Here is a 57,671-nt window from a genome sequence, read left to right on the forward strand (position 1 = left end):
AAATGCATTTAAAACAATATAAGAATGCCTATACATCAACTTCAACTGCCTACATTCAGTTGAAGGAAAACGTGCAATCTATTCCAAATTCAGCCAGAAAACTAAGGATGCAGCAAGCATTAAATCGCGTTATGGAGTTACTTCAGAAAACCAAAAATAACTCCCAGTTGTTGAAATGGCGAACTGAGCAATCCTTTATAGATAGCTTGTAGTAAATTTTCAACACCTTTCTATAAAGTTTTAAGCGTAAACCCTTTATAAAAGCTTGATCTCCGAAAGGCTCAGAAATAATATGATTTTTCAATATTGTTCTTAAAAGCTTTCCAAGACAGGATTTGGGAGCGTCATTAAAATTTATTGAAGGTAAAAAATGTACACTCAGCTCCAACAAATAATTTAAAGAGCCATGTGGGAACAAAAGTGCTGTCAATCAATGATAACAACTTAAAACATCCTCCTCAATATAGGGGGATTGATTGGACCAAAACATATAATTCACCCTCAGAAAATGCTTTGCAAATGCGTGGAGCAAAGGAACTCTGTTTTTCCTATTACTTTTGCCAAAGTCTAAATCTTCCTCGTAATCCAAGTCAGAACCAGTTTTTCCAATATAATTTCCATCCTGAACTGCAATGCCCAATGGCACTGAAAACTGACCTTCGTGCATCAACGCCAAGGCATGGTTCAGCTGTCCTTTTCTATCTGGCATTAAATCCGGAGCACCAAGCCCCACACCTATTTCCTCCCCATATCGATAAATTTCCTTGAGGTAGCCCATATCTTTAAAAGGAAGCCATTCTCCTGGAATAAAATTTGCATAAATTAAGGTAATCGATTCCGGAAAAGCTTTCCTCATTGCTGACATATTCTTCTTTAACCCCTCTACATAAGCCTCTTCCGAGAAACTTTTGTCAGTTTCTTGTTTAACCCCAATAGACGTTTCCTGTAGATTTATTCCTGCTATAATACCATCAAACTCTTTACCAAGAGCTTTCAATAGCAACGCAAACCGATTTTGCACACTTTCGTTCCACCTCCTTGAAACCCAACCTTCTGGTTCATTATTATCATTGTACTGCAATGTAGCCCCCTGATTAAATTCTTCGGTAGTAAGGTAACTTGGGATTGCTTTATATTTTGTGTTAAAAGTGGCATCCTGCAATTGGATGAACAAGCTCTTACCATTTTTTTTCAGATATGCAATATCCTCCTTAATGACTGAAAAATCATAACTATCCCTTGTCGGTTCCAGCTGCCTCCAAGAATACATTATTTGTGCTCCGTCAAACCGCGGGTGAGACAAAAACATATGTTCTTTTATGGATTCCCTGTCCCTGGAAAAATAAACAAAGTGTTTCAAACTATCTTTCGGGATTGGGCAAACAGCTTTTCCATACACTTTATGCACATCCATATATTTTTCGGCTGAATTCGTCTGTTTTTCCTGTGCATTTATTGCACCAAATACCAGCACAAAAAGTAGTCGGCCAAGAATAAATTTTATGTTTAAATTATTATTTGTTCTTTTCATTGTTTTCATAAATAGAAGACTATTTTGATTTCTAATAATCAACTATACTCTTACTCATAGCCTTGAAGGAATCAGGAGGCCTAGCCAAACTGCTATTGCACAAAATAGAATTCCTAAATATAACCAACTGTTCAAATTCCCTTTCGTCAAATAGTTCTTATTAAGGTGTAATAACCATATCATTTTAACAATAAGTACTATTTGACGAATAATCCCTTACATAATTTTCTTTCTTGAACTATTATAAGTTAAACTGTTCAAACTTCAGAGATAAATGAAAAAACTTTTGACGTACTTTTTTGTTATAGCCGTTAGCAACTACATTATTGCACAAGATTATAGAGTTCAAAAACCAGCAAAAAACTTTGAACATCTATGGCGTAAATTTGACAAGAGATATGCCTCTTTTGAGTATAAGAAAGTTGATTGGAAAATGGTTTATGACCAATATAGACCGTTAATAGGTATCAACACCACCAACGACAGTTTGTTCAGCGTGTGTAATGACATGCTCAGCGAATTGAAAGATGGCCATGTCAATCTTATCAATCATAAAAGGGGTAAGGTTATTCGCCAAAGCGACGATGCCGCCCCAAGTGCTTTAACAACAAAGTTTGCAACAACAAGAGAAACACAGCCAAATGTTTACCAACTTTTTGAAACTACAAAAGCCACACTAGTAGAAAACAGTTTCAGGCAATTTAAACTATCTAAAAGCCAACTCATACGATATTCAGTATCCGATGATTACGGGTACTTGCTAATCTCAGCTATGCAAGGTTTTAAGTTTGGCGAATTAGGAAAGTTTTTGGACAAGGCTCTAAAAGAATTTGTCAATAAACAGGGTGTGATTATAGATGTTAGGACCAATGGTGGAGGAATGGATTTGAACTCCCATAAAATCTCTGGAAGATTCGCTGATAAAAAAAGAATTGCATACTATAAGCACCAGCGAAAAAAAGGGAAAAATACCTACCGCAGATTAAAAACGAAGTATTTAAGACCCTCGGGCAAGTTACAATTTACCAAACCCATTATCATCTTAACAAGTGACCACACCGCAAGCGCCGCAGACGTTTTTGCTTTGATGATGAAAGAGCTTCCGTACGTGACTGTCATTGGCGACCGGACTAGTGGGATTTTTTCCGACATGTATGGTTTTAAACTGCCCAATGGCTGGTTTGCAACCTTGTCCCATCAACAATATTTTTCCACTGAAATGAAAAATCTCGAGGGTATTGGTGTACAACCAGATATAAAACTATTAAACGAACCCATGGATATAAAAAACAATGTAGACCCTTTAATATTGAAAGCACTTGATTTATTGAACAAGAAAAATAGGGAAGACTAGGCCGCAACTCAAATCTTATATCTTTTCATAAGAAAAATACCATAAATAAGACAAGGCAACACCAGTATCATTATGAAGACAGCATTGGTTAGCGACATGGCTTCTGTTACTTTCTCATTTATAGGCATACCCATAGCATCAAGTTTGGCCACAAAATCTATAATAGCATGAATAGCGATAATAGGGTACAACCTCTTTGTGACTAAAAGCAGCATTCCGAACATAACACCAATAAAAGTGGCAAACGCCACTTGCGACAATTCACCATAAATTCCCTTGTCAAATTTTACAAGGTGTACCAGCCCAAAAAATAAAGCACTGGCGAATACCGCAAGTCTTGCCTTTTTTGATGTACCTCCAAAATGTTTGATTAAATGCGACTGCAAAAACCCTCTGATGCTAAGTTCTTCAGCGAAACCTATGGAAATGACATAGACAGCGAGCGTGGCGCAATTTATTAGTAAGTTGTCAGTAGGTATGGTATCCATGACCATAATATTAAGCAGTACTAGATAAACCAGGGGGAATATTAAAAGAAACCACTTTTGCGTTCTAGTTCCCTTTAAACCTGCCAGTTTACCAAGCTTGTTGTTCTTTATGAAATACAAAGAAAAAAGAGTTAAAACAATATTTGAAAAAAAACCCAGCATCATATGGGTGCTATAATCCACAGCTCCATTTTTCAATAGCTGCCCTATCATATACTCCCTTAAGAACAATACGGACAATAGCACTGTAATAAACTGTAATAATTGTTTCCAAAATTTTGTTTTTGACATCTTTAGTTTTTTAGTGATAACAGTTTTGAGTAGTCCTTATGGACTGTGGTGGTTTTTTGCACTTATTTTCAGCTTGCGCGACCTTTCTTTGGTATCCAATTTGCTTTTTGTTGAATTGTTTGTGGTGCTATAGTTTCCAATCTTATTTAAGCTGGCGCACTTGTCCATTTAACTCCATAACTTTTTGAATTACATGATTTTCTAAATCCAACTCTTTAAGCAAATCATTGTAAAACTGAACAAATTCCTTGTCGTGGTTTAAATCGTGTTTGTTCAATTTTTGCTCCCTAAAATAAACCTTGCAGGATAACCCGATTCGTGAAAAAATCATTTTTCGATTTTAAAAATCTATGATGTGTTCCAAAATATAACATTGTAAAAAGAAAAACCCCATCTTTAAAAGATGGGATTAATCAACTCAACCTAAAACAAACTACTTCTGATTCCACCAAACCTTATCGGTGACGTAATTCACATCTGGAACATTCTCTGTGTTATTTAATATTGGATTTGTTGGATACGGGAATCTTTCCGGAATTTGATTATTAAACGCTGTTACCGGCAAGGGTACTTCAGGATATCCAGTTCTACGATAATCGTTATAGGGTTCAATCTGTAAAAATCCAGCAATATATTTTTGCTCAATAATCATTTTCTGCCCTGCTTCAAAAGTTGTAGGAAAAATGATGCTGTTAAGATAATCGTCGATATCAGAATCGTCAAATGTCAAAACACCTTGGGAAGCTATCTTTTCAAGGTTTGCCCTTACACCCCGCTTCATAAACAACTCAGCGTTGCCATAATCTCCTTTAAACAAATAACCCTCTGCAGCTATAAACATGAGTTCATCAAAGGAAAACCAATTCACTGAAGAATCATTCTCCACAAAATATGTATTAGCATTCAAAGCTCCAACAGCTGTGCGGATAGAAACCTGCGAGGTTCCATTCAATTGGATCACTGTACCGTTTTCACCACCAACAATGTTACCATCTGTCTGTTGTAAGGCATATGCGCTCAAACGGGGATCCTGATTCGACTCCATCAACTCTACCATAAACTTATTGATAAACACATCAGTCCATTTATCTTCCCATTGAACCCAAGGATTGTTGGCACTCTCTTTATCTTCAAAAACAAAACTGGCATTACCGTCATTTGAAGAGAAAGATTTCTCCACATACCCTATCGCCAAATCCGCTTGCCCCTGCCCTTTGGCATATACCAATCTCATGGCATACCTAGCTCTTAAGGCATAAGCCATTTCTCTCCATTTTAACAGGTCACCTCCATAGAGTATATCTCCTTCTATAGTTTCTGATGACTCCATTGCCCCGACAAGTTCGGTAATACCATCTTCAAGTAATGTATCTATGGCCAAATAGAGATCTTCTTGACTATCAAAGCTTGGCTTTCCAATACTAGGATCAAAAGCTTGGCTCCAAGGTGCAGCATCCCAAAAATCTGCTATAATCGAAAGTGCATAGGCCTGTATTACCTTGGCAAGTCCAGCGTAGCCGATATTTTCATTGATTTCTGCTTTTTGCTCAAGGAGTTTTGCATTCTTTAGCACACTGGTATATAGTGAAAACTCCCATGAGTTGTTCACATCCGTGTCCTGAAGTACTAATGTGGATAACCCTCTGCTCTCTCCTGTAACGGCCACTTGTGCTGTCCACAGGCTTGATGTTCTTGCAAAATATCCCCCAACCAACTCGTAAGAAAACCCAGAAAGTATTCCTGGCAACAACACTTCTTCTGTAACCTGGGAATCAGAAGGAGAATCGGGATTGGTATTAATATCCAAATAATCTGAACATCCCTGTAATAGCAGCGCCAATAGCAGTATAGTGCTTGGTTTTAAATATGTTGAATACAAATTTTTCATGCTTAAAAAGTTAAGTTTAACGTTAATGAATAGCTCTTGTTTGTCGGAATTTGAAAATTGGTCAAGCCCTGTCCATTTCCACTCCCGTATAGACTTAGTTCTGGATCTGCGCCTGTAAATGAGTCGTGCTTTTTAATCCATAGATTTCTTCCTGAAAAACCAAATCGGGCTCCACTAAGTCCAATTCCCAGCTTTTGCAACGATTTTTTAGGCATATTATAGGCTAAGGTGACATTCCGAAGTTTGATGAAATCCGTTTTCTGCACAAACTCTTCCAATTGAGCGTATTGGTTCCAGTATGTGAAATCTTTTTTGATAGCGACCGTGTTGGGTTGACCATCAGATTCCCTTACTCCCTTAATAACCACATCCTTTTCTCGATTAGCTGTTAGGATTGAGGTACCATAGAAAGTGTTGTAGTTCTCATCTAGGTTAAATATTTTACCCCCTACCCTCATATCCATAACCACGGAAAGTGCAAGCCCCTTATATTCAAAACTTGTGGTGGCTCCTCCGGTCCATTTAGGAAGTACACTTCCGGCATTCCCTACATCACCTTGTATAGGAAAACCGTTATCATCCAATAACAAATCCCCACTTTCATTTCGCTTGTAAAGTGTCGTCCAGATAACTCCATAAGGTTCTCCTTTTCTTATAAATATGCCAGGATTCGTAAATCCTGCAAGTCTTACCGATTCTACGCCTTCTGCCAATTCCAATACTTCGCTTTCGTTTTTGGAATAATTGACATTTACATCCCATCTAAAGTCCTTGGTTTGTATTGGGGTAATGTTCAATGTAGCTTCAATACCCTTGTTCTGGATGGACCCAGCGTTTTCAAACTTTGCATTGAACCCAGTCGTGGCATCTTGAGGAACATTAAATATCTGGTCTTCACTACGTCTATCATAGTAACTGACTTCCAAACCTAATCTGTTCTTAAAAAACTGCAGGTCTGCACCTATTTCAAATTCATTGGTAAATTCTGGAGTCAATAAAGGGTTTCCTTCAACAGCGCTTTGCACATAACTCCCAACTCCTCTGAATGGAAAATCTATGTTTCCACGCTGTCCATCACTAGGATTGGCTTTTATAAAATTGGTAGTTGTCGCATAGGCCGGGGCGTCATTTCCTACCCTGGAATACGAACCTCTTAGCATTGCGCGATCCAACCAGTTTCTTAAATCAAAAGCTTTGGCCACATCAAACCCTACGCTGCTTGAGTAATAGAAGAAGGAGTTGTCCTTTTTGGGCAGGGTGGAGGATTTGTCATTTCTTCCCGTAAGGGTCAAGAAAAGAAAATCATTGAATCCAAAGTTGGCCTGTCCAAAGAAAGAAACGATTCTCCTTTCTGTGGTGATTTCGTCCGTGAGCAATGCCGTGGCATTGGAAAGATCATAAAAACTGGGGATGATAAAAGAAGAGCCTTGTGAAAAACTTGTGAAATCCTTAGTGTCAAAAACATTTGCCCCAAGGAGATAATCCGCAGTAAATTTTTCACTGAAGTCTTTATCAAGAGTCACAATAAGCTCTCCGTTAAAGTCACGCGACTTCCTATCGGCAAGTAATAATCTGCCAGTGCTGAACGTACCCAATAGACCTTTATTTTCAAAGACCTTCCCATTGTTTAAACTAAAGTCCAATCCTGCGGTTCCCTTCACGCTAATCCAATCGTTAACATTGTACTCCAAGGACAACGAGGGCAAAAACCTATTTGTAATATACTCCGACCCAGAATTTTCCAAAATATAATAAGGGTTGTTCCTGTTGGTTCTGTAGAGTCTTTGGTTTCCGTCTTCATCCACGGAAGGTCTTAGGTTGTAGGTGATGGGCGCTCCTGCAACGGTCCACATAATAGAACCTTGACCGTTCCCTTCAAAGGGTCTTTCATTAAAACTATTGACATAGTTCAACTTTGCATTCAGCTTAAACTTTTCAGAAATATTGTGCGTAGTGTTGAACAGAAAAGAATACCTATCAAAACTACTTGTTTCCAAAGTCCCATTTTGATTGTATGCAGAAAATGAAGCGAAGTAAGAGGATTTATCTGAACCCCCTCTTACACTAACACTGTTGTCATAGGTAATACCTGTTCTAAAAATCTCAAAACGGTCATAAGTAGGAACATTCAATTCAGAGATTTTTGGCCCCCAATTTAATGAGGTTTGTCTGCCCGGTTCCCCAGAAAAGTATTCTCCATCCCTACCTTGCGCATACTCTGTTTGAAATTCGGGAGCGATAATACTGCTCATTGTGGTAGCCGTGCGCACCGACACTTGGGGTGCCGAATTCTTGATTCCTTTTTTAGTTTGAATTACAATAACACCATTGGCAGCCCTTGACCCATAAATAGCCGAGGCAGCAGCTCCTTTTAGTATGGTAATATCTTTGATTTGCTCTGGAGCGATATCGATAGACCCCCCTGAGGTGCTTCCATAAAACAAAGCTTGGTCCGGATCTGTAGCATCAAAATCATTTTCTGAATTTGAAATAGGTACCCCATCAATTACATACAGTGGTTCGTTACCAAAATTCAATGAAGAGACACCTCTGATCACTATCCGCGCAGAGCTTCCCGCCAAACCAGAGGAATTGTTGATTTGGATACCTGCAGATTTTCCTGCCAAACCATTGATAAGGTCTGCTTCATTGGCCTTCAGCACCTGGTCCGTATCCACTTTTGACACCGAGTAGGCAAGCTTTGAAGGATCCTTCACCTGTCCAAGTCCTACCACTACTACTTCATTCAACGCTTGGGCATCTTCCTCCATTTTCACATTAATCACCAAAGATGGTCCAACGGTAATTTCCTCAGTTCTTTGCCCCAAATAAGTAAAAATCAAGATCTGACCTTTGGCCACATCTATGCTGTAGTTCCCATCAAAATCGGTCTGTGTTCCGTTAGACGTTCCTTTGACAATGACGTTTACACCAGGCAATGGATTGCTGTCTTGATCCACTACCTTCCCGGTATGAACCATGTTTTGTGCGTTCAACATTGTCATTGAAGACAACATCAAAAACACTGAAAAGAAATAATTTTTGATTTTCATAAAAAAACTAGTTAGTAAATTAAAATGAGTCTGTTACTTGAAATTGTAGAGTGGTGATCGTCTTTGATAGCTAATTCAAAAACTTCCTAAAATGAGAACAAAACCGTTAGTTTCATCAATTTATTCCGTATTGACTCCCTACCACCCTACTTCTCAAAATTTTTGACAAAAAAAAGACAAGAAATAGGCCGCTAAGGCTAATTTTATAATATGATACCCATTCACCAATGATTCCTTACTACTTATTTTTATTAAAATGAAGTTTATAAATATTTTAAAATCAGCGCTTTAATTATATTAAGACAATAGAGAGTCAAAATGAGGTATTCAATTTTTCGTCCTTAGGACACGAATGATAGAAAACATCCAGTCATTTTGTAAATCGGTTCTCTACCCATCTTTTTATTTGTTCATAAAGACAAAAAAACACCCGATCAAAAAAAACCGGGTGGGTCACCAACCATAACCAAAAAACCAACGCTTATTTCAAATTTTCCATAACATGCTATGGTTACCGTTTAGGCTTTCGATGAATTCTGAAGGAGTCTTTTTTGTATATTTTTTGAATGCCCTATTGAACGTAGTTTTATTATTGAACCCCACATAAAAGAGCACTTCACTTATACTACCGTACTTCCCCTTTCTAAAAATGGAAATCGCATCCTTTATCCTGTAGTTATTTATATATCTATTAAAGTCTTCGCCAAACTCTTGATTAATCAATTGGGATGTCATATGCGCCGAGATTCCCATTTTGGAAGCTAAATCAATCAGTTTCAACTCAGGGTTTAAATAGGTTTTTTCGTTGTCCATTAAATATTGAAGCTTTGTTTTCAAGTCTTTTGCCAATTCAACACTAAGTCCAGAATTTCTGTACTTCTTTGTTATCTTGTTTTGTTCAATCCTGGTAACTATGCCGGACTTAAGTTCAGCATAGTCACTTTTCACCCAAGGCTTGGTTTTGATCAAAATTAATATAGCGACTATTTGAAGCAGTAAAAACTGTATTATTAATATTAAAAACAAAGCTTCATCATCCACTAATTCTGAGATTATTTTTTGCAGCATGCCTATATTACCTTTTATTGCAGCAATTTTTATTCACTAAGCCTACTCGCAATCAATTCTTTGTTTACTTCCAGGAATCACCCTTCTATAAAATAATGGTCCTGAAAATTTCCCTCCATTATAGGCTTGGCCTACCGTAAACTCTTCAACCAAACATTTACCATTATCATGGGTCGTATACGCATAAAAGCGAATTTCCCTGACCCTAGATAGCTTGTCATAAGACGAGGCATAAAAAGAGTTCCAATCGGTATTGAACTTCACCTTTTTCAATGTTCCATCCCAGCCTTTGTCTTTATAAACCTTGGCCATTACCTTTATCACTTCTTTGGCCAATTGGGGGTCTTTGCGTGCCTCATCTAGGTCAGCATATTTAATGCCTGTAGATACCGTTCCATTTCCGGTTTTTACCAAAGTAAATTCACCAGCGGCCAAGGGTCTGATTACGCTAGCACCTTGGGGAACATATTCTATGCGAACAGTATGCTCGCCTTCGGGCAACTTGTCCAGTTCTTGTAGCCAGTAACGTGATACGGGTTCGTCCTCGGGTTTTGGTGCCAACCAAACCTGCCGTGTGGTATGGTGCAACGATTCTTCGGTAAACTTTACATTTTGTATGGCCCAGCTGGATAGTTCTCCGTTAATGTACAACCTGTATTCGGCAGAGGCATCCCTATGGTCATCATCTCCTCTTGTGACCGCTACTTTCTTTTTTTTGATCAGCTTGTCCAGCCCAGCGCTTCGTTGGTCTTTGTCCGCCCTTTGATCGTTGTACAAAGTGTCATTGGCTATGGAGCATATCAAATACATTCTACCATAAATATGATCGGTAACATTAAGGCGTGTCTTGATCTTTGATGCATCTTCATTTCTGAAAGGAATTTTTTCATTTGAAAAAACAATCTTTCCAATATTATTTCGGTGCATCTCACTTGTAATCTCTTGTTGTGGGAGCGTTTCATGCCAATCGTAAGCAACATAGTTGACCCCGTCCTTTTGGTACTTAAGATCGGGTTTACTGTTGAAATACGATTGTCCATAAAAATTTGTGGCACTAAATACCAGCGCCCCAACGGCTATGGCTAGCTTTACTTTTTGATTTCTCATATTGTTGTTTTTTAATTTTGATTGATTTGAAATCGATACCCTTTTCTGTAAATATTCCCATCATTATCTTCAAGGGTTACTTGGATGATGCTTTCTCTCGTTCTGTCTATTTCGGTCACCAAGAAACTATGGTCGACCTTCACCTGATCAGCCTTTGGGTCACCATAGTTTTGAAGTGTGATATTCAAAGCAGGAATGTCCACAGTTAGGTATTCTGCACCGTCCGAATCCGTCCCTATTACCTCTATCGTAAACTCCCCGCCTAAATTGACGCTTCCATCTTCATTATCGCCAAAGGCCTTTATGGTGATTTCTCCTTTTGAATCAGGTTTGGTATCCAGGTCCACATCTACATCGCAACCTATCAGCCCTACCGCTAATAATGCCCAGCAAAGCTTGAGTTTTCTATTCATCCCAAATTTGTATTTTACAGATTATTATACTTGGCGGTATCATCAATACTGAAATCCGCAAATACCATCATAAAGTCTTTCATGGATAATTACATTGTACGGTATCGTCCCTTTCAAACACTTTTAAATCCAAATCACAGATTGGTCCGAATATAGAGGTCAACTGATTGTTCTGAATGTACAGGAATTCCAATTGCGTAAGACCAGCTATTTGAGAAGGTAAATCGGTAAGCTCGTTTCCATTAAGGTATAAGGTCTTTAACGCTGTAAGGTCACCTATTTCATCAGGAACAAATGGCAATTTATTACCATTTAAACGAAGAACCACTAATTGGGACAATTGTCCCAATTCTTCGGGTATGCTTGTCAGGGCATTTCCACTCAAATCCAAATAATCAAGGTTCGTAAGGCTGAAAAACTCAGGACTAACACTATCTATCTGGTTTCCGTTCAAATATAAACGGGAAAGACCACTGAGTTCATTTATTACCTCAGGGATTTCAGTAAATTGATTATCGCCCAAACCCAACTCTTTAAGACTCGTAAGATTACCAAATTCTTGAGGGAGGTCTTTTAATTCATTATCCCTTAAACCTAAGTCCTTAAGTGCCGTCAGGTTACCAATTTCAGGGGGTAAAACTTTAATCTTATTATCAAACAAATATAAAGTGTCCAACTTTCTTAAATTCCCGATCTCAGTGGGCACAACCTCAATTTCGTTGAAACTGAAATTTAAATGTTGCAGGTTTTCCAGATTACCGATCCAACCGGGAATGACTGTATGTTTACTATCACTAGCTGACAGTTTCTTCAAGTTTACAAGATTTCCCAAGGAAGCGGGTAGTTGGAGCCCTGAATTATATTCAAGGTAAAGCTCTTTTAAATTATTTAACTGTCCTATTTCATCTGGAATCGAGGTGAGGTTATTAAATCCAAAATAAAGGATACGGAGATCCTTCAATTTTCCTATTTCAGGCGGTACAGTGGTTAAGCCAGCAGAATCAATGTATAGGGATCGTAGCTTGGTCAAATCGCCTATAGAAGATGGTAATACTTTTATATTTATTTTAGAGAAGAATAAGGAAAACTTCGTCACCCTTCCATTTTCAACCGTGACCCCTCGCCAGTTGGAAATATCTTCGTCTTCAAGATCCCAGGCCAAACCATTATTGGGGTTGGCGTTGTAAATATCGATAAGCACTTGCCTGTCGCTTTTTAACACCTCTACTTCAACCGTGTATTTTGTTTCAGTGCCGTCCTCGGCAGTGACCGTATAGGTTACGGTCTTGCTAAAATCAACAGCTTCCTTTATTTCTGGGTCAATGCTCGCCCTTGCTGAAATCTCAATAACAGGCTTTAGCGCGGTCACATCCGTACCAAAGGGAACACGGGCCAAAATGGTCTTTTCCGCTTCATCTATCGCTGCCTCAATGTTTTCGGAAAGGCCGTCGTTGTCCTCCTGTAAAAACTGAAATGAAGTAATCGCTTTAGCTTCCGATTCGCCAACGGTAACGGTAACGGTGTACTTTACTTCCGTACCGTCCTCTGCGGTGACCGTATAGGCAACTGCCTCGCTAAAGTCCTTGGCTTCCTTGTCACCTGGGGTTACTTTGGCATCCTCGGATATAGTGATACTCGGTTTTAAGGAAGTAACTGCTGTGCCGGCCGGAAGCTCTGCGGTAACGGTCTTTTTCTCTTCGTCTATGGCTGCTTTCACATCAGCGGAAAGCGCATCATTTTCAGCAGCGGTAAACACAAAGGCGGTAATGGCCTTTGCACTGCTCTTTGCAGTACCGTTGTCATCATCATCTTTGCTGCACGAGGCGAGCACAAATAAGCTTAAAAATAGAATGTTTATCTTTTTCATTGTAGGGATATTTTTTTGGTTTTTTGAATGGGTGCTATTGTTCGCACTCGGCGGTTTCGTCTTTTCTAAAATCCTCTATATTCAGATTGCAGATTTCCTTGGGGATAGTTGTTATTTGGTTAGCTTGAATCCATAAATCTTCCAGATTGGTTAGGTTACCAATGGATGCAGGAATGTTTGTCAATGCATTGGAGTGCAGATGTAGGGTTCTTAGATTTTCCAAGCGGCCAATCCTGTTAGAAATAGATGTTAAGGAAGTAGAGGGCAGATATAGCCTTCTAAGTTTTGTCAAATCCCATAGTTCTTCGGGAAGTGTTGTCAAAGCATTGTTTGCCAAGTTTAGATTTTCCAGATTTTCCAGATTTCCAATCGAGGCCGGAATGGATGTTAAAAAAGTACGGAACAAATCTAAATTTCTAAGTTTTGATAGGTTCCAGATTTCTTCAGGAATTGTCTCCAAAGTGTTATTGCCCAAACTCAGTGACTCAAGATTTGTCAAGCGGCCAATCCAAGTTGGGGTAGCCGTGAGGGAACAAGATTTCAAATTCAATGAGGTAAGGTTCGTCAAATTGCCAAGTTCAGATGGAATTGCACTCAAATTTTGGTTATCTGAAATATCCAACCCTTTAAGATTCTCCAAGTCCCCCATTTCAGCAGGAAGGGCTATGAGCTCGTTATCATAAAAATCCAAAAATTCGAGCTTCTTCAATTTGCCAATCTCCTTAGGTATAAATTGCACAATGCAGCTGCTTAGATACAAACCCTGAAGTTTGGCTAAATCCCCTATGGAAGCTGGAATGGTACTTACTTTACGTTTGAAAGCAACAAATCTTGAACTTAAATCCAATTCAACCACCCTGCCATTCTCCACAAAAACACCTTCCCAGTTGGAGATATCTTCATCTTCAAGGTTCCAGCGCAATTCATTATTGGGATTGGCATTGTACAGCTCAATCAATACCTGTCTTTCATCTTTCAACACCTCTACTTCAACCGTATAGGTCACCTCGGTTTCATCCTCGGCCGTGACCGTATAGGTTACGGCTTCGCTAAAGTCCTTAGCCTCCCTATCGTTCGGGGACACCTTTGCTTTTTCCGAGATGCTTATACTTGGCTTTAGCGCGGTCACATCCGTACCAAAGGGGACACGGGCCAAAACGGTCTTTTCTGCTTCCTCTATTTCTGCCTCAATGTTTTCGGAAAGACCGTCGTTGTCCTCCTGTAAAAACTGAAATGAAGTAATCGCTTTAGCGTCCGATTCGCCAACGGTAACGGTAACGGTGTACTTTACTTCCGTACCGTCCTCTGCGGTGACCGTATAGGCAACTGCCTCGCTAAAGTCCTTGGCTTCCTTGTCACCTGGGGTTACTTTGGCATCCTCGGATATAGTGATACTCGGTTTTAAGGAAGTAACTGCTGTGCCGGCCGGAAGCTCTGCGGTAACGGTCTTTTTCTCTTCGTCTATGGCTGCTTTCACATCAGCGGAAAGCGCATCATTTTCAGCAGCGGTAAACACAAAGGTGGTAATGGCCTTTGCACTGCTCTTTGCAGTACCGTTGTCATCATCATCTTTGCTGCACGCAGCGAGCACAAATAGGCTTAAAAATAGAATTTTTATCTTTTTCATTGTAGGAATATTTTTTTGGTTTTTTGAATGGGTGCTATTGTTCGCACTCGGCGGCAGTGTCTATTCTGAAATTCGGTATGTTCAAATCACAGATCTCCTTGGGTATGAGCGTAAGCTGATTCTCTTGTAGCAATAATGTTCTTAGTTTGGTAAGATTCCCAATAGAAGCAGGGACTGTGGTCAACAGATTTTTATTGGCCAATAAGACCCCAAGATTTATCAGTGCACCTATTTCAGTAGGCAAACTGGTGAATAGGTTGCCTCCCAATCGCAGATCTCCTAGGTTTTGTAAGTTTTCAATCTCAACAGGTAGACTGTTCAACTTGTTGCGTTCAACGAATAGCGTAGTTAGGCTGGTAAGCTTACCTATTTCTGAAGGAATATTGACCAGTTGGTTTCCTGTTAGATAAAGAACTTCTAACTTGTTTAAGTTACCAATGGTACTAGGTACATTCTCTAGTTTACCGTTGAAAATTGACAAGAATTTAAGGTTTAAAAGATTTCCTATCTCATCTGGCAGGTTGGTAAATTGATTGCCTGAAAGCAACAAAGATTTTAAATTTTCTAGCTTTCCAATATCCGCATCAAGTACGGTTAGGAAGTTATCACCCATAGATAGGGATTCAAGCTGTGTCAACTTCCATAGTCCAGTTGGTATGTCCGTGATCAGGTTCTCAGCAAAGGATAGGTCTTTTAGTTTTGATAGCTCACCTATTTCATTTGGCAGCTCGGTTATGTCATTGCCATCTAAATTCAGCTTCAAAAGATTGGAAAGCTTTCCGATTACAGGGTTTAAAGCTGTCAAATTCTTTTCAAAGAAAATCAAGCTATCAACCTCAATATTGTCAGTTGAATAAACACCATCCCAGTTAGACATATTCTCATCGTCAAGATCCCAATCAAGGGTATTATCTGGGTTGACATTGTAGAGTTCAATCAATACTTGTCGGTCTGTTGGCGCTTTTATGACTACGGTAATAGTATATTTTGTAGTACTGGCATCTTCGGCCGTAACGGTATACTCTACCGCCTGGCTAAAGTCTTTTGCCGCATTGTTCTCGGGCGAAACCTTGGCTTTTTCAGAGATTGTAATACTGGGCGTTAAGGCTTTGACATCAGTACCAAAAGGTACTTCGGCAGTTATTCTTTTTTCATCTTCATCTATAGTCGCTTTTACATCAGTAGAAAGCACCTCATTTTCAGCGGCTGTAAAAACAAAGGCGGTAATCAACTTTGCATCGCTTTTTTTGATGTCACTACCAGTATCGTTGTCATCATCCTTGCTGCACGAAGCGAGCACAAAAAGGGTTAAGAATAGAATCCTTATTTTGTTCATTGTAGGGATATTGATTTTGTTTTCAAATGGTATTATTGTTCGCACTCGGCGGTAGCGTCTTTTGAAAAATTCCGTATGAACAAATCGCAGATTTCTTTGGGGATGCTGGTAATCTTATTGCTCTCAATCCATAATAGATTAAGTTTTGTGAGCTTGCCGATATCGGAGGGCAACGATGTCAGGGAATTACTGTTCAAATGCAAATTTTCAAGATTCGCAAGCTTGCCGATATCGGAGGGCAACGATGTTAGGGAATTAAAGTCCAAACGCAATTCTTCAAGATTCGTGAGGTTGCCAATCTCGGGGGGTACTGATGTCAAAGAATTACCCCACAAATGTAAGTCTTCAAGGTTAGTCAGATTGCCGATTTCGGGAGGTACCGATGTCAGCGAATTTTCGGATAAAGTCAACTTTTTAAGGTTTATCAGATTGCCGATTTCTGAAGGAAGCGACGTTAAGGAATTTTGGTCCAAAACCAATTCTTCAAGATTTGTCAGATTGCCGATTTCGGGAGGGAGCGACGTAAGTGAACCGATGACCAAAAACAATTTTCCAAGGTTCGTCAGATTACCGATTTCGGGAGGGAGCGACGCAAGGGAACTAGAAGACAAATCCAATTCTCTAAGATTTTTCAGGTGTCCTATTGCAGTGGGCAAGCTGTCTAATGCCAGATTAAGTTTCATCAGCTTACCGTTATCGTCAAGTGTTACTCCGCTCCATGTAGCGATATCCGTTTCTTCAAGGTCCCAGCCAAATTCATTATCAGGGTTGGCATTGAAAAATTCAATCAAGACTTGTCGGTCTGTGGGCTCAGTCAAAAGGATACTTACAACATACTCAACCTCACTACCATCCTCGGCCATGATCTTGTAAGTTACGGCTTCGCTAAAATCAACAGTCTCCTTTATGCCCGGAGCTGCGCCCGCCTTTTCCGAAATCTCAATAACAGGTTTTAGTGCAGTCACATCTGTACCAAAGGGCATTTCTGCCGTAATGGTTTTGGCCTCTTCATCGATTTCTGCCTTTACGTCTTCTGAAAGGGTTTCGTTATCAGCTGCCGTGAACACAAAGGAGATGATCTCCTTGGCATTGGACTTTCCAATGGTGACGGTCACGGTGTACTTTACTTCCGTACCGTCCTCTGCGGTGACCGTATAGGCAACTGCCTCGCTAAAGTCCTTGGCTTCCTTGTCACCTGGGGTTACTTTGGCATCCTCGGATATAGTGATACTCGGTTTTAAGGAAGTAACTGCTGTGCCGGCCGGAAACTCTGCGGAAATCGTTTTTTTGTCTTCGTCTATGGCTGCTTTCACATCAGCGGAAAGCGCATCATTTTCAGCAGCGGTAAACACAAAGGTGGTAATGGCCTTTGCACTGCTCTTTGCAGTACCGTTGTCATCATCATCTTTGCTGCACGCAGCGAGCACAAATAGGCTTAAAAATAGAATTTTTATCTTTTTCATGGTCAAAATTTTATTGATTTGTTTTTTGATTATTCTTCGCAAGTAGCGGTTTCGTCTTTTCTAAAATCCTCTATCAGATTGCAGATTTCCTTGGGAATAGTTGTTATTTGGTTAGCTTGAATCCATAAATATTCCAGATTGGTTAGATTACCAATGGATGCAGGAATGTTTGTCAATGCATTGTTGTTCAAATGCAAAACATTAAGATTAGCAAGGGTCCCAATTTCATCAGGAATAGAACTAAGGGCATTATTGGACAAAAACAAATCTATCAGTTTTGTAAGGTTACCTATTGAAGGCGGAATAGATGTTATATTGTTCTTATCAAAGTTTAATTCTCTAAGATTAGATAAATAGCCTATGGAAGCGGGCAAACTATCTATTCCAAATGCATCTAAACGTAACTTGACCACTCTACCGTTCTCAACGATAACATTTTCCCAATTGGAGATGTCCTCATCTTCTAGGTCCCAAGAAAGTACATTATCAGGGTTGGCATTGAAAAATTCAATCAAGACTTGTCGGTCTGTGGGCTCAGTCAAAAGGATACTTACAACATACTCAACCTCACTACCATCCTCGGCCATGATCTTGTAAGTTACGGCTTCGCTAAAATCAACAGTCTCCTTTATGCCCGGAGCTGCGCCCGCCTTTTCCGAAATCTCAATAACAGGTTTTAGTGCAGTCACATCTGTACCAAAGGGCATTTCTGCCGTAATGGTTTTGGCCTCTTCATCGATTTCTGCCTTTACGTCTTCTGAAAGGGTTTCGTTGTCCTTTGTCAAAAACTGAAACGAAGTGATGGTTTTGGCATCCGATTTGCCCACGGTAACGGTAACGTCATAAATTCGTTCTGTACCGTCCTGTGCAGTTATCTTATACTCAATTGGTTCACTGAAGTCCTTGGCCACCTTTTGTTTGGGACTTACTTCTGCGTCTTCCGAAAACCCAATGGTGGGCCTCAAGGATGTAATATTCGTACCAGAGGGGACCTCTGCCGTAATGGTCTGCTCCGAGCGGTCTACATCCGCCTTTACGTCTTCAGACAAAGCATCGTTGTCCGTAGCCAAAAAGACAAAAGAAGTAATCACCTTGATATTATCCTCAAATTCATCATCCTTATCTTTTGAACATGAGGCCATTGTAAGACATAAAGCACTTAGAAGCATAAGTAGGGTACTCTTTTTCATATATCAATTTTTATTATTAAATATTGACATCAAAAGTAGAAAGTGGTTGTAACAGACTTTCGTCAAAAAATGAATACTTTTTTGGTGTTTAGTATGGGAATTCCAAAATTAATTAAGTATTAATACGATAATCAGAAGGGGTTTGACCGAACACTTTTTTAAAGACTTTTCCAAATACAGAGGCATCATTATAACCAAAAAGATCGGCTATCTCACTTATTGAAAATTGCCCTTCCCTGACATATCTTTCCGCTTTGGCCATTTTCAAGTTATTAATATATTGATGGGGTGTTTGGCCATATACAATTTTGAAAGAGGAGTAGATATGAAATCTTGAAAGAGCCGAAACACGACTAAGTTCATCCAATGATATGGCATGCTTTAAATTGTCATTTATATAATCATTTGCTATAAGCAATCTCCTTAAGGTTTCTACTTTTGTGGAAGGTTTCTTTGCCTCAATTTGGGTAGCCAACTCGTATCCTTTTCGCTGGTCTTTAAAAATGGCCTGTAATACCTCAATGCAAAGCTCATCTGGACATGTATTGAGGTATTCCGAACTATTGCTAAGTTTGTGGATGTTCTTCAATTGCCTTCCTGACCTATAATTATCAGCCACTAAAGCCTGTTCAATAAAATCCATATTCCCTGTCAGATGGCGGTAAGGATTATCAAGCATATCTTGAGGCGAAGCGCTAGTAAAAAAATCAAACTGCTCTATAAAACTATTCGTGACCACTAGACTTAAGACATCTATACACTCACATTTAGGGTTAACATACTCCCAACTTTGTCCAGGGTTAACGACCATAAACTTATCGGCATCTATTTTTAAACCCTTATTGTCAATCAAAAACTCTCCGCATCCCTCTTTAAAATATACGATAGTAAGATTGCTGTTATCAAAACGATAATTGGTCAGTTGTGTACAAAACCGCATCAAATAACTTCGATCCTTTTCAAAAATTGGTGGTTTTTTACTGCTGTATTTTGAAAAATGGTCGTAATAATTGTCCGTATATCTAGATATCATATCTCGTGTTTATATGAAGCATTTTCATCAAGTCCTTCACCTCCCTCAGTGCCCCGGTATTGACTTGCGACAACCACATAACCCCAGCTAGCTAACTTTCCTAAAAAAAAGTCTATCCCAACTTCATTCCATTTGCTAAAATCACCTATTCCCTCGCTATTGGATATGATACAAGGAAAATCACCCTTTTCACTTGGTTTTACAAAAAACCCTTTAACTTTTAAAGAATCTGATAAATAGGTTATTTCATAGAATTCGACATGATTTATAGCCTTTGCCAATTCAGGATCGGCTTTTTGAAGTATAGAAATAGTCGAATCGCTCAAAAGCATACTTTGCTTTTCCAAAATTTTGCCATTTTGAGCACTTATTAAGGAACTGTATAGATAAAATGAAAGTATAATAGCTTTAAAAAGATAAGACTCCATACCTATATATTTTGAACCATTATCATAATCGTTCTATGGTTAGTAGCTTTTGTTTTAGGGTTCAAAGATGCATTGGTCAAGTCCGTTTAACGTCCCAGTATTGAAAAACTGGGACATCATTTAACAAAAAAATAATACTCCCAAATACATTTTTTGTGTTCCTTGGGCATCTGATTCATAAAGAATTTCAAGGGCCTACAAATTTTCCTATTAGAGAAAGTAAAATTTGAAACGTTAAACCGTTATACTTCTTTCAATTTTATTTTGATAGCTAAAGGTTGTTTATAACTTTGATGGCCTTTTAGGATTCAAAGACCATCTCACTATGGAAGAAAACCAGTTATTGGGACTTATGGTACTAGCACTTTACATGCTTGTTGTTTTTGCTCCTTTTTTGTTTTTGGCCATTCTACTTTTCAAAAAAAACAAAGAATTTCATGATAAAATTCTAGTAGCCTGGTTAGTTGTATCTGTGGCAAACTCATTTATCGAGTTCATAAAAATTACCGAAACTCCAAGTTCAATAGCTTTTTTACTCGATTTAAACAGGACCTTTTTATTATCCAATCTCTTTTTTTTCTATTGGTATTTCAGAAGTTTGATACAAAATGAATTCAAATGGAGCAGCAAGCTAACATGGACGCTTTTGCCTTCATTAGTTTGGGGTTCAGCCTGCATTGCCAACTGGTCATCCCAATGGTTTTTTTTAAAGAATGACTATAGGTATAATTCACTTGTATTGGAACATGAAAAATTTTCCGAATGGTTGGAAGCTCCTGTTGCATTAGGAGCGATTTTTATTAGTTTTTGGAGTTGGTCCAAACTACAAGAAATGGGGAAACTTCCAGATAATAATGTGCTTTTAAAACAAACTGATAATTTAACAAGAGTTTTAGTGATTCTGGCATCAATTTATTTTATTGTAGCCAGCTGGGAATATGGTTTATCCAGAGTATTGGACAACAAAACCCTTCGCTTGATTTGGGTAGCTTTGTTTTTGGTCTTAGTTGTTGGGCTATTGGTGGCCCTGGGTTTCTTTCTGATCAGACAAAAGAGTCTGTTTAAAAAATCGAGGCCGTTCATGCAAACCAACAAGATAATTGATAACGTGTTTCAAAAGGTGGTAGATCTTATGATAGATGACAAGCCTTACTTGAATCCGAATTTGACAATTTCGAAGCTCTCGGTTTTATTGGAAGAAACACCACAGAAAGTTTCTGAAACTATCAAAACAAAAACCAACCAAAGTTTTTATGCTTTTATCAATAAATATAGGGTAGAAGAAGCTAAAAATTTATTGAATGATACCACCTACAATTCTTATTCGATTGTTTCAATTGGTTTAGAGTCGGGGTTTAATTCCAAAGCAACGTTTAATAGAGTATTTAAGAATGAAACGGGCATGACGCCCTCTACCTATGTTGAGTTGGCAAAAAGTTCGGAAGATATGAACTCTTAAGAGAAAGAAATTTATTCTTTAATGTTTTACAATTACATCTAAAGGAAATCTTTAAAACCATCAGACTTCATCCAAAACGGATTTTAAACGCAAATAAAAAACCTCTTCAAACCTCTTGAAGTGTTATATTTTATGGGTAAAAAAAAGCTTCAGGAGTTTAAAACTCTCTGAAGCCTTTTTGTAAGTGCTCCCCCTCTTGGGCTCGAACCAAGGAGGCTATGTGCCTAAACATCAATATTTTGACAGGTTGTCAACTTTTCTGTTAATCGAATTGTATGCCTCTTATGAAAGGTTTTCTAATATTAGTCTTTAATTATTCATCATTTTTTTGATAACTGCTATCTCTTTTTTTATTACTAACATTTGTGGGTCATTACTGCTGAGGTGCTTTTCAAAAATAGAGTACGCCTTTTTATAAAACTTCAAAGACTTCTCATATTTGCGTGTTTCGTGATACAAGTTTCCAAGTATTCCATAATAATAAGCAATATCTGGGTGATTGTCATCTGGATATTTTAATTGAACAATTGCCAACCCATCATATAAGTACTTTTCAGCTGAAACATAGTCCTTTAAATTCAACATGGCTATAGCAATATTTCTCAAAGTATTTGATATCTCATAGTGTTTGTTTCCATAATACAACTTGTCAATTTCAACAGACTTCAAACCAAATTCAATTGCATTTTCATAATTACCATTCTTAAAATGACTATAACCCAATCCTGAATATGACAATGCTAATCTGGAACTTTTTGGTCCCAGTTTCTTTATTATTATTTCATTGGATTTCCTAAAAAAACCTATTGCATCATTATATTGTCCCATTCTATTGTGTGTATTACCCTTACCCAAATATATATCAGCTAATAGCACCTTATTTTCTTCTTCATGAGATGAGATCATGTTCAAAGCTTTATTGAAGTATTCAAGCGCTTTACTATTCTTCCCAAAAACTCTAAATAAAACTCCCATTTCGGTATAGAGCATGCCAAATAAGTCAGGTGAATTCTGATAAAAAGAAGACGTAACATCAAGGCATTTTTGAAAATACATCATTGAGTTTTTAAAATCCTTTTTGTCCCTATATAAAATTGCCAACCCAAGATAAGCTCTTCGAAAACCATGCTTATGAAAATGTATTTCTTTATTTATTGACAAGGCATTCAAATAATAGCCCTTAGATTTCTCAAAATCGCTTTTCGCATGGTAAATATCACCATAGTTCAAATAAATCTCACAAAGCACAGATTTATTGTCAATGTCAGCCATATCATACTTTGCCATTGCCATATTAATCTGATTTAGTGCTTTGTCAATTTTTCCTAAAAAGAACAACAGATTAGAATAGCTAGAATGAATTCTTGGGTCTTCATTTTTTATCGCAGAAGCTAATTCAAAGTTTTCCTCAGCACGAGAATAGTTTGCATTCAAATTATACGAAAAAGCCTTGAGGTGATAAATTTTACTAAGTTCACTTTGATACAGTTTTGGGTTCTCTTCTAAGTATTGATCCAACAAATCAATAATTTCTTGGTATTTTGATTCAAAAAATAATCCGATGATTTTAGCTCTGAGGTTTGGATTGTTAAAAAAGGAAGAATTAACCGTCTTCCTTAAAAATTCATTTTCCGCAATAATTTCCTCTAGGGTTCTGGAATCCAGTTTTTTAATAAGATAATTGAATGTCCTTTTGTTTTGAAGTATTTTAAGATAATCTGACCCCAAAAGGCTTTCCAAAAGGCTTTCGGTTTGTTCCTTTGGGTAGTCAATTTTGTTAGAAATTCTATCCAGTCTCTCTTCTAAGGTATTCTTAAGTATATCAATTTCTTGTCTTGTCTTAGTTCCATCTTCATTGATACTTGTTTTTGAAGCATCACGATTACTCATATGTACGATATATGAACCTATCAAAATAACTATCAGACCAAGTATTAACATTTCTCTCTTAATTTTCATTAAATAAAATTATCAATTAAATTAAAAGATTGTTCTTGATTTAATATTCTTTTACAGCCAACAATATTTCCAAATAAATCCCCCTGCCTGTTTTCGTTCATCTCTGCATACTCTGGATATTGAGGTCTTACTTAATCCTGTAGCCTTTGCCGCATAAGAAACTGAGTCATAAATGGAAATCAAGCCTTTGTTCTTATCATATTGGAAAACTCTCTTATCTCGCTTGTTTTCAACGTTAGGATATTCATTGTGCTTAAAATAACTCCAAAAAAAACTTTTGTAAGTCACCAATTTCCCCAAACATGCGTTCGATATTCGTTTCAATTTTTGATGCCTGGTCAAGATATGACAACAAAGCAATACCTGTTTATCTTAATGAAACTGTAAGAAGACCGATTAATGAACGTACCCTGGAGAACAAAGAAATAGCTATCAGCTACGCCGCTTTTAGAGCAATGAGCGAATACTATTATTCAGATAAAGAGTTGTTCATAAATTTCATGAAGGAACTGGGTTTAGACCCAGAAAATGAATCATTGGATGCAAGTACTCCCGAAGGTATTGGAAATTTAGCGGCAAAAGCGGTAATTGAAGCTCGAAAAGGAGACGGCTCTAACCAATACGGTCAAGAAAGGGGCTCAAACGGTGAACCCTATTTTAATTATGTGGGTTACGAACCTATTAATTCAGTTGATAAGAATGTTGACCCTAATCGTTGGCAACCTAAATATTTTTCAGATGGAAAAGGCGGAAAATTCGCTCCGGGGTGCTTAACTCCATTTTGGGATAAAGTCAAACCAATTGCATTAAAATCAGGTGACCAATTTCGTCCAGGCCCTCCTCCAATGATTGGTTCAGAGCAATTGGAAAAAGAAGTTCGAGAAGTTATTGAAATGCAAGCCAATTTAACAGACTATCAAAAAGCATTGGTGGAGTTTATGCGAGACGGTCCACAATCGGTGCAACAAGCAGGGCATTGGCTAAAATTTGCACAAGACGTTTCCCGAAGAGACAATCACACACTTGACCAAGATGTGAAAATGTACTTCTACAATCAGGTAGTTGCAATGGATGCTTTTATTGCTTCATGGGATTCAAAAATGTATTATGATTATGCCAGGCCGTATGCATTGGTACATCAATATTACGATGAACAAAAAATTAAAGCTTGGGGAGGAGAAGGAAAAGGAGTCATTGAAATAGACGGAAAACAATGGAGACCCTATTCTCCTGAAACTTTTTTATGTCCGCCATTTCCAAGTTATGTTTCAGGACATAGTACCATTAGCGGAGCATGTGGAGAGGCATTAAAAATGTGGACGGAGAGTGACTTATTTGGCTCAGAAGCGGAATTAATTGCAGGTGCAATGACAGAACCTGATAATTTAGGGGAGACCATTACTTTAAGATTTCCGACATTTACAGAAACTGCTGAAATGGCTGGGATTTCGAGGGTTTTAGGAGGTTATCACATTCAAGCGGATAATGTAGCTGGATTGGAGTTAGGAAGGAATGTCGCTAAGGAGATTTGGAAATTTTATAAAAAACATATTGGAGAACAATAACAGCGCATTATGTAGCAAATTGGATAGAGGAAAAACACTTCTTTGAATTAGTGCAAACTCGAAAATCCACAGCTTCTACTTTGCCTTACTTACTATTAAACCAACTGTTAGACTCACAAAACGAAGGTTTTTCAGGAATCAACCTCTCTTCCATAATCTCTCTCATGAATTGGCCATTTTACAGGACTGATTATTATCATAGATATATTTTATCGCGATTGCTACATTACAAAGAGACTGTCGATGCCCTTTACCAAATTACCAAGTACACTGAGCATTGAGCAAAGGATGTTAAGTCGGGATTGTTCTGATATATATGGTCGTTGATCATTTTTTCTATATCGTCGATAATTTATGAGAGAATACATAAAAAATAGTCCAGTTACACTCTTCTTCATTCTGACATTTATAATTTCATGGAGTGGAATTTTGATTGTTGCATACCAAACTGGAATTCCTGCCACAACAAAACAGTTTGATAAATTACTTCCAATTGCAATGATTCCATATTTGCTGGGCCCTAGTATTGCAGGTTTCATTATGATCGGTCTAACTAAAGGCAAAAAGGGATTTAGCGGACTATTTAAAAAGCTTTTAAAGTGGCGCTTAGGAAGCTCAATCTATCTAATAGCTATATTTATCATACCTGTCCTTTCATTTATTTCTCTTTTTATTTTATATCAATTTTCAGAAGTATACATTCCGGACATTGTTACAACAAATGATAAAACAACCTTAATTCTAAGTGGATTGATTTATGGAATAATAGGTGGTGGTCTTTTAGAGGAGTTGGGATGGTCTGGATATGCAACTCCTAAACTAAGGGAAAAATATGGCGTATTAAAGACCGGTTTGATTATTGGCGTATTCTGGGGGGCATGGCATTTCCTTCCTGTTTTTTGGGGATCCGGTGATAGTTCAGGTAACTTGGTCCTACCAAAGTTTTTACCTGGTTTATTTTTTCACTACGCAGGTTTAATACCTGCACGGATACTTATAGTTTGGCTTTATGATAGGTCACTCAGTTTAATTCCACCCATAATTGTGCATGCAACACTCACAGCATTCACATTTTTCATCTTCAATATTTCTCAAGTGGGGGTCTCTCTTTTTATTTATTATGTCCTCCTTGCTATTGGATTTTGGGTATTTGTCGCTCTTGTCAAGAGCAAATCATTATTGAAACCAAGAAAGATTATAAAATGAACATACTTCAAAAAGCAAAATTGTTCCCGTAAAAGGAACGTTTTTTGAGACTTATCCTTTTCCTTAACTCAATTCTATTAACCATCTATCTTTTAGGGCAACCTGCTTTTTTTAAAAAAAAGTGTTAATCAATTAATACCCCAATAGATTAAAAGCTCCCTTAGTTAAATATTGTGCGTCGGAATTAAAGGAATCTTTACTTTGAATAATTGTATAACCTTTTGAAGTTCTCTTTACTATTACTTCTTGCGGGTTGAAATAATATATTCCCCCTATCTTTTTATCCAAAACCAATACATATGGGGTTTCATCTACTACAATTACAGCTTCATCTGGCAATGCTTTCTCGATATCAAAATCTGTGATAATACTTGCCTCTACAAACATTCCCGTCAAAAAATTATTACTTGACTCATCTTCCAAATGTCCGTGTACTTTAATCGTTCTATTAGATTCAATAGAAGTGCCCACAAGATGCACCTCTGCTTTAAAAATTTCTGTGGATACTTCTGGGATTTTAAAATGGATTTTTTGACTTTTTTTAATCTTCATAATGTCCTTCTCAAAAACTGAAAGCTCTAAATGTACATGGTCATTATTAATGATTTCCATAATCGAAGTGGCAGGTGAAACATAAGAGCCTTTTGTTACATTTACTTTTGTAATACTTCCAGAAATAGGTGCGTATATACTCACAACTGAACTAATTTTTCCTGCTTGAACCCTCGAAGGTAAAATTTTGAGCATCCGTAGTTGCTTGTCTAAACCAATATGTCTTGCAACTGCTGTTTTATATTCACTTTCTGCTTTTAAATAACTTTTTTGTGAAGTGATATTTTCGGCTTTCATTGTTAGCTGTCTTTCATATTCAGCCTTTAAATAGGTGAGTTGCCCGTTGACTTCCATATACTGTTGCTGCATGGTCACGAACTCTGGATTTTCAATCGTTACCAGCACTTGACCTTTATGAACCTTATCGCCTATGAGTAATGGTGTGGTTTTGATGTATCCGCCCATTGTAGCATTTACAACAGCCCTGTTTTCTGGCGGGACATCAATCATTCCGTTTACAGAGACAACACTGGGAAATGCCTTTTCTTCAAGATTTCCTAGAGCCATTTTACTTTGTTCAAATTGCGCCTGGGTTACTTGGATGCGGCCATCCATTGCCTTTTTGCTTTCAGTTTCAACCTCTGCTGATCGCCTATTTTTTTCACCACAACTAAATAGGGCAAAAACAAGACATAGCGTTACTGTTTTATATAGGTTACGTTTCATAACGTTGTGTTTATAGGGTTAGGTAATTAATGGCAATAATGGTTTGATTGTACTCATTGAGTTTGTCGAGATAACTCAACTTTATCTCATAAGCGCTTTCTAAACTTTGGATGTATTGATAAAAATCAATCTCTCCATTTCTGAAGCTGCTATTAGCTGTTTTTAAAATTTCTCCGGAAAGTATTTCACCTTCATTTTCATAGTAATCCAATGCTTCTTGAAACTGAGTCAACTCTATCTTCAGCTCATTAAATTTTGCATTTAACAGAATTTCATATTCACTAGATTCAGCTACCGCAATACCTTCTGCAATTCTAGCAGCTTTAATTCGAGACGATTCTCCTCCAAAAAGTAGTGGTATTTTCAAGCCCAATTGATATCCATAAAGACTTTCATTTAATTCTGAATTTGTGCCTTGAAAATAGTTAAGGCTTATATCTGGCAGTAATTTTTGCTTTTCAAAACGATGTTCTGCTTGTAGTAATGAGATACTATTTTGGTAATATGCTATTTCTGCACTTTTATTGATATCTATAGTATTCATTGTTACTTTAAGTGAGGGTTCATTGGCGATAATAATAGCTTCATCTACCTGAATTACCTTTAATAAAACACCGTAAGCAAGTATGACTTCTTTTTGTGCTTGCGTATATTTAAGATTGATTTGTTTTTGCTTGGATGCTGCTGTGATTTTCTCCAGATAATTGGTTTCGCCCAATTCAAAACGTCTTGTCGCTACTTTGGAAAAGTTAGTATACAGACTGTCCAATCTTTTATAAACTTCTTCCTTTTCTCTAGCGATTTGATATTCATAATAAGCCGCTGTCACTTTACGAGCTATTCCTTTTTTCTGAATGTGATATGAACTCGAAGTAACTCCATAACGTGCCTGATTCACTTTCTTTTCAGAGAAATAAACGGTTGGAAACCTGAAGTCTTGCTGAATTCCGAATACCCGTAAAGGTTCATTGTTTAAAGCCAAATTATTCTCATCAAATCCATAATAAAACTGCGTTTTATCAAAACTAAATGCACTATTTATTAAAGCATCAGATTGTTCTACTTGTAATTCACTTGCTTTTAATCCTGCATTATTTTCGATAGCTAGAGAAATTAATTTTTGTAGTGTCTCAGGTTCTTGCTGCGCTTTTGCATTCATGGAAAACAACAATGCAACGACACTCAAACCTGCTATCGTAGCCTTGTTAGAGGTTTTTTTCTTTTTATTAGGTGCATTCAGATACGAATAAAGTACTGGTAACACCACTAATGTTAAAAGTGTAGCAGTAATTAAACCTCCTATAACAACTGTAGCCAACGGTCGTTGCACTTCAGCTCCTGCATTGGTTGAAATTGCCATGGGCAAGAACCCTAATGCTGCTGCAGACGCGGTTAATAATACCGCTCTCAACCTATCTTTTGTTCCTTGTTTTATTAATGCCTCCATACTTTCAAATCCTTCTTTTTGTAATTCTTTAAAGTGCTCGATAAGAACAATACCGTTAAGTACCGCAATACCAAATAGCGCAATGAAACCAACTCCTGCCGATATACTAAATGGTAAATCGCGAATCCATAACAACAAAACACCACCAACTGCTGCGAGAGGAATCGCTGAATAAATCATTAATGCTTCCTTTACAGATTTAAATGCAAAATATAGCAGGACGAATATTAAGATTAGCGCAATGGGTACAGCTACCATCAGACGAGACTTTGCACTTTGTAGATTTTCAAACTGGCCACCATAGGTAATTGTATAGCCCACAGGTAATTCTATGTTGGTATTTATTAAACCTTGTACGTCGTCGACCACGGATTGTAGGTCACGGTTACGTACATTGATGCCCACCACAATCCTCCGCCTGGTATCATCACGGGAAATTTTTGCAGCTCCTTTTTTATAACTGATATCCGCCAATTCACTCAATGGAATCTTTCCACCACTAGGTAAATCGACATACAGATTTTTAAGGTTATCAATGTCCTTACGTTTCTGTTTATCCAATCGGACCACTAAATCAAATCTCTTTTCGCCTTCAAAAACGACACCAGCAGATTTTCCTGCAAATCCCATTAATATCATATCATTCAACTCTTGAATGTTAAGTCCATACCTGGCAATCTTAGCACGATTATATTTTACACTCATTTCAGGCAATCCTGCTATCTTTTCAACGGAAATGTCCGCCGCACCCTCCACGTTTTTAATTAAAGCACTGATCTCACTTCCTTTTTTGGCCAAGACTTCCAAATCATCTCCAAAAATCTTGATAGCGATATCAGCTCGTACTCCAGTAATTAGTTCATTGAATCGCATCTCGATAGGCTGCGTAAATTCTACTTCCATTCCCGGAATAATAGCTAATGCTTCTTTAAACTTATCCGCCAATTCATCTTTAGATGAAGCAGACGTCCATTCACCTTTAGGTTTAAGAATAATGATCACATCACTCTCTTCCATAGACATTGGGTCAGTAGGTACCTCGGCAGCACCAATACGTGTGACCACTTGTTTGACTTCTGGAAACCCTTTTAAAAGTATCTTCTCAATTTCGGTAGTGATTTCTATGGTGTTACTTAAGGATGTTCCTGTTTTTAAAACAGGTTGAATAACAAAATCGCCTTCATCTAAAGTTGGAACAAATTCTGCCCCCATTGTACTATATAAATAGAGAGAACCAACCAAAAGTGCTACTGCAATACCGAATACCAACTTCTTACTTTTAAGTGCCCAATGAATAACAGGTTCATATACTCTATTGAACCATTTCATTAATCGAATTGAGATGTTTTTATCAGTGGCTTTTGATGGTTTTATAAATATTGATGCCACAACTGGGACATACGTAAAACAAAGAAGCATTGCCCCAATAAGCGCAAAACTAAAAGTCAATGCCATAGGCTTGAACATCTTTCCTTCAACACCGCTCAATGATAAAATTGGGATGAAAACGATTAAAATAATGAGCTGTCCAAAAATAGCCGAGTTCATCATTTTTGAAGCTCCGGAAAATGTGATCTTATCTTTTAACTGTTGTCTCTCCTTTTTCGAAACAGCGTTGATCTCATCTTTTTTCTGCGTGATTTGAAAAGCAATGAATTCTACAATGATTACTGCGCCATCAATTATGATTCCAAAATCAATAGCACCTAAACTCATCAAGTTAGCATCCACTCCAAAGATGTACATTAAGGACAATGCAAAAAGCAAGCATAATGGAATAACCGATGCTACTACCAGTCCAGAACGGAAATTACCTAAGAGCAATACCACGACAAAAATAACGATCAAACACCCTAGAATTAGGTTTTCGGTCACTGTAAAGGTTGTTTTGGCAATCAGCTCACTACGGTCAAGAAAAGCATTGATATAAACGCCTTCTGGTAATGATCTTGAGATTTCTTTAACCCGTTCTTTTACAGCTTCAATAACTTTCTTGGAATTTGCATCTTTGAGCATCATTACTTGCCCTAAAACCTTCTCTCCTTCTCCATTACCTGTAATCGCTCCAAAACGAGTGGCACTTCCAAAACCTACTTTTGCAACATCTCTTATGTAAATAGGGATACCATCTTCGTTTTTAACAACGATGTTACTAATGTCGTCCAGGGATGAAACAAGGCCTTCGCCACGAATAAAAAATGCTTGGTTCACCTTTTCAATATAACCACCGCCAGAAACGCTATTGTTCATTTCTAAGGCCGTAAAAACATCGTGCGCTGTGATATTCATCGCATTTAGCTTTTCGGTATTAATAGCGACTTCATATTGTTTTAAGAAACCACCCCAAGTATTTACTTCAACAACTCCAGGAATACCTGAAAGTTGCCGTTTTACAATCCAGTCTTGTATAGTTCTTAAATCTTCCGCATTGTAATGGTCTTTAAACTCTGGTTTTACATCAAGGATATATTGATAGATTTCTCCAAGTCCTGTGGTAATGGGGCCCATTTCTGGTGTACCAAAGCCCTCAGGGATTTTCTCTGACGCAGATTTTATTTTTTCGGCAATAAGCTGCCTTGGCAGAAAGGTTCCCATCTCATCTTCAAAGACAATAGTAACAACTGATATCCCGAATTTAGAAATGGAACGAATCTCCTGTACACCAGGTAAATTGGCCATTTCTAATTCTACGGGATAGGTGATAAACTGCTCCATGTCCTGTGTGGAGAGGTTTCTAGACGTTGTGATAACCTGAACCTGATTGTTGGTTACATCTGGGACGGCACCAATGGGGATCTGAGATAAGGAATATAATCCGAATCCAATAATAAAGGTTGTGAATAAGAGAACAATAAACTTGTTCTTTATACTGAAATTAATAATGTATGATAGCATTTTTTCATAATCTAATCAATGTGAAAAGCGCTAGGTCAATAATTTGACCAGGTGCTAAAATGAATACTTCTGATTACATTATGAAAGTCGCGGCGGCTGAAAGAGGCCTTCGGTGTGAAGAGTGGACGAAAGTATTTGATAATAAAAATTAGCGGTGCTAAATTCTGAAAATTCAGGTGTTTTAAACTCCGTAATATATGCGTTCAAAGTAAAATCCGTGAGGGAGGTGGCATGCGATTGATGTTGAAAAGGGAGCTGTTCATGGTCCTCCTTTTCTTCTTGATGTTCTTCATTATGGTCAGCTTTTAACTCTCCGTAATGCTTGGAAATAAAGATTAAAACATTATCTCCATATTGTTTGTTGTGAAATTGTGCATGTTCTATGAACTCATCAATTTGCACCAAATCATCAAAGTGCAGCCCAAAACTCTGTAACAGGATTATAAAAGATAGCGATATAGAAAATAGTTTGCTCACTATCACAAAGTTAACAAAAAGGTAATAATGATTGGCTTATAAAATCTCGTAAAATGAACGATTTAAAGTACTCTGCCAATTTTCACCATTGGTTCTTTCAAATGGCCCTTTTATGGGATATCAATTTTCTTCTTTTTGCCTCCAATATTCAAATTGTTGATTTAATAAGGTAACTGCTGGATTTCCACCATCTTCAATACCTTGAATGGCAAGTTTTAGAATAGCGCCTTTTTCTGGTTTATAAATTGAAATAAAAGCGGATCTGGCAAACTGAGTGCCACATCTCTTATCCCCACCTACTTCCTCTCCGGCCTTTAAGGCTAACATTAGACGTTCTGCTAACGATTTGTCTCTATTACTATTGAAAGCCTCGTATGCTTTAGCAACTACTTTTTCCCCTACCAGTATATTACCCAATACAGCAAAATCATCTCCGATTTTTTCTCCATTCCAATCGGCGATAATGTTCCCTGAATATACTAAGGGAACTGTATTCTCCTCTAAAACCACCAAACCGTATTGTTGGTTTTCGGGGTCAAACTCATCACTTCTCATTGCGGTAAGGATTTGTTCAGGGGTCATGTTCTTCTCCATTAAACTTACTCCTTTCATTCGAGCAAAGTAACTACTGGCCGCTTGCACAACAATAGCTCCTTTACCTGGCACTATTGATGCAATACCAGAAACATCAAATGTACAAGAGGCGCCAACTATACCTATTTCTCCAGTTTTACGGTCAACGGCTATTATAGACCAAGTCGCATAGGTGTTTAGTGAAAAGAATACAATAAGAAATAATGAACAGAAAATCTTCATCATTCGACTTTCTTGATTAGTGATAATATTTAAAGTTTTCATAGGGCTTCATTTTGACTTTATTAAATTTCCTTTAATAAGGACAAAGAATTTTTAAAATGGTTACACTTTTTATAAAATTTTCAACGTGATCTTGAATTGTTAGTAAATCAATTGAAGTCTACACAGGTCAATTTACCACCAACTTAGGAAGATGATCCATGATTGCTGAGTTCAAATATTAATTTTCGAACAGTCCTATGAAACGTTCGTGGCCGTTGCAGAAGTGGTCTACGTACAAGAGATCGACCCAAGTAGGCTGTTTTTGCGACGGCTTTCCCTTTTCTCTTCTTGACTGTTCATTTTTTTAATCCAACATTTGTTTCAAAAAAACATATTTAAAAGTATTACTATTATATTATAATAGTTTAACTATTAATTATGAATAGTAATAGTATTAAATTGAATTAGATGATATAATTTCGCCATATACAATTTAAACAACATGGTTATGAAAACAATTTGGAGTGCCACAAGTATTTTTTTAGCATTTGCTACATTGGGTTTTGCCCAGGTAAACGATAGTTTCGAAACTTCCAGTGAAACCATAGAAATCGATAGGAGCCGTATTTTAGTGGAAAGTGTATTGAGTAAAGAAGAGCAAGCTGCACTTACACCTCAAGATGTCTACAATAGTTTGGCCGCTGGTAACGAAAGGTTTGTACGGAGCGACCTAACGGCTAGGGACCATTCCATACAGATACGGGAAAGTGCAGCTGCCCAATACCCCAAAGCTATCGTACTTTCATGTGTTGATAGTCGAATCCCGGTAGAGGATGTATTCGATAAAGGAATAGGTGATATTTTCGTAGCACGTGTCGCAGGTAATTTCATCAATGATGATATTCTTGGAAGTATGGAATTTGCCACTAAGGTTGCAGGGGCAAAACTTATTCTGGTTATGGGACATGAAAATTGCGGGGCCATACATGCTGCCATTGATGGCGCTGAACTGGGACATATAACCAAAATGCTCAAAAACATCCAACCGGCAATTTCAATATCTACTAATTCCAAAGGACAAAAATCATCCAAAAATAGATTGTTCGTTCACGAGGTTAGCGAGAACAATGTTCGCCATGCCATAGAAATGATAGTAAAGGAAAGTGATTTGTTAAGGACAATGTTGGAAAACGGTGAGATTGGCATAAAAGGAGCTGTATATGATATGGATACTGGGGTAGTGAATTTTCTGTAACCCCAAAACTATACCAAAAGAAATTTATCAAGGGTTATAAGCTTGTTCAGATACCTATCAACAGTCTTATAGTATTTGCTGGTCCTATATACGGGCGACCTTAATGTTAACTATTTAAATTATAACTTATGACAAAGTATTCAACCCTATTTTTAATGGTTTTCGTTTTTTTCGCTAAAAATGCATTAGCCCAATCAACTTTAGATTCAATTCAATCAAAAAAGGATTATGTTAGTTTGGACGAAGCTCTAAAAAATCCTGAGAATGTCTATAGGATTGACTTGAGCAACCAAAATTTGCAAGTCGCAGACAGTATTTGGTCAAAATTCACGAATCTCCAGTATTTAAGTTTGAAAAACGACCACCTCAAAGAAATACCGGAGGGTATCGGTTATTTACAAAATCTAAAAGTGCTTGATTTGAGTGGAAATGATTTTAAAGTTTTACCCTCAACTTTCAGTAACTTGATCAAGTTACAGGAGTTATTTTTAAATGATGAAAAGTACTTTAAGTTTAAAAAGAACATCCCCGTCCTAAGCACAATGCCAAATTTAAAATCGCTCCATATTGAAAATGATGGCCTAAAATCATTGCCCAAAGACATTTATAGACTTAGCCATTTAGAGTCTTTGTACCTAAATGACAACAAATTCAGAGAAATACCAACAGAATTGAATGGATTGAAAAATTTACAGTTCCTAGATTTGCACGATAATAAATTCACTCTGCCGTCGCAAAATTTTCAAAACCAAAATTTTGGATACAAAATTAGATTATAAATGATATGTTTATAAAGAGGCGCTGCAAGAGACCCACAGAATAGTATATAAATTCCAAGCTCTTGCAGAACTTATCGTTTAAAGTATCTTTTAAAGTATGAAATGGACATTTACTTGTTGTGACCTTTGATCTAGCTAGAGATTTAATTCGTCAAATAATTCCCGTATCGTGAAATTGAAAAGAACTGCCCTGAAGTGCGGCCATAGATGCATCCAACGAAAGAAAACTTTGATATTATATGAAAACCGATAGTTTTGAAACTTTACTTCAACACCTTCGATACTGAATGGAGAATTCTAATTGACGAAACAAGTGCATTTGATCCCCCGTCAATTTAACATGTTAAAAAAATGTAGTTGTATTCTACATAATACTACTGAAAATCAGTTTGAACTTTCAATTAAATTCCGAATTCTTTAAAACCAATTGTATTTAGCACTGTAAAATTACATCCTCTTTTGGGACTCATAATTAGTCCTACAAAACCAAAAATTTTTAAGACTCCATAGATTTTCTAAACCGAATTCATTAAACGGCCGGTTTTGAGACTACTCGCTTATCCTTATATTAAAAAAAAGACGACACTTAACAAGTTACTCAAATGGCCAAATTGATACAGGTTCTAAGTGCGGAACGGCCATGAATATTTACCATAATCGTTGACGCGCGGTAACAATCCGTTGTACAAAAAAGAATAAGTCTTCTAGCGATAGCTGAGGCCCGCTGAAATCGAAAAAGACAGGACAATATTTAGAAGCAATAGAAGCTTTTTATAAAGATTGGACTCCGTTTTGGATTACCATTCGAGACAAGTCTCTCCAAGGGCGGAATGTTCTGTTACTGTTGTTTTTCTGCTAAATACTTTGGAAAATCTGATGTACTTTCACAACTAATCTGCTCCATTATCTGTTGCAACTGTGTTTTAAGAATGGAGATGGTATGGTTGCCACCATTTTTGCCAAGAGCTGCCACGCCATACATAAACGATCGACCCATAAAGGTAAATGCCGCCCCACTGGCCATACATCGTGCGATATCAGGCCCTGAACGGATACCGCTGTCCATCATCACGGTGATTTTATCACCATAATTCTCTGCAATCCTTGTCAAGGGTCGAATGGATGATTCACCTGCATCCAATTGTCGACCCCCATGGTTTGAGACAATAATGCCATCAACCCCCAATTTAATCGCTTTTTCTGCATCACCTTCCGTGGCAACTCCTTTAAGCACCAATTTACCTTTCCAAAGATCTCTGATTGCAGCTATTTTATCAACATCCATACGTTTACTGAAGGTCCGGTCCATAAACTGACCGAGCTGCTTCAGATTGAGGTCTTTGGGCATATAGGGTTTGAGAACTTCAAAGTTAGGCTGACCATAACGCAACGTATTAAAAGCCCATTGTGGTTTCCCCAATATTTGAAGAATATTGGCTACTGACATTTTGGGTGGCATGGAAAGGCCATTTTTAATTTCCTTGGGACGAAACCCAAATGTTGGTGTATCGCATAACAAAACCATAACCGGACAACCTGCAGCCTCCGCCCGTTTGATTAAGTCGTTACGTACCCGTTCTTCGGTTGGGTGGTATAATTGGAACCAAGCGTTACCCTCTGTTACTTCGGAGATTCGTTCAATGCTTGATGTAGTAACCGTACTAAGAATAAAGGGAATATTGTTTTCAAATGCTGCTTTGGCCAATATTTCGGATGAATTGGGCCACATTAGTCCTTGAAGTCCTACAGGAGCAACCCCAAAAGGAGCATTGTAATTCTTTCCAAAGAGTTGAGTGGTTAAACTGGTGCCATTAAATTTTTCTAAATAACGCGGTAGTAATTCAACCTTTCTAATTTCAGTTGTGTTTTTTTTTAAGTTTATCTCTTCATTACATCCACCATCCAAATACTCAAAAGCAAACCTAGGAATTCGTTTTTTAGCCCTATTCCTTAAGTCGTCAATGGTAGGATATTTAGTATTGTATTCCAAATCCTTATTTTTTTGATTCCAATAACTCGATCTATACTTTAAATGCTAAAACCGCAGTTTATAGTCTGAAATTTTTGCTGAATACTCATTTCCATACACACCCTTAGGTAATCCATCATCATAAGGAGATGGTGCAGTCCATTCACTTTTGACACCTTCAATGGCCAATGTTCCCTCAGGTTGCATATCAGCAAAGGCATATAATGGATCTTTGTAAGTGGCCATATTAGGCAGCCATTTGTATTGCTCGTACATCTCTTTGGGATAGCGCTCAGTATTCTTATATTTATCTTCCATCCATTGATATGACATGCTGTTGATTTCAACATAATCAATTCCATTTTGATGATGATGGAAATCTAAGTGATTATGGCCGTTCATACAGCAAATAATCTTTTCTTTATGGACTTCCATTATTTTCTGAAGGGTCAATCGGTTTTTTACACCCCACTGGTAATGCCACAAACTTTGATGCGAAAATACAATGGTCGGTAATTGGGTAGCTTCAAGATCTGCCTTAAACCATTCTATTTGTTCATTGTTAATGTAGGTTCTGTAATCACTGTTTACATAGAAATTCGATTTTTCATAATCAATAAATTTTCCATCTTGATATAAAAAATTCGCATCAAGAACAATGAAGTGGTAATTATTAAAATCAAAAGAGTAATACGTTTTAGGCATGCCCCAGAAATCTAACATTTCCTGCTTGGAATTTCTATCCATATCATGATTGCCTAAAACATGATATTTAGGCCCTTTAAAGGTTTCCCATATTTTTAGAAATTCTTGGTTTCTTGAATCCGCCATACAAAAATCACCCATTTGGATAATAAAATCGACTTGTCTATCAATAGCTTCGGAAATAAATTTCTGCAAGCGTGCATCAGCATCCGGCATCAAATCTTTGTGTACATCGGCCACAATACCAAACCTAAGTGGTTTGTTATTCTCTTTAATTGATGGTTTAAATGATAAAAGCGTCGGCATTAGAAAAGACCCGGCCGATGCTGGACCAATCAAGTTCATAAAATTTCTTCGCTTCATGTTTTAATTAATTCGGTTAATGTTATTTCATTAATCTTTATCACTTTATTTCTTATGCACCTGATTCTAATCGAAAAACCTCCTTCATTAACACCCATTTTTCGTTAGGCTTTGCCATTGGTAACGCTTTTTGATAGGTCCACATTAAATCTTCCCATTCTTTAACTTTTGGATTTTTTGAATCCATTTGTTGTTTTCTCTCAAAAGTAAAAGAAGAATCCACCTCCATAATCATAAACAGTCTATTCGCTATTCTATAGATTTCCATGTTTTGGATTCCAGAATCTTTGATACTTTGTATTATTTCCGGCCAGACTTTTTTATGATGTTCTTCATATTCATGGATAAGATTATCATCATCCACTAAATCCAAGGTCAAGCAGTATCTTTTTTTGTCTTTCATTAGCTATTCATATTTTTTAAAGACATGGTGCCCATACCAACTAATATATACAAAGCAAAGCATGGGTAATATAAAAGAGAAGTTTACCTCTGAGACCCCTAAAATTTTGATATCAGCAACACCATTTCCTCCAAGATCAATAATCATTCCCTGAAGTTTCGGCATTAAAGCACCACCAACGATGGCCATAATCAAACCGGCAGAACCCACTTTGGACTGATCTTCGGTAAGATTACCCAGAGCAATACCGTAAATGGTGGGAAACATGAGGGACATGAACATGGAAATTCCAACAATACAATAAAGCCCTACAATTCCTTTTACGAGAATAGCCCCAAGGGTGCACCACAAAGCCATGATGGCAAATAATTTCAGCAATTTACCTGGACTCATAAATCTTAATAGATAGGTTCCTATAGCACGGCCTACTACAAATACAACAAAAGCAGCCATTTGATAATATCCAGCGGTTACACTATCCATTCCTATGGCCTCTGCATATTGGTAGATGTATGTCCAGCACATGATCTGTGCCCCTACATATAAAATTTGGGCCAATACACCCATAACATATTTCTTGTTTTTGGATAATGTTTTAAAAATCATCCCAATACTTGGTATACCATCCTTGTCTCTGGCTTGCGGCATTTTACTAACAAGAAAAACAACAAAAATTATGGATATGACCAATCCCAAAATCACATATGGATCCCGGATGACCAATAAGTCTGAGGTCCTCACTAAAGTTTTGGCTGCCTCATCCAGCGCACTAAAATCTTCTATATCATCTGACTGTAGATTTTTGAGCACAAATTGCTGGGCAACGAAGAGCCCGCCTATCAAACCTACAGGGTTAAATGCTTGTGCAAGGTTTAAGCGTTGCGTAGCGGTTTCTTTGGCTCCCATGGCCAATGCGTATGGGTTTGCAGCAGTTTCCAAAAATGCCAACCCAAAAGTCAGTATGTAAAGACCTAAACAGAAAAACCAGAATTTTTCGGTTATGGCTGCTGGGTAAAACATAAGTGCACCAACAGCGTATAAACCCAAACCTATAAGAATGCCAACTTTATAGGAGTACTTTCTCATAAACAGTGCAGCCGGTAATGCCATACAGAAATATCCCCCGTAGAAGGCCATTTGCACCCAAGCGGCTTGTGAATTTGAGAGCTCCAACACCTTCTTGAACGCTTGTACCATAGGATCGGTGACCGCATTTGCAAAACCCCAAAGTGCAAAAAGGGAGGTGACTAGGATAAATGGAAAAAGTACTTCTTTGGATACTACTTTTGGTCGACTCATAATTTTAATTGCTTGGTTTGGTTAATGTTCTATCCAAATGGGTATAGCCGCCATCAACATAAATAAGCTGCCCAGTTGTATGGTTTGATTTTTCTGAAAGCAAAAAAACCACTGCATTGGCAATCTCCTCCGCAGAGGTCATCCGGTTTTCCAAGGGTATTTTATCTGTAATTTCCTTCAATTTTTCCTCAGGATTTTCGAATGTTTTGACCCATCGTTCATATAATGGGGTATAGCACTCAGCAACAATCACCGCATTCACCCTAATTGCGTACGGAAGTAATTCTACTGCCCACTCACGGGTAAGGGAGTTTCTTGCTCCGTTGGCAGCTGCATATCCAGAAGTGCCTCCCTGACCGGTAACCGAGGTTTTAGAGCCAATATTTACAATACTTCCACCACTTTTTTTCAATTCTGGAAGGGCGTGATGGGCCATCAAGTAATAGTGCCCTACATTACGCTCCAAAGAGCGTTTAAAATCTTCATAATTGCCATGCTCCAATCCAACCCCATCATTAACACCTGCATTGTTGACAAGCCCATCTATTCTCCCAAATTCTTTCACTACTTTTTCAATTGCGTTCCTGCATTGTTCAGGATTTGTGAGCTCTGCTAGGGCATAAAAGGCCTTTCCTCCTTTTTGTATAATTGCATCAACCGCTTTTTGTACATCATGTTCTTTTCGGCCAATAATTACAGGGACAGCTCCTTCATCTGCAAGCACATTACAAATCCCATTTCCGATGCCTTTGTCACCTCCTGTGACTATAATGACTTTATCTTTCAATCCTAGGTCCATAATACTTATTTGGTCAATACTCCTATTTCGCCAAAAGAAACTCTCGGGTCTTCTCCATGAATTTTGAGTGCCTTTAATTTAATATATCTCCCTGACAATGTTTCAAAAGATACCTTTTGTTCAATTCTATTGTTGACAACATTCCCAAACTCACCTTTTACAGCTGTTTTCCAATTCTTGTTATCCGTACTGACCAAAAACTCATAATGGGTTATTATGCCAAATGGATAGCGTATTTGTATGGGCCAATATGTAAAGCCCCTCAACTCGAAGGATTTACCCAAATCTATTGTAATTTCCGGTGTCTTTTGGTCTTCTTTGTCCGTTGCCCAAAATGTATGGGGGTTTCCATCCATTAGTTTTTCTGCATCTTCCAAATTCCCTGAAGAAGCAGCTATTAAGTGCCATTCCTTTTTAGCAATATCAAAATATTGGTTTGCCGGTTGGGTTTGTTGTCCGCTATCTGTATCTACAGCTATCGCCTTTATAGTAGCTGGTTCTTTCAAAGAAAAGGGCTTTGTGTATTTTGAAGATGATGTTGTTGGGTCACTGCCATTCGTTGTAAAATAAATATCAACCTTATCATCTGGCACGCTAATGGAAACCATTCCATCTCGATTTCTTGAAAAGACCGGTTCAACCAAAAGTGCCGGAGCTCTGTATAGTTCCAGATTTGAAAGAGTTACAGGTCCTTTCGAATCAAGTATTTCTACCTGTATTTTATCTGCTTTTACAGTTTCAAATTGAAGAATACGCTTATTGCCAATAGTGGTCTGTTCATCAATGGTTTTCCATTCGTCGTTCACCTCTGCGCTAACCTTAAATTTTTTAACTCGTTGTCCCAAAGGAATATATTCCTGCAAAACAATACGATTGACCTCTGTAGGTTCTTCAAATGAAACAGTAATGGACGCTTGGATTTTACCATCATTGGTGGCCCAATAGCTTTCCTTATCACCATCGATAGCATTTTCCGCGGAAAAAGCGGAGTCATTGCCACGTACATCTGAAGCAACAATAGTCTGTCCCTGTGCCAATTCATTTGCAAAATCTTTGTCAATTTGTTGTTTCAAAGCCAATAATTGCTCAACGTCCTTTTCATGAACAAGGCCTCTATCATCTACCGGTAGGTTTAATAAGAAATTGCCATTCCTTCCTACGGACTCATAAAAAGTCTGCACCAATCGTGGTAACGTCTTTACTTGGTGGTCTTCACCAGGATGGTAATACCAACCTGGACGAATTGAAGTATTTACTTCAGCTGGAAGCCAATGCGTACCATCTTCATGCCCTGATCGCAACTCTACATATCTAGGCCAGCCCGGATGTATCTCATCCCTACGCATAACACTCCAGTTGGTTTCGTTTGCCCAACCTTCTTCATTTCCTACCCATCTAACATCTGGCCCACCATCACTAAATATGACGGCATTAGGCTGTAATTCCCGAACCATTTTGGTGGTTTTGGGCCACTCGTAATAGGTTTTATTATCAATTTTACGGGTTTCATTTGCTCCTCCATAATACCCCGACCCTCCATTGGCACCATCAAACCAAACTTCAAACAATTCACCATAATTGGTCAAAAGCTCTCTCAGTTGTTCATGAAATAGTTGCACATATTCAGGTTTGCCGTAATGTTCATTATTACGGTCCCATGGAGAAAGGTAAAGCCCCAATTTAAGGCCATACTCTTTACAGGCATCTGCTAAATCTTGAACCAAATCACCCTGACCGTTTTTCCAGGGTGAATTTTTAACGGAATGTTCTGTGGTTTTGGTTGGCCATAAGCAGAAACCGTCATGATGTTTGGCGGTAAGAATTATACCTTTCATTCCAGCTTCTTTGCCCACTTTGGCCCATTGGCGCGTATCCAATTGTGTTGGATTAAACTGTTCCGGTTTCTCTCCTCCGGTACCCCATTCCATGTCGGTAAAAGTATTCATGTTAAAGTGGACAAAAGCGTAATACTCCAACTCATGCCACGCCAATTGGCGTTCCGAAGGAACAGGACCAACAGGCTCAGGAGGAATTTGACTGTTACACGATACGGATAATATTATTGCTCCTGCTATAACAAATTGGAGTATTTTTTTCATAACTACTGCTTACCTATGTTTATTTTTTGGTTGGGTAATGGGATTATTTGTCCGGATTCCTTATCGGAAGGCATTTGTGCGTTTACCTTAATGAGGTATTCTGATAGTATTTGTGCCATTTCCCTTGTCTTTTCTGCTTCAGTTGATATCATGTTTTCGGTTTCTCCAATATCGTTGGTGATATTATACAACTCCATATGTTGATCTTGGTGAAAATAAATCAACTTCCAATCTCCCAATCTTATGGCGCTAAAAGCTCCAATACCAGGACCTTCAGGTCCCCATTCGTTAGGGTAGTGCCAAAACAATGGTCGCTCTTCTTCATTGGCCACTTCACCTTTTAAGATAGAGGTAAAGCTTTTTCCATCAATAGTTTGAACTTTATTGCTATTTGAAATTCCTGCCATTTCTAAAATGGTGGGATAAAAATCTTCAATAATCACATAGTCATCAGTTGATGCCCCTGGTTTTATGGTTCCTGGCCATTTCACCAACATTGGTTCCCTTATGCCTCCTTCATAGATGGAACCTTTTCCGCTGGCCAGAGGCCTATTATGGGTGTGCGGTTCGCCACCTCGGGCAACAGCGCTCAATCCACCATTATCTGACATGAAAAGGATGATTGTATTGTCCTCTAGCTGATTTTTTTCTAGATAATCCATGATGTCGCCCAAACTTTTGTCCATTCCTTCGACCATGGAAGCATATTTTGCTTCTGTAGAATCCAATCCTGCCTCCACATACTTTTGAAAATATCTTTTATCCCCCATAATTGGAGTGTGAACCGCATAATGTGACATATACAGGAAAAAGGGTTTCTTGCCTTTAACGGAATCCAAAACACTTAAAGATTCTTGTGTAAGTGCCTCGGTCAGGTAGATATCCTTTCCATGGTATTTTTCCAGTCCTGGGACAGCCCAAACTTCTTTACCTTCCTTGCCCTTCCCAAAATTCTCCGTACCAAGATAACTTTCCGGGGCACCAGCTGCATGTCCAGCTATGTTCACATCAAAACCCAGGTTTAACGGATTATCCCCCGGTGTCCCAATAGCCCCAAAATGGGCCTTGCCTGTATGTATGGTGTAGTACCCTGCATCCTGTAGTAATTTGGGCAATGGAGTTGCGTGAACCGCTTTAGGGTCACCTTCAACGGGGCTCATTCCGTTCACATTCCATTCTGGAAAACTTAGCGTAGGATGATTCGTCTCCATGGGTTGAAGAGCATCCTTCATAAGCGTCCAATTGGTAACTCTATGTCTAGCTGCATTCATTCCTGTCATAAGGCTCACCCTTGTAGGAGAGCATACAGGAGTTGCATAGGCCTGGGTGAATTTCATGCCTTCTGCGGCCAAACGTTCCATGTTTGGGGTATGATATAAGTCATTATATTCAGTTCTTTGGCTCCAAAAAGGAACAGAGGTATCCTGCCAACCCATATCATCTACCAAAAAAAGGACAATGTTTGGTTGTTGTAGAATTTGCTTTTCAACTTCTCCGCACGAGCAGAGTATAATCAACAAGCATAAAAAGCCAAAAAAATTACTACTCCACATTTTTTATTGCTTCTAAGATTGGTTTTCCTCTCCAAAATTCTGGTGTTTTTAAACCTAGTATATACGCTATTGTAGCCGCCGTGTCATAAGTAACAACACTGCTCTCCAATTTTCCTTTGGAACTTATATTCTTGCCATAGATTATCCATGGAATTTCAACTTCCAACAAGGTTTTACCTCCATGTCCTTTTCCAACACCTCCATGGTCAGAGCTAAATAGTATCACAGTGTGCTCCATCAAGTTATTTTCTTCAAGAGCGCTTAAAATTTTTCCGACCAAGGCATCAATTTTTTCCACTTCCTTATAATACTCTGGGGTATCATGTCCAATATTATGCCCTGCTCCATCTGGTTGGTCAAAATGTATAAAGGTTAGTGAAGGTTTTTCTTTTAAGATAAATTCAATGGCCTTTTGCATAGTCTCTTCATCGGTTTTCCCATTGAAATCGATGTCGACCATATTCTTTTCAAAAAGATAACCAATACCTCCCCAAGAGTAGGAAACTCCTTTTTTTGTTTCTGGTAGTTGTTGGTGCACCAAGCTAAAAATAGTGGGGTATATGTTCCCGTCGCCAATAACCTTTGAAGGTAATTCTGGCGTTTTACTTCCCCATTCCGTATACCCATGTAGCTCAGGTCCAGACCCCATGATCATGGATGCCCAATTTACGGCACTGGATGACGGCAGAACTGATCGTGCCTCAAGGGTATATGATCCATTTTTCATCATCTTTCTTAAATTGGGAACCTTAGCTTTTTTGAAGGCATAAGCCCCAAAACCATCAGACCCGATCAATACTACATGCTTTGCCAAAGGTTTTGCCTGTTCTTGACTAATACAACATAAAACGCTGCCAAAAACAAGGAGCATAAAAACAAGTGATTCTTTTTTGAGATTCATCTTTAAGTATTTAATTACTTTCTATAACAGCACCATCTTCACGATATAAGTCCACCTCCTTGTCCAATAATAAGGCAAGTACGGTCATGTGGTCATCCAAAACATGTTCTGGAATATCTATATAGGTGATTCCTGGATAATGGCTCCAATAAACTTTACCAACTACTTTATGGGACAGTTTTGTTCCATTGCCCACCACCCAAATCCGATTGATCTTATTTTTAAGTCCGCGAACCACAATTTCACCATTGGGATTGCCCTTAACAAAAAGGTACAATGTTTTTTTATCTTTTGATAAGGTTGTAGGTCCATAGAAGTGCTCTTTGGGAATGCCCGCCCTTGATCCATAAATAGCCTCTTTGTGTTTAGCGGTCCAGTCTCCCAACTCGTTAAGGATATTTACCTGTTCTTTTGGAATGGTTCCGTCCGCTTTAGGGCCTATGTCCAATAGCAGATTTCCACCATTGGAAATAACATCGGAGAAAATTCCAATAATTTGATCTGGAGTTTTGTAATCATGATCGTTTTTCTGATAGCCCCATGAATTGTTCATGGTCATACACAATTCCCAGTATTTGTTTTTGGGTCTGGTAATGGGCATTCCTTGCTCTGGTGTTGCATAATCCCCATTTCCTTGTAATCGGGAATTTAAAATTGTATTGGGATTTTTTCCAAACAGCATATTTCTTACTTTAGGCACTTCCCATTCTTCAGAACTATGTTCCCAATCTCCATCAAACCAATAAAGATCAGGGTCATATAGGTTTGCTATTTCCTTTAATTGTCCTTGGTAGTATTTTAAGAATGTATTCCATCGTTTTGGATCTTCCTTTGTTTTGTATCTAAGAGAATCCCTTAAAAAGTGAGTATAATCTCCATAAGACCAATCTGGAAGGGAGTAATATATTCCAACCTTTAGGTTGTTTTTGCGAAGGGCTTTTACAAATGGACTCAATACATCTTTTTTGGCAGCTGAACTCTTGACCGCGTTGAAATCCCCATACTTAGAGTTCCATAGCGCAAATCCATCATGATGTTTTGATGTAATCACTGAATATTTAGCCCCACTTTTTTTGATAAGTTCAGCCCAAGCTTCCGGATTATAATTTTTGGCGGTGAATCCTTTGGTTTGTTTCAAATAATCATCATGTGAGATGTAGCCATTGTAAAATGACCAAGATTCATCAATCCCATTTACAGCGTATAGCCCCCAATGGATAAAAATGCCCAGTTTTGCATCTTGAAACCATTGCATTTTTTCATGGTTAACCTTATAGGTATCACTTTCTTGAGCTTTCAAGGCAGTTACCATGAACAATGATGACAAGATAATCGTAAATAAAACCCTTATAGGTATTTGACTGCTTTGCATGCTCAAGGAATTAATTTGAGGTTTTTGTTCAATTGTATTTGTTTACTCTTGGGTATTTTGACCAATATTTTTTGGTTACCATATTGAATGGCAATCTCCTTTTTTTCATTCGCTTTAAGTGTCATTTGTGTCAATTCCCCATCTTTCCATTCCAAATCGACTGTAATATTCCCTCTTGATTTAAGACCAGTTATCGACCCATTCTTCCATTTTGGGGGTAATGCCGGCAATAACCTTAAAAATCCTTCGTGAGATTGAAGTAACAGCTCTGCCACTCCAGCGGTATACCCAAAATTCCCATCAATTTGGAAAGGTGGGTGCATATCAAACAAATTATCTGCCAACGAAATTTGTAAGAATTTATCAATATTTTCTTGAGCCGAGAGCCCATCCAGTAAACGGCCGTTCATATTGATCATCCAAGCTCGGCTCCAACCAGTGCCCGCACCTCGATGTTCAAGACGATAATCTATTGTTCTCTGGGCAGCAGCAAATGCCTTTGGATTACTTTCCACAATATCATCACCTGGATGCAGTGCATATAGATGAGACATATGACGATGACCTTTTTCCGGCTCGTCATAGGGTTCATTCCATTCCAAAATACGTCCATCCTCTCCTATAAGCACACCTGGATGTAAGTTTCGTCTTTTTTCCCTCACTTCCTTTACAAGCGAATCTTGGATTCCCAAAATTTTTGAAGCTTCCAAAAAGTTATCAAATACCTCTCCTATTATTTGATGTCCCATAGCACTTCCATAGGAAACCGCTGCAGATTTTCCGTTGGGTGCTAGATATGAATTTTCCGGAGATGTTTCCGGAGCTGACACCCATTTTTTGCTCTTCTTATCCCATATCAACCAATCCAAATAGAAAGCTGCCAAATCTTTAAGCACCGGATAAGCTCGTTCCCTAAGAAAAACAGCATCCTTCGTAAATTGATAATGCTCCCAATAATGTTGTGCACACCATCCTCCCCCATGAATCCATGAGCCCCAATAGGCTCTTTCTGCCCGCATAAAAGGGGTGGCCCAAAGATCGGTTGTATGATGGGCCATTGTTCCTCGATTAATCCCGTATTGTACTTTAGCTGTAGTTTTTCCTCTTTCCAACACCCGGTCAATCAAATCGAAAAATGGTTGGTGCAATTCACTCAGATTGGTGACCTCTGCCGACCAATAATTCATCTGTAAGTTGATGTTCAGGTGATAATCAGCATTCCAAGGGGCTTCAATATGATCATTCCAGAGTCCCTGTAGATTGGCAGGGTTGGTATTTGGGCGTGAGCAGGCAATTAAAAGATAGCGTCCAAATTGAAAAAGAGTAGCTGCAAGCGCATTATCATTTTCTCTTTTTTTTATTCGTTCCAATCGCTGGTTAGTTGGTATTTTGTCCAATTCACGACCTCCCAAATCAAAAGAAACCCTTTTATACAGTTCCTGATAATCCCCTATATGATCAGACAAAAGCGATTCGAAGGGTTTTCTCAGAATTTTCGATAGGGTTTCGTCATTCTTTTTCACATAGTTTTCACCATGATAAAAAGAGGTGTTGGCAACTATAAAAAGTAGTGCTTTTTTCACGCCTTTCAGTACTATTTTGCCATCCTTGGCCAGAACCGTCCCTGAATTATTTATTACTTTCAATCGCGTCTCAAAACGCACCCCATAGTCTATCGATAATGGTTTTGAGAATCTTTTTCCATCATTTTGGGTTACCATACCCTTCATACTAATTTCACTAGGGGTTGGGTTGACCATTTTGACCGTAGGCTGGTCATGGTCTTTAGGTCGATCCAATTTCAATTCAAGATTCAATCCATCTTTAGCGGTTGTGGTCAATTCAATTACCAAAGCATCATCTGGATGTGATGCGAATACTTTTTGAGCGTATTGTGCTTGGTTCATTGTATATGAAGTGGTGACCAGTGCTTTGTTAAGGTCAAGCTCTCGCCGATAGTTGGAAATGTCGCTCTCCCCTTCAAAATCAATATATAGATCTCCCATAGTCTGATGGGAACGTAGAATAGTTTTGTTTGAGAATTTTTCTACAATAAGGCTATCCACTTGCTCCGTTTTCCCCTCTTCCAACAATTGTCTCAAAAGAGTAAGATCAGCGCTGTTTCCCTTACTGCTTTCCCAATCGGGACCACCGGCCCACATGGAATCTTCATTCAGTTGAATCCTCTCGCTATGAGGGTCGCCAAACACCATGGCTCCCAAACGACCATTTCCAACGGGCAAGGCTTGCATCCATTCTTTTGCGGGTTCTGAATACCAAAGTACATTTTGGGAATCTTCGGCATCTTGGGCCCGAACTAACGCATTGCTGCATGCGAGTATAATCAAACCGGCAATTAGAGTGCGTACGTTTTTAATTTTTTTGACTATCTGAATGAGGTTTCCCATGTTATAAATTATAGAATTCTTGTGCATTCAGACCCATAACCCGGTTTTGAACCTCTTCTGAAAATTGTTTTAAATAGGCATCGAGAATGGACAATACCCTTGGGTACGAAGCAGAAAGCAAACAAACGGGCCAATCGGACCCAAACATGATTCTATTTGTAGCGAAGGATTTGAAGACAACATCGAGATATGGATGAAAATCCTCATTGTCAAAGGCATTCTGGCTAGTCTCGGTTACCATACCCGATACTTTGCAATAGACATTCTTAAAGGAACCAAGTTGCTGGATGCGATGCTCCCACTTGCTATCAATATTTCCATTGATAACAGGTTTTGCAATGTGATCAAGTACAAAACGTTGTTTGGGAAACATTTTGACCAATTCAACTGCAGCGGGCAGTTGTTTTGGATATATTAAAATGTCATAGGTGAATCCATAAGTCTCAAGTTTAGATATTCCCCGCAAGAAATTTGGCTTAAGCATGAAATGGTCATCGGCCTCATCCTGCACAATATGTCGCAACCCTTTTAATTTAGGGTATTTTGAATAGCTGTCGAGTTTCTGCTCGATATCTTGGGAGCATAAATCCATCCAACCAACCACGCCTAAAACAAAAGGATTTTCTTTTGCACATTGTAGCAGGAAGTCGGTTTCTTTTTCAGATTGGTCGGCTTGGACCGCTACACAACCATCCATCTGGGCATGTTTAAGTATTGGAGCCAGATTTGAAGGTAAAAAGTCTTTTTTGATAACCTCCATTTTCGAATTGATCCAAGCATGGGTAACCGGATCATAATTCCAAAAGTGCTGGTGGCTATCAATTCTCATATCATTCAAATGCTATTATATGTTGTTTTGAAGTTCCTAGCCCATCTATGCCCAGTTCCACTACATCCCCTGGGTTAAGATATTTAGGAGGGTTCAAACCCAATCCTACACCAAAAGGGGTGCCAGTGGATACAATATCGCCTGGCAACAGCGTCATAAACTGGCTGATATAACTCACCAGTTCTGGAATGTCAAATACAAAATCAGAGGTATTGCTGTCTTGCATGGTTTCCCCATTCAATTTTAACCATAGATCAAGGTTATGGGGATTTTTTATTTCATCTTTTGTGACCAAATATGGACCTAGGGGAGCAAAAGTGTCACAGCTCTTTCCTTTTACCCACTGTCCTTCGCGCTCCAATTGGTATTCCCGCTCACTATAATCGTTGTGTAATACGTAACCAGCTATATGGGCCATCGCATTTTCTTCATCCACATAAGATGCTTTTTTACCAATAACAAAGGCCAGCTCCACTTCCCAATCGGTTTTTTGACTTCCTTTTGGAATGATCACATCATCATTTGGCCCAGCAATGGCAGAAGTGGCCTTGAAAAATAAAACGGGTTCTTTGGGCACATCCATACCACTTTCGGCAGCATGTTGCGCGTAGTTAAGTCCGACACAAACAATTTTGGATGGTCTTTTTATAGGTGGGCCTAGTCTTACATCCTCTTTTACAATAGGACATTCATGTCCATTTTTACCCAGCCAAGCTTCAAGTTGAGTCAGACCGTTGCCTCCAAAAAAATCTTCATCGAAGTCATTAACAAAACCGCTTACATCCAGTCTGGTTTTATCATTAAGCTCAACACCCGGTTTTTCATTGTCCTTAGCACCAAATCGTATGAGTTTCATATAGGTATTATTTTATTCTTAACCGTTTAGTTTTATAAAACCTCCATCAATGGGGAAATCTGTCCCAGTGATAAAGGATGCTTCTTCAGAACACAGATAAAGCGCTAAGGAGGCTACCTCATCAGGTTTGGCCATTCGACCAATGGGTTGTGTCTTTGAAAGTTTTTCAAACATTTCTTTTTCTTCTCCTGGATAATTTTTAGCTATAAAATTATCTACAAAAGGGGTATGTACCCTAGCAGGTGAAATACTATTACAGCGAATACCGTGACCTATATAATCCATTGCAATGGAGTATGTCATTGTCAATACTGCTCCTTTAGTCATGGAGTAGGCAAACCTATCTGAAATACCAACCGTGGAAGCTATGGACGCCATATTAAGAATAATCCCCGTTCCCTGTTTTTTCATTTTTGGAATACATGCATAGATGCAGTTATAGACTCCCTTAATGTTTACCCGGTATAGTTTATCCATATCATTTTCTGAAGTGCCTTCAATATTGCCCACATGCGCAATCCCGGCATTGTTGATCAATATATCAATGGAATTTTTAGCTGCGATACCCTGAACAGTTTCCTTTACTTGGCTTTGATTGGCAACATCACATTCATATACTTGTGCCTGACCTCCCTTTTCAAGAATTTCATCGACCACCTCTTGGGTTTTCTCCAATTGAAAATCCAAAATATGGACGTTAGCTCCGGAAGAGGCAAACTTCTTGGACAAGGACTCTCCAATGCCACTGCCTCCACCAGTGATTATTACCGTTTTGTCTTTATAATTATAAGATGCCATTATTTAAGGGTAATTTCTATTATAGTGTCTATGGAATCCAATCTGGCTTCAGGGATTTGGATTGATAAACCGCTCTTATTCTTTTTATAGTTTACGGAGGTTTTATCCTTATAAAACTTTATTCCTTTTATCTTTTTATTGAAATCTTTTAGGAATACCTCCGTTTCACTTGCATCCAAAAGATGAAGGAATACTATCTTACCCTTTTGGGTAGAGGCCATTTTATCCGAAGGAGGAATTGGCCCTTGTGTGGTTCCATAGATTGTTTTCCCATTTACCCGCATCCATTCTCCAACTTCTTTTAGGGATTCCTTATGTTCTTCTTGAATCTTACCATTGGGCATTGGGCCAACATTCAATAAAAGATTACTTCCATGTCCCGCGGCTTTGATAACATACTGAACCAACTCTTTTTTTGATTTATGCTTTCTGTCCTGTAGATTAAAACCCCATGAACCGTTGATGGTTTCACAAACTTCAAAAGGCAGATTTCCTACATCGGAAGCATCAGTGCCCCAACCTGTGGTGTTTTTTCCTGGCAAATCTTTTTCAAACATTTGAAAATCCTCACCTTCAATTGGTGCCAAGTGATGATTATTACCAATCAAACATTGCGGTTGTAGGTCATGAATCAATTTGTAGATTTCATCATAATGCCAATCAACATTTAATTTACCGAATTTTTTTCCATCCCAGTCTTTCTGGTCCCAGTGTCCATCAAACCAAATGCCTGCTATTTCACCATAATTGGTCAACAACTCTGTGAGTTGAACTTTCATAAAAGCTATGTACTTATCCCATTCCCCAGTTTCTGACCTTCCGGGTATTTCAGCACCCGTTCTTCCCCTTGGAAAGTAATTATCATCGCGCCAATCTAACAGTGAATAGTAAAAAAACAGTTTTATACCCTCAGCCTTACATGCATCAGCCAAATCTTTCAATACATCTTTCCCATAAGGTGTCCTATCCACAATGTCATAGTCAGTAGCCTTGGTATCAAACATTGAAAAGCCGTCATGGTGCCTACTTGTAATGGTAATGTATTTCATTCCGGCATCCTTTGCCATTTTCACCCATTCCTTAGCATCATATTCAATAGGGTTAAAGAATATGGGCAGTTTCTCATAGGCCTTTATTGGAATCTTTTGGGTTTGCATGACCCATTCACCATCTCCCAATATGCTATAGACTCCCCAGTGAATAAACATACCAAACTTAGCACTTTGAAACCATTGCCTGGCTTCTAAATTTGATTGCGATGGAGTATAATTTTCCTGTCCTTGACCAAAGCTCATAGTACCGGAAAGCAACAAAATAACAAGAAACTTACGGTGAGTTTTCATAACAGTTCTGGTTTTGACATTTTTCTCCAGATTTCTCCTTCTGGAAAGGTGTATTGCTCCATTGAATCGGGCTTCATTTCAATACTATAACCCGGAAGGTTCGGAGGCATATATGCGCCATTTTTAATGACAACGGGGTCAATAAAATGTTCGTGCAAATGATCAACGTATTCAATGACCCTGTCTTCCATGGCACCACTTATACAGATAAAATCGACCATGGAAAGGTGCTGAACATATTCACAGAGACCAACTCCGCCCGCATGGGGACAAACAGGTATTTCAAATTTTGCCGCCATTAGTAGGATAGCCAATATTTCATTTACACCACCAACCCTGCAGCTATCAATCTGACAAACCTCTAAAGCTTTTGCTTGCATCAACTGCTTAAAAACAACCCTGTTCTGGCAATGTTCGCCAGTGGCAACTTTTATGGGCGCTACAGCTTCCGCTATTTTTGCATGTCCTAAAATATCATCTGGACTAGTGGGTTCTTCAATCCACCAAGGGTTGAATTTTTTCAGTTGAGCCATATTTTGAATGGCTTCCTGAACATCCCATTTTTGATTGGCATCCATCATCAATTTAAGATCGTCACCAATTTCTTCCCTAATAATTGCCGCTCTTCGCATATCGTCTGCCAAGTCTGCGCCTACCTTCATCTTCAAATGTTTAAAGCCCGCTGATTTAGCCTCTTGGCACAAACGCCTCATTTTTTCATCGGAATAGCCTAGCCAACCGGCAGAAGTTGTGTAGGCAGGATATCCATTTTGAAGGAGGTATTCTATTCGTTCTTTTTTACTTGCCTCCTGTTTTTTTAATAGCAGTAATGCCTCTTGTGGGGTAATTGCATCGGTTATATAGGTAAAGTCAACACAGGAAACCAGCTCTTCTGCTGTCATTTCTGCTAAAAGCCGCCAAAGTGGTTTACCCTCTACTTTTGCATACAGATCCCAAACGGCATTGACCAAAGCCCCGGTAGCCAGGTGAATAACCCCTTTCTCTGGCCCCAACCAGCGTAATTGGCTATCGCCAGTTATCATTTTCCAGAATCCCGCCATATCACTGGTAAAACTTTCCAAGGTCTTACCCACAACAAGGTGGGACATAGATTTTATGGCGCTTACACAGATTTCGTTACCTCTACCTATGGTAAAAGTAAGTCCATGACCTTCAAGACCTTTTACATGATCTGTTTCTAGTATTACATAAGCTGCTGAATAATCTGGGTCTGGATTCATTGCATCCGATCCGTCCAAATTCTTGCTCGTGGGAAAACGAATGTCCTTTACTTTTATATTGGTTATGGAGATATTCAGCATAGGATCACTTTATTTGACAAAGTTATTATAGGGCATGAATCTCATCATGCATTATATTGCACCTACCAGTATTTTTTTTGCAGAAAAGTCAGGTTATCCTATGCTGTCTTAGATATTCAGAAGGTGAAATTCCCATTATCTTTTTAAATTGGCGATTGAAATTTGAAACACTATTGTATCCGGATTCGTAGCAAATCCGTGTAATATTATGATCATTTTCCGTTAACAATTTACAGGCATAACCAACCCTGATTTCATTTAGATATTCCTTGAAAGTTTTTCTATGTGTTTTTTTGAAATACCTGCTAAAAGCGGAAGTGTTCATATTTGCAATGGCAGCAACTTCCACCAATGTTATCGATCTATTAAAATTATTGAAGATATATTGCAATACCCTATCCCTATTTATGTTGTAGCTCTTTTTAAAAGAGCTTAAATAACCTTTGCTGGACAAAAGAACCCTTTCAGTATGATTAGCAAGGCTGTTCAGTATCTCCAAGAATTGTATCAACTTTTCAAAAGATCTCTTTTTTGGTAACTCTTTGATCAGCGCAATAACCTTTTTGTCCAAGCCTACAAACTTTATCCCCAAAATAGAGGTTTCGATCAAATCGGATACATTTTTTAGCTCTGGTGCATTTAGAAATTCTTTTCCCAAGAAATCTTTTTTGAAATGAATGGCATATGCCTCGGCAACTAAATTGGACGAATCGGAAAAATATTTTTTATCATTTAACCACATATGTGGCAGATTTGGGCCAATTAAAACAACCTCACCTTCGGAGAATCGCTCAATACTGTCGCCTATAAACCTTGTTCCTGTACTTTTATTAATATAAACAAGTTCCAATTCAGGATGATAATGCCATATTCTCAAAAAATAGGGGTAGCTGTTTTCTTTTATTGCAAACGAATTGTTTTCAATAATGGTCCTATCCAAGAAATGTAGCTTCATACTATAACTTATTATTTTATGGCACCCCCAATAACGGGCTTCCATGGTGATAAGGTTGACCTTGGAATATATCCACCCCTTTTCAATTGGGTGTTTGAAGATAGTTGATTTTGGCAATGCAATAAGCATTTTGCAATCCTATTAAGGCCACTCCATTTTATTCTTGTAATAAATTATTCTTATCAATCGGTTAGGATATTTATCATTTTTAGAAGATAAATACATTTTTTATACATTTATCATATAAAATTTCATATTATCAAGTATTGAATTGAAATGTCAACCTCAAACCTGAAAACCAACATACTACTCTTAACGGAGTTCAAAAAGGGCAATAAAAAGGCTTTTCGGAAGCTATTTGAACTTTTTTGGGAACCTATGTTCATTAGGGCAAAATCAATAATCCTTGATGAGGATGTGGCTAAGGATATCGTGCAGGAGATTTGGTTGAATTTGTGGCAAAAAAAGGAACACGGTAACTTTGAAAATTTTGAAGCCTATATTTTTAAGTCTGTCAGCTATGGTTGCTTTAAGTATTTACGTAATCATAAACTTAAAACTGCCCACCTCCAAGCTATAGCGGCATTGGAATTATCTATAGAATCCAATATCGCTGATCAACATAACTTGGATCAGACCCGGTTTATTATAGAAAAATCCTTGACAGAATTACCGCCCAGATGTCAACAGGTATTCAGACTTAGTCGTATGGAATCTGCCAGTAATGAAGAAATTGCCCAACGTTTGGGCATCTCCAAACGGTCTGTGGAAAATCAAATGTCCATTGCGTTAAAGTCCATCCGACAAAATTTAAGGCTGGCCCAAAGCTCCTTGACCTCTCTTGTTATATTTATCACCCTCTTTTAATATCTCCTCCGATAATTAGGCTCACTAAATTTCCACACTTCATCAGAAAATGTTAATAAAATGTTAATTTTAAAAAATTCATGTGAGTTTTCATGGCTTTGCGGTTCATAGTTATATAGCGCAGAAAATATGCAAGAGCAAGAATTTAAAAAACTGTTGGATAAATACCTTAACCAATCTATATCCAATCAAGAGCTGGAAATTTTAGAAAAGTTCAAGCAGGAACTAAAGTTGGCTCATTTAGAACCTCATTTTAATGATGAAGCCCACAAAAATGCCATAAAGGAGTCGTTATGGACATCCATCAATACACAAACCCGTTCCAAGCGGAGAAAGTCGATTGTTTGGAAAGTGTCTGCCGCAGCAGCTGTATTTATAGGTTTAATGGCAACAGGATATTTCTATCTGCAAAACAATACATCGAACACCAATCTTATCATACCGGAAAATGCCATCACCCTTCAACTCGAAAATGGTGAAACAAAGGTCATTAATGAGGACGGACAGGTAGAGATTCTAGATGCCGTGGGCAATGTAGTTGGACAACAAGATGGGAAACGTTTGAAGTATGCCAATACCGATTCTAAAAACGAACTTGTATACAATACCTTGAATGTGCCCAATGGAAAAACCTTCCAACTTCAGCTCTCGGATGGCACAATTGTTCATCTAAATGCTGGATCCTCGATTAAATATCCAGTTCAATTTATTGAAGGATCGAATCGACAGATTTCTGTTACGGGAGAAGCATACCTCGACGTGGCCAAAGATCCTGAGCACCCTTTCATTGTAAATACAAATGGATTAAACGTCCGTGTGCTGGGAACCCAATTCAATGTATCGGCATATCCAGAGGACGAAACTACGGAAGTTGTTCTTGTTGAAGGTGCTGTAAGTCTATATACCGAGAAAGAAGAATACGGTTCGGAAAAAAACGTATACCTAAAACCTGGATTCAAAGGAAGTTTTGACAAGGTCAAAAACAATATCGATACGTCGGAAGTTATAACGAATTTATATACTTCATGGGTCAATGGGAAATTGGTTTTCCGGAACATGACCTTTAACAACATCATGAAAAAATTGGAGCGACACTACGATGTGACCATTATAAACAACAATTCAGATTTGACCTATGAAGAGTTTAATGCGAATTTCGGAAATGAACCCATAGAAGATGTACTCATGGAATTAAAAGCCAATTACGGTATTGAATACCAATTCCTGAATGATAAAATAATCATAGAATAACTACCGAACAGCTAAGCTTTAAACCATATTGCCTATGACATAACCAAAAAAAGATGTGACCAAATACTAAAATGATTGCTTCTTACTAAGGTTAAAATTGACCAAAAAAAATCGGAAAATGCTACGAACATCTCCCGATTGGTAGAAGTGATCAACCTAAAAAAGATTAACCACAATTAACACTATAAAAGTATGAAAAAACTTCTTACACTTAAAAGAAGCCTATTTCCAGTATTTAAATATGACCTAAAAATGAAACTCAGTACGTTGTTCCTTTTGGCCGCTCTCTTTTCCATGCAGGCCAACGATGCCTACGGACAACGT

47 protein-coding genes (2 of these 47 cut by a window edge) are annotated in these 57,671 nt (G+C 38.2%); 10 read left to right on the forward strand and 37 right to left on the reverse strand.

Features of this window, described 5'->3' with window-relative positions; genetic code table 11:
• Positions 1–212 carry the 3' portion of a hypothetical protein gene (locus SJY44_RS01245; protein ID WP_396590939.1) on the forward strand. Its footprint begins 277 nt before the window's first position, so 212 of the gene's 489 nt are visible here — the last part of the coding sequence; its start codon lies off the left edge, out of view; the stop codon is at positions 210–212.
• A gap of 218 nt (positions 213–430) precedes the next feature.
• Here SJY44_RS01245 and SJY44_RS01250 read toward each other — a convergent pair whose 3' ends face one another.
• A complete protein-coding gene (locus SJY44_RS01250; RefSeq protein WP_396590940.1) occupies positions 431–1,540 on the reverse strand; it encodes a hypothetical protein in 1,110 nt (369 codons plus the stop codon).
• Positions 1,541–1,805: 265 nt separating this feature from the next.
• On the opposite strand from SJY44_RS01250, the gene SJY44_RS01255 reads away from it, so the two are divergent.
• Positions 1,806–2,885, forward strand: a complete 1,080-nt coding sequence (locus tag SJY44_RS01255; protein WP_396590941.1) for a S41 family peptidase — start codon at positions 1,806–1,808, stop codon at positions 2,883–2,885.
• A gap of 8 nt (positions 2,886–2,893) precedes the next feature.
• Here SJY44_RS01255 and SJY44_RS01260 read toward each other — a convergent pair whose 3' ends face one another.
• The 14 genes from SJY44_RS01260 to SJY44_RS01325 form a co-directional block, all read right to left on the reverse strand.
• The gene (locus tag SJY44_RS01260) at positions 2,894–3,664 is read right to left on the reverse strand and encodes a CPBP family intramembrane glutamic endopeptidase (RefSeq protein ID WP_396590942.1); all 771 of its coding nucleotides are present in this window, start codon (positions 3,662–3,664) and stop codon (positions 2,894–2,896) included.
• A gap of 142 nt (positions 3,665–3,806) precedes the next feature.
• Positions 3,807–3,995 (reverse strand): hypothetical protein, encoded by a 189-nt coding sequence (locus SJY44_RS01265; protein WP_396590943.1) that lies wholly within the window; start codon positions 3,993–3,995, stop codon positions 3,807–3,809.
• A 102-nt stretch (positions 3,996–4,097) separates the two neighbouring features.
• Positions 4,098–5,552: a SusD/RagB family nutrient-binding outer membrane lipoprotein gene (locus SJY44_RS01270; RefSeq protein WP_396590944.1), complete on the reverse strand. Its 1,455-nt coding sequence runs from the start codon at positions 5,550–5,552 to the stop codon at positions 4,098–4,100.
• A 2-nt stretch (positions 5,553–5,554) separates the two neighbouring features.
• The gene (locus SJY44_RS01275) at positions 5,555–8,605 is read right to left on the reverse strand and encodes a SusC/RagA family TonB-linked outer membrane protein (protein ID WP_396590945.1); all 3,051 of its coding nucleotides are present in this window, start codon (positions 8,603–8,605) and stop codon (positions 5,555–5,557) included.
• Between the two features lie 486 nt (positions 8,606–9,091).
• The gene (locus SJY44_RS01280) at positions 9,092–9,673 is read right to left on the reverse strand and encodes a helix-turn-helix domain-containing protein (protein WP_396590946.1); all 582 of its coding nucleotides are present in this window, start codon (positions 9,671–9,673) and stop codon (positions 9,092–9,094) included.
• A gap of 42 nt (positions 9,674–9,715) precedes the next feature.
• Positions 9,716–10,780 (reverse strand): hypothetical protein, encoded by a 1,065-nt coding sequence (locus SJY44_RS01285; RefSeq protein ID WP_396590947.1) that lies wholly within the window; start codon positions 10,778–10,780, stop codon positions 9,716–9,718.
• An 11-nt stretch (positions 10,781–10,791) separates the two neighbouring features.
• Positions 10,792–11,193, reverse strand: a complete 402-nt coding sequence (locus SJY44_RS01290; RefSeq protein WP_396590948.1) for a hypothetical protein — start codon at positions 11,191–11,193, stop codon at positions 10,792–10,794.
• Positions 11,194–11,272: 79 nt separating this feature from the next.
• Entirely contained in the window at positions 11,273–13,060 is a 1,788-nt protein-coding gene (locus SJY44_RS01295) for a leucine-rich repeat domain-containing protein (protein ID WP_396590949.1), read from the reverse strand.
• A gap of 34 nt (positions 13,061–13,094) precedes the next feature.
• Positions 13,095–14,687, reverse strand: coding sequence for a leucine-rich repeat domain-containing protein (locus tag SJY44_RS01300; protein ID WP_396590950.1), 1,593 nt, complete (start codon positions 14,685–14,687; stop codon positions 13,095–13,097).
• 34 nt (positions 14,688–14,721) lie between these two features.
• Positions 14,722–16,023, reverse strand: coding sequence for a DUF5018 domain-containing protein (locus SJY44_RS01305; protein WP_396590951.1), 1,302 nt, complete (start codon positions 16,021–16,023; stop codon positions 14,722–14,724).
• Between the two features lie 32 nt (positions 16,024–16,055).
• The gene (locus tag SJY44_RS01310; RefSeq protein ID WP_396590952.1) at positions 16,056–17,528 is read right to left on the reverse strand and encodes a leucine-rich repeat domain-containing protein; all 1,473 of its coding nucleotides are present in this window, start codon (positions 17,526–17,528) and stop codon (positions 16,056–16,058) included.
• Entirely contained in the window at positions 17,516–18,676 is a 1,161-nt protein-coding gene (locus SJY44_RS01315; protein ID WP_396590953.1) for a leucine-rich repeat domain-containing protein, read from the reverse strand. The genes SJY44_RS01310 and SJY44_RS01315 overlap by 13 nt, the downstream gene beginning before the upstream one ends.
• Before the next feature lie 112 nt (positions 18,677–18,788).
• On the reverse strand, positions 18,789–19,709 hold the full coding sequence (locus tag SJY44_RS01320; protein ID WP_396590954.1) for a helix-turn-helix domain-containing protein: 921 nt from the start codon (positions 19,707–19,709) through the stop codon (positions 18,789–18,791).
• Positions 19,706–20,137 (reverse strand): hypothetical protein, encoded by a 432-nt coding sequence (locus tag SJY44_RS01325; protein WP_396590955.1) that lies wholly within the window; start codon positions 20,135–20,137, stop codon positions 19,706–19,708. The genes SJY44_RS01320 and SJY44_RS01325 overlap by 4 nt, the downstream gene beginning before the upstream one ends.
• Positions 20,138–20,462: 325 nt before the next feature.
• Between SJY44_RS01325 and SJY44_RS01330 the strand changes: the two genes are divergently transcribed.
• Positions 20,463–21,596, forward strand: a complete 1,134-nt coding sequence (locus tag SJY44_RS01330) for a helix-turn-helix domain-containing protein (RefSeq protein ID WP_396590956.1) — start codon at positions 20,463–20,465, stop codon at positions 21,594–21,596.
• Between the two features lie 309 nt (positions 21,597–21,905).
• On the opposite strand, the gene SJY44_RS01335 is transcribed toward SJY44_RS01330, so the two are convergent.
• Both SJY44_RS01335 and SJY44_RS01340 read right to left on the reverse strand, forming a co-directional pair.
• Positions 21,906–23,555, reverse strand: coding sequence for a tetratricopeptide repeat protein (locus SJY44_RS01335; RefSeq protein ID WP_396590957.1), 1,650 nt, complete (start codon positions 23,553–23,555; stop codon positions 21,906–21,908).
• 51 nt (positions 23,556–23,606) lie between these two features.
• A complete protein-coding gene (locus SJY44_RS01340) occupies positions 23,607–23,843 on the reverse strand; it encodes an NUMOD1 domain-containing DNA-binding protein (RefSeq protein WP_396592108.1) in 237 nt (78 codons plus the stop codon).
• 14 nt (positions 23,844–23,857) lie between these two features.
• Here SJY44_RS01340 and SJY44_RS01345 point away from each other — a divergent pair, with 14 nt between their 5' ends.
• Entirely contained in the window at positions 23,858–25,120 is a 1,263-nt protein-coding gene (locus SJY44_RS01345; protein WP_396590958.1) for a vanadium-dependent haloperoxidase, read from the forward strand.
• Positions 25,121–25,474: 354 nt separating this feature from the next.
• Positions 25,475–26,326 (forward strand): type II CAAX prenyl endopeptidase Rce1 family protein, encoded by an 852-nt coding sequence (locus tag SJY44_RS01350; protein WP_396590959.1) that lies wholly within the window; start codon positions 25,475–25,477, stop codon positions 26,324–26,326.
• 132 nt (positions 26,327–26,458) lie between these two features.
• Here SJY44_RS01350 and SJY44_RS01355 read toward each other — a convergent pair whose 3' ends face one another.
• The 4 genes from SJY44_RS01355 to SJY44_RS01370 form a co-directional block, all read right to left on the reverse strand.
• Positions 26,459–27,604, reverse strand: a complete 1,146-nt coding sequence (locus SJY44_RS01355) for an efflux RND transporter periplasmic adaptor subunit (protein ID WP_396590960.1) — start codon at positions 27,602–27,604, stop codon at positions 26,459–26,461.
• 10 nt (positions 27,605–27,614) lie between these two features.
• On the reverse strand, positions 27,615–31,946 hold the full coding sequence (locus SJY44_RS01360) for a CusA/CzcA family heavy metal efflux RND transporter (protein ID WP_396590961.1): 4,332 nt from the start codon (positions 31,944–31,946) through the stop codon (positions 27,615–27,617).
• 78 nt (positions 31,947–32,024) lie between these two features.
• Positions 32,025–32,423: a hypothetical protein gene (locus tag SJY44_RS01365; RefSeq protein ID WP_396590962.1), complete on the reverse strand. Its 399-nt coding sequence runs from the start codon at positions 32,421–32,423 to the stop codon at positions 32,025–32,027.
• Between the two features lie 120 nt (positions 32,424–32,543).
• A complete protein-coding gene (locus SJY44_RS01370) occupies positions 32,544–33,281 on the reverse strand; it encodes a DUF1028 domain-containing protein (RefSeq protein ID WP_396590963.1) in 738 nt (245 codons plus the stop codon).
• A gap of 448 nt (positions 33,282–33,729) precedes the next feature.
• On the opposite strand from SJY44_RS01370, the gene SJY44_RS01375 reads away from it, so the two are divergent.
• Positions 33,730–34,476, forward strand: a complete 747-nt coding sequence (locus tag SJY44_RS01375) for a carbonic anhydrase family protein (RefSeq protein WP_396590964.1) — start codon at positions 33,730–33,732, stop codon at positions 34,474–34,476.
• A 128-nt stretch (positions 34,477–34,604) separates the two neighbouring features.
• Positions 34,605–35,255 (forward strand): leucine-rich repeat domain-containing protein, encoded by a 651-nt coding sequence (locus tag SJY44_RS01380; protein WP_396590965.1) that lies wholly within the window; start codon positions 34,605–34,607, stop codon positions 35,253–35,255.
• Positions 35,256–36,093: 838 nt separating this feature from the next.
• On the opposite strand, the gene SJY44_RS01385 is transcribed toward SJY44_RS01380, so the two are convergent.
• The 16 genes from SJY44_RS01385 to SJY44_RS01460 form a co-directional block, all read right to left on the reverse strand.
• Positions 36,094–37,245 (reverse strand): alpha-hydroxy-acid oxidizing protein, encoded by a 1,152-nt coding sequence (locus SJY44_RS01385; protein ID WP_396590966.1) that lies wholly within the window; start codon positions 37,243–37,245, stop codon positions 36,094–36,096.
• 45 nt (positions 37,246–37,290) lie between these two features.
• Positions 37,291–38,292, reverse strand: coding sequence for a metallophosphoesterase family protein (locus SJY44_RS01390; RefSeq protein WP_396590967.1), 1,002 nt, complete (start codon positions 38,290–38,292; stop codon positions 37,291–37,293).
• Between the two features lie 52 nt (positions 38,293–38,344).
• Positions 38,345–38,695 carry an L-rhamnose mutarotase gene (locus SJY44_RS01395; protein ID WP_396590968.1) on the reverse strand — a complete coding sequence of 117 codons (351 nt, stop codon included), beginning with the start codon at positions 38,693–38,695 and terminating at the stop codon, positions 38,345–38,347.
• Between the two features lie 3 nt (positions 38,696–38,698).
• Positions 38,699–39,994: an L-fucose:H+ symporter permease gene (gene fucP / locus SJY44_RS01400; protein ID WP_396590969.1), complete on the reverse strand. Its 1,296-nt coding sequence runs from the start codon at positions 39,992–39,994 to the stop codon at positions 38,699–38,701.
• 4 nt (positions 39,995–39,998) lie between these two features.
• Positions 39,999–40,793 (reverse strand): SDR family oxidoreductase, encoded by a 795-nt coding sequence (locus SJY44_RS01405; protein WP_396590970.1) that lies wholly within the window; start codon positions 40,791–40,793, stop codon positions 39,999–40,001.
• A 5-nt stretch (positions 40,794–40,798) separates the two neighbouring features.
• Positions 40,799–42,892, reverse strand: a complete 2,094-nt coding sequence (locus SJY44_RS01410) for an alpha-L-fucosidase (protein WP_396590971.1) — start codon at positions 42,890–42,892, stop codon at positions 40,799–40,801.
• Between the two features lie 2 nt (positions 42,893–42,894).
• Positions 42,895–44,445 (reverse strand): sulfatase, encoded by a 1,551-nt coding sequence (locus tag SJY44_RS01415; protein ID WP_396590972.1) that lies wholly within the window; start codon positions 44,443–44,445, stop codon positions 42,895–42,897.
• Entirely contained in the window at positions 44,435–45,346 is a 912-nt protein-coding gene (locus SJY44_RS01420; RefSeq protein ID WP_396590973.1) for an alkaline phosphatase, read from the reverse strand. The genes SJY44_RS01415 and SJY44_RS01420 overlap by 11 nt, the downstream gene beginning before the upstream one ends.
• Before the next feature lie 10 nt (positions 45,347–45,356).
• Entirely contained in the window at positions 45,357–46,718 is a 1,362-nt protein-coding gene (locus tag SJY44_RS01425; RefSeq protein WP_396590974.1) for an alpha-L-fucosidase, read from the reverse strand.
• A 2-nt stretch (positions 46,719–46,720) separates the two neighbouring features.
• Positions 46,721–49,126 (reverse strand): glycosyl hydrolase family 95 catalytic domain-containing protein, encoded by a 2,406-nt coding sequence (locus SJY44_RS01430; protein WP_396590975.1) that lies wholly within the window; start codon positions 49,124–49,126, stop codon positions 46,721–46,723.
• Position 49,127: 1 nt separating this feature from the next.
• Positions 49,128–49,955, reverse strand: coding sequence for an amidohydrolase family protein (locus SJY44_RS01435; RefSeq protein ID WP_396590976.1), 828 nt, complete (start codon positions 49,953–49,955; stop codon positions 49,128–49,130).
• Position 49,956: 1 nt separating this feature from the next.
• On the reverse strand, positions 49,957–50,811 hold the full coding sequence (locus SJY44_RS01440; RefSeq protein WP_396590977.1) for a fumarylacetoacetate hydrolase family protein: 855 nt from the start codon (positions 50,809–50,811) through the stop codon (positions 49,957–49,959).
• An 18-nt stretch (positions 50,812–50,829) separates the two neighbouring features.
• A complete protein-coding gene (locus tag SJY44_RS01445) occupies positions 50,830–51,609 on the reverse strand; it encodes an SDR family NAD(P)-dependent oxidoreductase (RefSeq protein ID WP_396590978.1) in 780 nt (259 codons plus the stop codon).
• Positions 51,609–52,952, reverse strand: coding sequence for an alpha-L-fucosidase (locus SJY44_RS01450; RefSeq protein WP_396590979.1), 1,344 nt, complete (start codon positions 52,950–52,952; stop codon positions 51,609–51,611). Before SJY44_RS01450 ends, SJY44_RS01445 begins: the two co-directional genes overlap by 1 nt.
• Positions 52,949–54,274, reverse strand: a complete 1,326-nt coding sequence (locus tag SJY44_RS01455) for an L-fuconate dehydratase (protein WP_396590980.1) — start codon at positions 54,272–54,274, stop codon at positions 52,949–52,951. The genes SJY44_RS01450 and SJY44_RS01455 overlap by 4 nt, the downstream gene beginning before the upstream one ends.
• Before the next feature lie 88 nt (positions 54,275–54,362).
• Positions 54,363–55,229 (reverse strand): AraC family transcriptional regulator, encoded by an 867-nt coding sequence (locus SJY44_RS01460; protein WP_396590981.1) that lies wholly within the window; start codon positions 55,227–55,229, stop codon positions 54,363–54,365.
• A 276-nt stretch (positions 55,230–55,505) separates the two neighbouring features.
• Between SJY44_RS01460 and SJY44_RS01465 the strand changes: the two genes are divergently transcribed.
• From SJY44_RS01465 to SJY44_RS01475, 3 genes are all read left to right on the forward strand, one after another.
• A complete protein-coding gene (locus SJY44_RS01465; RefSeq protein ID WP_396590982.1) occupies positions 55,506–56,096 on the forward strand; it encodes a sigma-70 family RNA polymerase sigma factor in 591 nt (196 codons plus the stop codon).
• 129 nt (positions 56,097–56,225) lie between these two features.
• Positions 56,226–57,347, forward strand: a complete 1,122-nt coding sequence (locus SJY44_RS01470) for a FecR family protein (RefSeq protein ID WP_396590983.1) — start codon at positions 56,226–56,228, stop codon at positions 57,345–57,347.
• A 192-nt stretch (positions 57,348–57,539) separates the two neighbouring features.
• Positions 57,540–57,671: the start of a TonB-dependent receptor gene (locus SJY44_RS01475; protein WP_396590984.1), read on the forward strand. Its footprint extends 3,390 nt past the window's final position; the window shows 132 of its 3,522 coding nt (coding positions 1–132); the start codon lies at positions 57,540–57,542; the stop codon falls past the right edge of the window.

This window comes from Allomuricauda sp. R78024 (assembly GCF_044596045.1).
Taxonomy (GTDB): Bacteria; Bacteroidota; Bacteroidia; order Flavobacteriales; family Flavobacteriaceae; genus Flagellimonas.

Coding starts and splice junctions, on each gene's coding strand:
- SJY44_RS01250 (WP_396590940.1), bottom strand. CDS start 1,540: ATGAAAACAATGAAAAGAACAAATAATAATTTAAACATAAAATTTATT.
- SJY44_RS01255 (WP_396590941.1), top strand. CDS start 1,806: ATGAAAAAACTTTTGACGTACTTTTTTGTTATAGCCGTTAGCAACTAC.
- SJY44_RS01260 (WP_396590942.1), bottom strand. CDS start 3,664: ATGTCAAAAACAAAATTTTGGAAACAATTATTACAGTTTATTACAGTG.
- SJY44_RS01265 (WP_396590943.1), bottom strand. CDS start 3,995: ATGATTTTTTCACGAATCGGGTTATCCTGCAAGGTTTATTTTAGGGAG.
- SJY44_RS01270 (WP_396590944.1), bottom strand. CDS start 5,552: ATGAAAAATTTGTATTCAACATATTTAAAACCAAGCACTATACTGCTA.
- SJY44_RS01275 (WP_396590945.1), bottom strand. CDS start 8,605: ATGAAAATCAAAAATTATTTCTTTTCAGTGTTTTTGATGTTGTCTTCA.
- SJY44_RS01280 (WP_396590946.1), bottom strand. CDS start 9,673: ATGCTGCAAAAAATAATCTCAGAATTAGTGGATGATGAAGCTTTGTTT.
- SJY44_RS01285 (WP_396590947.1), bottom strand. CDS start 10,780: ATGAGAAATCAAAAAGTAAAGCTAGCCATAGCCGTTGGGGCGCTGGTA.
- SJY44_RS01290 (WP_396590948.1), bottom strand. CDS start 11,193: ATGAATAGAAAACTCAAGCTTTGCTGGGCATTATTAGCGGTAGGGCTG.
- SJY44_RS01295 (WP_396590949.1), bottom strand. CDS start 13,060: ATGAAAAAGATAAACATTCTATTTTTAAGCTTATTTGTGCTCGCCTCG.
- SJY44_RS01300 (WP_396590950.1), bottom strand. CDS start 14,687: ATGAAAAAGATAAAAATTCTATTTTTAAGCCTATTTGTGCTCGCTGCG.
- SJY44_RS01305 (WP_396590951.1), bottom strand. CDS start 16,023: ATGAACAAAATAAGGATTCTATTCTTAACCCTTTTTGTGCTCGCTTCG.
- SJY44_RS01315 (WP_396590953.1), bottom strand. CDS start 18,676: ATGAAAAAGAGTACCCTACTTATGCTTCTAAGTGCTTTATGTCTTACA.
- SJY44_RS01320 (WP_396590954.1), bottom strand. CDS start 19,709: ATGATATCTAGATATACGGACAATTATTACGACCATTTTTCAAAATAC.
- SJY44_RS01325 (WP_396590955.1), bottom strand. CDS start 20,137: ATGGAGTCTTATCTTTTTAAAGCTATTATACTTTCATTTTATCTATAC.
- SJY44_RS01330 (WP_396590956.1), top strand. CDS start 20,463: ATGGAAGAAAACCAGTTATTGGGACTTATGGTACTAGCACTTTACATG.
- SJY44_RS01335 (WP_396590957.1), bottom strand. CDS start 23,555: ATGAAAATTAAGAGAGAAATGTTAATACTTGGTCTGATAGTTATTTTG.
- SJY44_RS01345 (WP_396590958.1), top strand. CDS start 23,858: ATGCGTTCGATATTCGTTTCAATTTTTGATGCCTGGTCAAGATATGAC.
- SJY44_RS01350 (WP_396590959.1), top strand. CDS start 25,475: ATGAGAGAATACATAAAAAATAGTCCAGTTACACTCTTCTTCATTCTG.
- SJY44_RS01355 (WP_396590960.1), bottom strand. CDS start 27,604: ATGAAACGTAACCTATATAAAACAGTAACGCTATGTCTTGTTTTTGCC.
- SJY44_RS01360 (WP_396590961.1), bottom strand. CDS start 31,946: ATGCTATCATACATTATTAATTTCAGTATAAAGAACAAGTTTATTGTT.
- SJY44_RS01370 (WP_396590963.1), bottom strand. CDS start 33,281: ATGAAAACTTTAAATATTATCACTAATCAAGAAAGTCGAATGATGAAG.
- SJY44_RS01375 (WP_396590964.1), top strand. CDS start 33,730: ATGAAAACAATTTGGAGTGCCACAAGTATTTTTTTAGCATTTGCTACA.
- SJY44_RS01380 (WP_396590965.1), top strand. CDS start 34,605: ATGACAAAGTATTCAACCCTATTTTTAATGGTTTTCGTTTTTTTCGCT.
- SJY44_RS01390 (WP_396590967.1), bottom strand. CDS start 38,292: ATGAAGCGAAGAAATTTTATGAACTTGATTGGTCCAGCATCGGCCGGG.
- SJY44_RS01395 (WP_396590968.1), bottom strand. CDS start 38,695: ATGAAAGACAAAAAAAGATACTGCTTGACCTTGGATTTAGTGGATGAT.
- fucP (WP_396590969.1), bottom strand. CDS start 39,994: ATGAGTCGACCAAAAGTAGTATCCAAAGAAGTACTTTTTCCATTTATC.
- SJY44_RS01405 (WP_396590970.1), bottom strand. CDS start 40,793: ATGGACCTAGGATTGAAAGATAAAGTCATTATAGTCACAGGAGGTGAC.
- SJY44_RS01410 (WP_396590971.1), bottom strand. CDS start 42,892: ATGAAAAAAATACTCCAATTTGTTATAGCAGGAGCAATAATATTATCC.
- SJY44_RS01415 (WP_396590972.1), bottom strand. CDS start 44,445: ATGTGGAGTAGTAATTTTTTTGGCTTTTTATGCTTGTTGATTATACTC.
- SJY44_RS01420 (WP_396590973.1), bottom strand. CDS start 45,346: ATGAATCTCAAAAAAGAATCACTTGTTTTTATGCTCCTTGTTTTTGGC.
- SJY44_RS01425 (WP_396590974.1), bottom strand. CDS start 46,718: ATGCAAAGCAGTCAAATACCTATAAGGGTTTTATTTACGATTATCTTG.
- SJY44_RS01430 (WP_396590975.1), bottom strand. CDS start 49,126: ATGGGAAACCTCATTCAGATAGTCAAAAAAATTAAAAACGTACGCACT.
- SJY44_RS01435 (WP_396590976.1), bottom strand. CDS start 49,955: ATGAGAATTGATAGCCACCAGCACTTTTGGAATTATGATCCGGTTACC.
- SJY44_RS01440 (WP_396590977.1), bottom strand. CDS start 50,811: ATGAAACTCATACGATTTGGTGCTAAGGACAATGAAAAACCGGGTGTT.
- SJY44_RS01445 (WP_396590978.1), bottom strand. CDS start 51,609: ATGGCATCTTATAATTATAAAGACAAAACGGTAATAATCACTGGTGGA.
- SJY44_RS01450 (WP_396590979.1), bottom strand. CDS start 52,952: ATGAAAACTCACCGTAAGTTTCTTGTTATTTTGTTGCTTTCCGGTACT.
- SJY44_RS01455 (WP_396590980.1), bottom strand. CDS start 54,274: ATGCTGAATATCTCCATAACCAATATAAAAGTAAAGGACATTCGTTTT.
- SJY44_RS01460 (WP_396590981.1), bottom strand. CDS start 55,229: ATGAAGCTACATTTCTTGGATAGGACCATTATTGAAAACAATTCGTTT.
- SJY44_RS01465 (WP_396590982.1), top strand. CDS start 55,506: ATGTCAACCTCAAACCTGAAAACCAACATACTACTCTTAACGGAGTTC.
- SJY44_RS01470 (WP_396590983.1), top strand. CDS start 56,226: ATGCAAGAGCAAGAATTTAAAAAACTGTTGGATAAATACCTTAACCAA.